This is a genomic window from Dietzia sp. NPDC055343 (genome assembly GCF_053645265.1).
On record NZ_JBSHMJ010000012.1, the window covers coordinates 1 to 56193 of the forward strand.

General features: G+C 70.8%; 52 protein-coding genes and 1 tRNA gene (1 of these 53 only partly in view). 29 read left to right on the forward strand and 24 right to left on the reverse strand.

Annotated features, from left to right (window positions below):
* From ACWIE7_RS07740 to ACWIE7_RS07750, 3 genes are all read right to left on the reverse strand, one after another.
* A partial coding sequence (locus ACWIE7_RS07740; protein ID WP_454069000.1) for an ATP-binding cassette domain-containing protein occupies nt 1-162 on the reverse strand: 162 nt, incomplete at its 3' end.
* Nucleotides 163-539: 377 nt separating this feature from the next.
* The gene (locus ACWIE7_RS07745; RefSeq protein ID WP_454068948.1) at nt 540-1367 is read right to left on the reverse strand and encodes a response regulator; all 828 of its coding nucleotides are present in this window, start codon (nt 1365-1367) and stop codon (nt 540-542) included.
* Entirely contained in the window at nt 1364-2716 is a 1353-nt protein-coding gene (locus ACWIE7_RS07750) for a sensor histidine kinase (RefSeq protein WP_454068949.1), read from the reverse strand. The genes ACWIE7_RS07745 and ACWIE7_RS07750 overlap by 4 nt, the downstream gene beginning before the upstream one ends.
* A 43-nt stretch (nt 2717-2759) precedes the next feature.
* On the opposite strand from ACWIE7_RS07750, the gene ACWIE7_RS07755 reads away from it, so the two are divergent.
* The 3 genes from ACWIE7_RS07755 to ACWIE7_RS07765 all read left to right on the forward strand — a co-directional run bounded on the left by ACWIE7_RS07755 (nt 2760) and on the right by ACWIE7_RS07765 (nt 4754).
* Nucleotides 2760-3722 (forward strand): SDR family NAD(P)-dependent oxidoreductase, encoded by a 963-nt coding sequence (locus ACWIE7_RS07755; protein WP_344992056.1) that lies wholly within the window; start codon nt 2760-2762, stop codon nt 3720-3722.
* Between the two features lie 163 nt (nt 3723-3885).
* Complete coding sequence (locus tag ACWIE7_RS07760; protein ID WP_454068950.1) at nt 3886-4362, forward strand: SRPBCC domain-containing protein; 477 nt, start codon at nt 3886-3888, stop codon at nt 4360-4362.
* On the forward strand, nt 4359-4754 hold the full coding sequence (locus tag ACWIE7_RS07765) for an ArsR/SmtB family transcription factor (RefSeq protein WP_454068951.1): 396 nt from the start codon (nt 4359-4361) through the stop codon (nt 4752-4754). The genes ACWIE7_RS07760 and ACWIE7_RS07765 overlap by 4 nt, the downstream gene beginning before the upstream one ends.
* 7 nt (nt 4755-4761) lie before the next feature.
* Here the strand turns inward: ACWIE7_RS07765 and ACWIE7_RS07770 are convergent, their stop codons facing one another.
* Nucleotides 4762-5667: an MBL fold metallo-hydrolase gene (locus tag ACWIE7_RS07770; RefSeq protein ID WP_454068952.1), complete on the reverse strand. Its 906-nt coding sequence runs from the start codon at nt 5665-5667 to the stop codon at nt 4762-4764.
* Entirely contained in the window at nt 5664-5846 is a 183-nt protein-coding gene (locus ACWIE7_RS07775; protein WP_344992068.1) for a hypothetical protein, read from the reverse strand. Before ACWIE7_RS07775 ends, ACWIE7_RS07770 begins: the two co-directional genes overlap by 4 nt.
* Before the next feature lie 141 nt (nt 5847-5987).
* On the opposite strand from ACWIE7_RS07775, the gene ACWIE7_RS07780 reads away from it, so the two are divergent.
* Nucleotides 5988-6617, forward strand: coding sequence for a GyrI-like domain-containing protein (locus tag ACWIE7_RS07780; protein ID WP_454068953.1), 630 nt, complete (start codon nt 5988-5990; stop codon nt 6615-6617).
* Between the two features lie 10 nt (nt 6618-6627).
* On the opposite strand, the gene ACWIE7_RS07785 is transcribed toward ACWIE7_RS07780, so the two are convergent.
* The gene (locus tag ACWIE7_RS07785) at nt 6628-8061 is read right to left on the reverse strand and encodes a sugar porter family MFS transporter (RefSeq protein ID WP_452098244.1); all 1434 of its coding nucleotides are present in this window, start codon (nt 8059-8061) and stop codon (nt 6628-6630) included.
* Nucleotides 8062-8262: 201 nt separating this feature from the next.
* Between ACWIE7_RS07785 and ACWIE7_RS07790 the strand changes: the two genes are divergently transcribed.
* A complete protein-coding gene (locus ACWIE7_RS07790; RefSeq protein ID WP_344992077.1) occupies nt 8263-8637 on the forward strand; it encodes a nuclear transport factor 2 family protein in 375 nt (124 codons plus the stop codon).
* 46 nt (nt 8638-8683) lie between these two features.
* On the forward strand, nt 8684-8965 hold the full coding sequence (locus tag ACWIE7_RS07795) for an Lrp/AsnC family transcriptional regulator (RefSeq protein ID WP_230929723.1): 282 nt from the start codon (nt 8684-8686) through the stop codon (nt 8963-8965).
* On the opposite strand, the gene ACWIE7_RS07800 is transcribed toward ACWIE7_RS07795, so the two are convergent.
* The 3 genes from ACWIE7_RS07800 to ACWIE7_RS07810 form a co-directional block, all read right to left on the reverse strand.
* Nucleotides 8953-10026: a 2-dehydropantoate 2-reductase gene (locus ACWIE7_RS07800; RefSeq protein WP_454068954.1), complete on the reverse strand. Its 1074-nt coding sequence runs from the start codon at nt 10024-10026 to the stop codon at nt 8953-8955. The genes ACWIE7_RS07795 and ACWIE7_RS07800 overlap by 13 nt on opposite strands.
* Nucleotides 10027-10130: 104 nt before the next feature.
* Complete coding sequence (locus ACWIE7_RS07805; RefSeq protein ID WP_452098242.1) at nt 10131-10805, reverse strand: SDR family oxidoreductase; 675 nt, start codon at nt 10803-10805, stop codon at nt 10131-10133.
* A gap of 10 nt (nt 10806-10815) precedes the next feature.
* Complete coding sequence (locus tag ACWIE7_RS07810) at nt 10816-11367, reverse strand: MarR family winged helix-turn-helix transcriptional regulator (RefSeq protein ID WP_454068955.1); 552 nt, start codon at nt 11365-11367, stop codon at nt 10816-10818.
* A 113-nt stretch (nt 11368-11480) separates the two neighbouring features.
* Between ACWIE7_RS07810 and ACWIE7_RS07815 the strand changes: the two genes are divergently transcribed.
* Nucleotides 11481-12296 (forward strand): alpha/beta fold hydrolase, encoded by an 816-nt coding sequence (locus ACWIE7_RS07815; RefSeq protein WP_454068956.1) that lies wholly within the window; start codon nt 11481-11483, stop codon nt 12294-12296.
* 191 nt (nt 12297-12487) lie between these two features.
* On the opposite strand, the gene ACWIE7_RS07820 is transcribed toward ACWIE7_RS07815, so the two are convergent.
* Complete coding sequence (locus ACWIE7_RS07820; RefSeq protein ID WP_454068957.1) at nt 12488-14611, reverse strand: PhoX family protein; 2124 nt, start codon at nt 14609-14611, stop codon at nt 12488-12490.
* A gap of 207 nt (nt 14612-14818) precedes the next feature.
* Here ACWIE7_RS07820 and ACWIE7_RS07825 point away from each other — a divergent pair, with 207 nt between their 5' ends.
* Entirely contained in the window at nt 14819-15877 is a 1059-nt protein-coding gene (locus tag ACWIE7_RS07825; protein ID WP_454068958.1) for an ABC transporter ATP-binding protein, read from the forward strand.
* Between the two features lie 55 nt (nt 15878-15932).
* Here ACWIE7_RS07825 and ACWIE7_RS07830 read toward each other — a convergent pair whose 3' ends face one another.
* The gene (locus tag ACWIE7_RS07830) at nt 15933-16745 is read right to left on the reverse strand and encodes a siderophore-interacting protein (protein WP_454068959.1); all 813 of its coding nucleotides are present in this window, start codon (nt 16743-16745) and stop codon (nt 15933-15935) included.
* 182 nt (nt 16746-16927) lie between these two features.
* On the opposite strand from ACWIE7_RS07830, the gene ACWIE7_RS07835 reads away from it, so the two are divergent.
* The 4 genes from ACWIE7_RS07835 (at nt 16928) to ACWIE7_RS07850 (ending at nt 20601) form a co-directional block, all read left to right on the forward strand.
* Nucleotides 16928-18208, forward strand: a complete 1281-nt coding sequence (locus ACWIE7_RS07835) for an ABC transporter substrate-binding protein (protein ID WP_454068960.1) — start codon at nt 16928-16930, stop codon at nt 18206-18208.
* Nucleotides 18209-18411: 203 nt separating this feature from the next.
* Nucleotides 18412-19449: a carbohydrate ABC transporter permease gene (locus ACWIE7_RS07840; RefSeq protein WP_452098236.1), complete on the forward strand. Its 1038-nt coding sequence runs from the start codon at nt 18412-18414 to the stop codon at nt 19447-19449.
* Nucleotides 19450-19556: 107 nt separating this feature from the next.
* Nucleotides 19557-20369: a carbohydrate ABC transporter permease gene (locus tag ACWIE7_RS07845; RefSeq protein ID WP_452098370.1), complete on the forward strand. Its 813-nt coding sequence runs from the start codon at nt 19557-19559 to the stop codon at nt 20367-20369.
* Nucleotides 20370-20376: 7 nt separating this feature from the next.
* Nucleotides 20377-20601: a hypothetical protein gene (locus tag ACWIE7_RS07850; protein ID WP_452098235.1), complete on the forward strand. Its 225-nt coding sequence runs from the start codon at nt 20377-20379 to the stop codon at nt 20599-20601.
* Between the two features lie 63 nt (nt 20602-20664).
* Here ACWIE7_RS07850 and ACWIE7_RS07855 read toward each other — a convergent pair whose 3' ends face one another.
* The 3 genes from ACWIE7_RS07855 to ACWIE7_RS07865 form a co-directional block, all read right to left on the reverse strand.
* On the reverse strand, nt 20665-21465 hold the full coding sequence (locus ACWIE7_RS07855) for an LLM class F420-dependent oxidoreductase (protein ID WP_452098234.1): 801 nt from the start codon (nt 21463-21465) through the stop codon (nt 20665-20667).
* A gap of 61 nt (nt 21466-21526) precedes the next feature.
* Nucleotides 21527-22006 (reverse strand): GXWXG domain-containing protein, encoded by a 480-nt coding sequence (locus ACWIE7_RS07860; protein WP_454068961.1) that lies wholly within the window; start codon nt 22004-22006, stop codon nt 21527-21529.
* Complete coding sequence (locus ACWIE7_RS07865) at nt 22003-23145, reverse strand: acyl-CoA dehydrogenase family protein (protein ID WP_454068962.1); 1143 nt, start codon at nt 23143-23145, stop codon at nt 22003-22005. Before ACWIE7_RS07865 ends, ACWIE7_RS07860 begins: the two co-directional genes overlap by 4 nt.
* Before the next feature lie 113 nt (nt 23146-23258).
* Between ACWIE7_RS07865 and ACWIE7_RS07870 the strand changes: the two genes are divergently transcribed.
* Genes ACWIE7_RS07870 through fadD5 form a run of 4 tightly spaced genes read left to right on the forward strand, consistent with a single transcriptional unit; the run spans nt 23259 to nt 28298 of the window.
* Entirely contained in the window at nt 23259-24755 is a 1497-nt protein-coding gene (locus ACWIE7_RS07870) for an aldehyde dehydrogenase family protein (RefSeq protein WP_454068963.1), read from the forward strand.
* Nucleotides 24756-24762: 7 nt separating this feature from the next.
* A complete protein-coding gene (locus ACWIE7_RS07875) occupies nt 24763-25872 on the forward strand; it encodes an oxygenase MpaB family protein (RefSeq protein ID WP_454068964.1) in 1110 nt (369 codons plus the stop codon).
* Nucleotides 25869-26660, forward strand: a complete 792-nt coding sequence (locus ACWIE7_RS07880; RefSeq protein WP_454068965.1) for an enoyl-CoA hydratase-related protein — start codon at nt 25869-25871, stop codon at nt 26658-26660. The genes ACWIE7_RS07875 and ACWIE7_RS07880 overlap by 4 nt, the downstream gene beginning before the upstream one ends.
* Before the next feature lie 48 nt (nt 26661-26708).
* Complete coding sequence (gene fadD5 / locus ACWIE7_RS07885; protein WP_454068966.1) at nt 26709-28298, forward strand: fatty-acid--CoA ligase FadD5; 1590 nt, start codon at nt 26709-26711, stop codon at nt 28296-28298.
* Nucleotides 28299-28305: 7 nt separating this feature from the next.
* On the opposite strand, the gene ACWIE7_RS07890 is transcribed toward fadD5, so the two are convergent.
* On the reverse strand, nt 28306-29016 hold the full coding sequence (locus ACWIE7_RS07890) for a GntR family transcriptional regulator (RefSeq protein WP_454068967.1): 711 nt from the start codon (nt 29014-29016) through the stop codon (nt 28306-28308).
* Between the two features lie 514 nt (nt 29017-29530).
* Between ACWIE7_RS07890 and ACWIE7_RS07895 the strand changes: the two genes are divergently transcribed.
* From ACWIE7_RS07895 to ACWIE7_RS07915, 5 genes are all read left to right on the forward strand, one after another.
* Entirely contained in the window at nt 29531-30331 is an 801-nt protein-coding gene (locus tag ACWIE7_RS07895) for a crotonase/enoyl-CoA hydratase family protein (protein WP_454068968.1), read from the forward strand.
* A 194-nt stretch (nt 30332-30525) separates the two neighbouring features.
* Entirely contained in the window at nt 30526-33099 is a 2574-nt protein-coding gene (locus ACWIE7_RS07900; protein ID WP_454068969.1) for a glutamate-cysteine ligase family protein, read from the forward strand.
* Between the two features lie 16 nt (nt 33100-33115).
* A complete protein-coding gene (locus ACWIE7_RS07905) occupies nt 33116-35059 on the forward strand; it encodes an alpha/beta hydrolase family protein (RefSeq protein ID WP_454069001.1) in 1944 nt (647 codons plus the stop codon).
* On the forward strand, nt 35016-36221 hold the full coding sequence (locus tag ACWIE7_RS07910) for a M20 family metallopeptidase (protein ID WP_454057962.1): 1206 nt from the start codon (nt 35016-35018) through the stop codon (nt 36219-36221). The genes ACWIE7_RS07905 and ACWIE7_RS07910 overlap by 44 nt, the downstream gene beginning before the upstream one ends.
* A gap of 32 nt (nt 36222-36253) precedes the next feature.
* Nucleotides 36254-36787 (forward strand): gluconokinase, encoded by a 534-nt coding sequence (locus ACWIE7_RS07915; RefSeq protein WP_454068970.1) that lies wholly within the window; start codon nt 36254-36256, stop codon nt 36785-36787.
* Nucleotides 36788-36800: 13 nt separating this feature from the next.
* Here ACWIE7_RS07915 and selD read toward each other — a convergent pair whose 3' ends face one another.
* Entirely contained in the window at nt 36801-37805 is a 1005-nt protein-coding gene (gene selD, locus ACWIE7_RS07920) for a selenide, water dikinase SelD (RefSeq protein WP_452098210.1), read from the reverse strand.
* 104 nt (nt 37806-37909) lie between these two features.
* Between selD and ACWIE7_RS07925 the strand changes: the two genes are divergently transcribed.
* The 3 genes from ACWIE7_RS07925 to selB all read left to right on the forward strand — a co-directional run bounded on the left by ACWIE7_RS07925 (nt 37910) and on the right by selB (nt 41175).
* Nucleotides 37910-38005: transfer RNA gene (locus ACWIE7_RS07925), tRNA-Sec, on the forward strand.
* Between the two features lie 117 nt (nt 38006-38122).
* Complete coding sequence (selA, locus tag ACWIE7_RS07930; protein WP_454068971.1) at nt 38123-39403, forward strand: L-seryl-tRNA(Sec) selenium transferase; 1281 nt, start codon at nt 38123-38125, stop codon at nt 39401-39403.
* Nucleotides 39403-41175: a selenocysteine-specific translation elongation factor gene (gene selB, locus ACWIE7_RS07935; protein ID WP_454068972.1), complete on the forward strand. Its 1773-nt coding sequence runs from the start codon at nt 39403-39405 to the stop codon at nt 41173-41175. The genes selA and selB overlap by 1 nt, the downstream gene beginning before the upstream one ends.
* On the opposite strand, the gene nrfD is transcribed toward selB, so the two are convergent.
* From nrfD to fdh, 3 genes are read right to left on the reverse strand one after another with little or no spacing between them, the layout of a single operon-like run.
* Nucleotides 41172-42188: an NrfD/PsrC family molybdoenzyme membrane anchor subunit gene (gene nrfD / locus ACWIE7_RS07940; protein WP_454068973.1), complete on the reverse strand. Its 1017-nt coding sequence runs from the start codon at nt 42186-42188 to the stop codon at nt 41172-41174. The genes selB and nrfD overlap by 4 nt on opposite strands.
* Nucleotides 42188-43177 (reverse strand): 4Fe-4S dicluster domain-containing protein, encoded by a 990-nt coding sequence (locus tag ACWIE7_RS07945; protein ID WP_454068974.1) that lies wholly within the window; start codon nt 43175-43177, stop codon nt 42188-42190. The genes nrfD and ACWIE7_RS07945 overlap by 1 nt, the downstream gene beginning before the upstream one ends.
* Nucleotides 43178-43180: 3 nt before the next feature.
* Nucleotides 43181-46435: a formate dehydrogenase gene (gene fdh, locus ACWIE7_RS07950; protein WP_454069002.1), complete on the reverse strand. Its 3255-nt coding sequence runs from the start codon at nt 46433-46435 to the stop codon at nt 43181-43183.
* A 182-nt stretch (nt 46436-46617) separates the two neighbouring features.
* On the opposite strand from fdh, the gene ACWIE7_RS07955 reads away from it, so the two are divergent.
* Together ACWIE7_RS07955 and ACWIE7_RS07960 are read left to right on the forward strand one after the other, a co-directional pair.
* Complete coding sequence (locus ACWIE7_RS07955; protein WP_454068975.1) at nt 46618-47898, forward strand: hypothetical protein; 1281 nt, start codon at nt 46618-46620, stop codon at nt 47896-47898.
* 10 nt (nt 47899-47908) lie between these two features.
* Nucleotides 47909-48889 carry an iron-containing redox enzyme family protein gene (locus ACWIE7_RS07960; RefSeq protein WP_454068976.1) on the forward strand — a complete coding sequence of 327 codons (981 nt, stop codon included), beginning with the start codon at nt 47909-47911 and terminating at the stop codon, nt 48887-48889.
* Nucleotides 48890-48989: 100 nt separating this feature from the next.
* Here the strand turns inward: ACWIE7_RS07960 and ACWIE7_RS07965 are convergent, their stop codons facing one another.
* The 5 genes from ACWIE7_RS07965 to ACWIE7_RS07985 all read right to left on the reverse strand — a co-directional run bounded on the left by ACWIE7_RS07965 (nt 48990) and on the right by ACWIE7_RS07985 (nt 52170).
* A complete protein-coding gene (locus tag ACWIE7_RS07965) occupies nt 48990-49205 on the reverse strand; it encodes a CDGSH iron-sulfur domain-containing protein (RefSeq protein WP_454057956.1) in 216 nt (71 codons plus the stop codon).
* On the reverse strand, nt 49189-49863 hold the full coding sequence (locus ACWIE7_RS07970; RefSeq protein ID WP_452098202.1) for a HemK2/MTQ2 family protein methyltransferase: 675 nt from the start codon (nt 49861-49863) through the stop codon (nt 49189-49191). Before ACWIE7_RS07970 ends, ACWIE7_RS07965 begins: the two co-directional genes overlap by 17 nt.
* Before the next feature lie 105 nt (nt 49864-49968).
* Nucleotides 49969-50511 (reverse strand): hypothetical protein, encoded by a 543-nt coding sequence (locus ACWIE7_RS07975; RefSeq protein WP_454057954.1) that lies wholly within the window; start codon nt 50509-50511, stop codon nt 49969-49971.
* 22 nt (nt 50512-50533) lie between these two features.
* Complete coding sequence (locus ACWIE7_RS07980) at nt 50534-51622, reverse strand: inositol-3-phosphate synthase (RefSeq protein WP_230929768.1); 1089 nt, start codon at nt 51620-51622, stop codon at nt 50534-50536.
* Nucleotides 51619-52170, reverse strand: coding sequence for a PadR family transcriptional regulator (locus ACWIE7_RS07985; RefSeq protein WP_454068977.1), 552 nt, complete (start codon nt 52168-52170; stop codon nt 51619-51621). Before ACWIE7_RS07985 ends, ACWIE7_RS07980 begins: the two co-directional genes overlap by 4 nt.
* A gap of 200 nt (nt 52171-52370) precedes the next feature.
* Between ACWIE7_RS07985 and ACWIE7_RS07990 the strand changes: the two genes are divergently transcribed.
* From ACWIE7_RS07990 to ACWIE7_RS08000, 3 genes are all read left to right on the forward strand, one after another.
* Entirely contained in the window at nt 52371-52820 is a 450-nt protein-coding gene (locus ACWIE7_RS07990) for a DUF5318 family protein (protein WP_454069003.1), read from the forward strand.
* Nucleotides 52821-52987: 167 nt separating this feature from the next.
* Nucleotides 52988-55285 (forward strand): transglycosylase domain-containing protein, encoded by a 2298-nt coding sequence (locus tag ACWIE7_RS07995; protein ID WP_454069004.1) that lies wholly within the window; start codon nt 52988-52990, stop codon nt 55283-55285.
* Between the two features lie 22 nt (nt 55286-55307).
* Nucleotides 55308-56193: the 5' portion of a glycosyltransferase family 87 protein gene (locus tag ACWIE7_RS08000; RefSeq protein ID WP_452098200.1), read on the forward strand. It continues 704 nt past the right edge of the window; the window shows 886 of its 1590 coding nt (coding positions 1-886); its start codon is at nt 55308-55310; its stop codon lies beyond the right edge, outside the window.

Consider the following 56193-nt stretch of genomic DNA (forward strand, 5'->3'; position numbering starts at 1 on the left):
GGTGGGCTGCAGGACGCCCATGATCATGCGCATGGTGGTGGTCTTGCCGGCGCCGTTGCCGCCCACGAAGCCGGTCATGGTTCCACGTGGAACCATGAACTCGACGTCGTTCACTGCGACGGTGTCGCCGAAGCGTCTGGTCAGTCCGTCGATGCGGAGCATGGTGTCCTTCCCTGACCAGCCGTCCCTTCTGAGGCCGCCGGTCGATTGTCCTGATGACACCCATGACGTTATGGCGCGGCGCGGCGAAGTGGATCAGTCGTGAGGGGGAAATCGGTGCAGGGCAGCGGTACTCGTCTCCCCCTTGAGGAGGAGAGATATTTGACGACGACGAGACCGGCCGCCCGCCCGCGACGAGATCGCGTCGCGGGGTGGGCGTCCTCGGCGTCGATCGCCCTGGGTTCAGACCAGTCGTAGAGAGCGCTCCGACGTGATGACGGTGGGGGCGGCCACCGAGCCCTTGTTGGTGGTCGGGGGTGTTTTGTCTGGACTGTGGAGCAGAAGGGTGTAGATCCCGGGCTTGTTCTGTATTCCGGCGGTTAGTCGCCGGGCCGGACGAGTCCGGCCTCGTATGCCAGGACCACGGCCTGCACACGGTCGCGAAGGTGCAGTTTGGACAGGCACGCCGAGACGTGGGACTTGACGGTCGCCTCGCCCACCACGAGTTCGGCGGCGATCTCCGCGTTGGACAGCCCCCGCGCGACGTGCCGCAGGACCTCGCGTTCGCGCGCGGTCAGCGCGTCGAGCGTGGGGGAGGACGCGGCCGGGCCGCGGTGCGTGGTCGGGGCGCCGGTGTCGACGACGAGGCCGTCGCCCGCGATGCCTTCACCGGCAACATCGCAGAGACCTGCGTCGCCGGAATCAGCCGGCAAGGCGGTCATCTTCTCGATCACCCGGCGGGTCACCTCGGGCGCGAGCAGGGCGTGCCCGTGGGCGACGGCCCGGATGCCGTCCACCAGGTCGTCGGGGTCGGAGTTCTTGAGCAGGAAGCCGCCGGCGCCGGCGCGGAGGGCGTCGAAGAGGTAGTCGTCGCGGTCGAAGGTCGTGAGGATGAGCACGCTGGACAGGCCTTCGTCCACGATCCGGGTGGTCGCCTCGATGCCGTCCATCCCGGGCATCTGCACGTCCATGAGCACCACGTCGGGTCGGAGTTCGCGGCACGCCTCGATCGCGGCCGCACCGTCGGCGGCGTCGCCGATCACCTCGATGTCGTCCTCGGCGCTGAGCATCATCGAGAACCCGGATCGCATCAGCGGCTGGTCGTCCACCACGAGCACTCGCAGTACCCCGGGGCAGGCCTGGTCGGACTCCGGGCCGCTGCCGTCGTTCTCGGGTGGAGGCGGTGGCGGTGGTGGTGTCGTCGTCATCGCTCCTCCTCATCGCCGGCGCCGTACGGCAGGCGGACCCGCACGCGGTAACCCCCGGTCACCCGGGGGCCGATCTGGCATTCACCGTGGTGGGAGCGGACGCGCTCGCGCATCCCGAGCAGGCCCAGGCCGCTGCCGGAGGTGCCGGGGCGCGGCCGGCCCTCGTCGAGGATCTCGACCTCCACGTAGGGAGTATGGTCGGGGCGCTCGCCGGTGCGCAGGACCACGCTCGCGCGGGTCGCGGTGGAGTGCCGGCGGACGTTGGCCAGCGCCTCCTGCACCGTGCGGTACAGCGACGAGCCGGTCAGCGGTGGGACCTCGGCGACCGGATGGGAGGGGTCGACGGCGACGTCATAGCTGGTCGCGAAGCCGGCGGTGTCGTGGGAGGCCACCAGTGTGGCCAGCTCGTCGAGGCCGTGGCCGGCGGAGCGCGACCCGGTGTCCGCCGCCGGGACGGGGGCGGCCTCCTCCGAGCGCAGCGCGCCGAGCAGCGCCCGCATCTCGCCGACCGCCGACCGCGAGGAGCCCTCGATCGTGCGCAGCGCCTCGGCGGCGGCCTCCGGGTTGCGGTCCATCACCCGGCGCGCGGCGGCGGCCTGGACCCCGATCGCCGCGATGTGGTGGGCCACCACGTCATGCAGCTCGCGCGCGATCCGTAGCCGCTCCTCGGTGACCGCGGCATCACGCAGGGCCTCGGCCTGGCGCTCGATGGTCAGCGCCTGCTCCCGGAGCGCGAACTGACGGTGCGCCGACCGCCACGCGCTGATGCCGAGCGCGGCGGCGCCGCCGAAATACACGACGTTGATCAGGGCGGTGTAGACGAGATAGGAGGGCACGGCGGGGAACAGGCCGCCGGCGTGGTCGGTCTCCGACACCGCATCGAGGATCTGCTGCATGCCCGAGCCCAGGGCCAGGTACCAGGCCATCCACACGCCCAGTGCCGCCGCGATTCCGGCCGCGACCCCCACCAGCGCACGGCGGTCCCTCGCCCAGGCCACGCACGAGTAGACCGCAACGAAGTACAGCACCTGTTGGGACAACTGGCCCATGACGATCGGCATCACGCTGCCCAGAATCAACAGATGTAGCGTCGCCGCGATCCCGGTCGTCAGCGGGAGGCGGCGGCGGATCGCCAGGAGCGCGGCCGCGGTGGCCATCGACAAGTACTGGCCCCAGATCGGAGCGGTCTCCCCTTCCAGGACGCCCATGCTGCGCAGGATCTCGATGCCCAGCGCCGAGCACGCGAACATCACCACGGCGAGAGTGATGTCGGCGCGGAGGTAACCGGGAGGTAGCGGACGGATCCACGGGTCCTCGGCGTCGAAGAGGCGGTTCAGGCGGGACCACACGGATACGAGCCTATCGGCACGCCGCGCTACGTATCGTGGGCGCGTGCCTGCCAAGAGCATCGACATCCCAGACCTGTCCGGCCAGACGTGGCTGATCACCGGCGCGACCAGCGGGGTCGGCCTCGAGACCGCGCGGTCCGCATCACGGCACGGCGCCCGGGTGATCCTTGCCGTCCGCGACACCGCGCGCGGGCGTGAGGTGGCCGCCGCGCTGCCCGGGCCATCCCGCGTGGTGGAGTTGGACCTCGCGTCACTGGCGAGCGTGCGGCGCGCGGCCTCCGAGCTGCTGGGGGATAGGGGCGACGACGAGGCCGGTCGCCACGGAGACGTTCACGACGACGTTCGCGGTGGCGAGGAGTTCGGTCCGGAGCGGATCGACGTGCTGGTCAACAACGCCGGGGCCATCACGCCGCGCCGCCGCGAGACCGCTGACGGCTTCGAGATGCTTCTCGGGGTCAACGTACTGGGCCCATTCCTGTTCACGGACCTCGTGCTCCCGCTCGTGCAGCGGCGGGTGGTGATCGTGGGCTCGAATGCACACAAGGCGACGTCGTTCGACTTCGGCGACCCGCACTTCCGCCACCGCCGCTGGACCCCGGCCAGCGCTTACGCCCAGTCCAAGCTCGGGGACATGCTGTGGGGGCTCGCGCTGGACCAGCGGATGCGGGACGGGCGGGCCGAGGCCGGCGCCGCCGGGGTGGATGTGCAGCTCACGCACCCGGGGTGGGCTGCCACGGGAATCTCCAACGCCACCGGCAACGCGGCGCTCGACAGCGTGATCACCCGCGTGTGCTCGGTGTTCGCCCAGCCTGCGGCCCAGGCGGCGCTCACCACGATGTACGCCGCGACCCGGCCGCTGCCGCCGTGCAGCTACACCGGCCCGGACGCGATGCGGCACCTGCGCGGGATGCCGACGCTCATCGGTCGAAGCGCCGAGGCGTCGGACCCGGCGCTGGCCGAGCGGTTCTGGGAATTCTCCGAGGAGGAGACCGCAAAGTCCCGATAGCAGCCGGTGAACGTGTACACGAATCGCGGTTTCGTGTACACGTTTCTTGGACGTGTCGAAGGCGTGTACAAGTCCGGAGGGCGCGCGGGTCGACAGATAATGCAACCAAATGGTTGCAGTATCGCCTTCGGCATGCAATCGTTGTCCTCGGGAGGTGCGTGACATGACCGATCCAGACGCACAGACAACCATCGAGGATGTGCCGGACGAGATCCGCCGCAGCATCCACATCGACGCCGACGCCCGGGTGGTGTGGGAGATCATCGCCGAGCCCGGGTGGTTCATCAACGAGGGCTCCTGGGCTGAACACGAGATCACCACCGACGGCGACGTCGCGCGGGTGGTCGACCCCGTCCACGGCGAGTTCAGCCTCCGCACCGTGACACTCGAACCGCCGCACCGTGCGGTGTTCGAGTGGCTGAGCGGGCAAGCGGGTGAGATCGCCGCCGGTGACCCTGTGAACACAGTCGAGTTCACCGTCGAGCCCGACGGCACCGGTGTTCTGCTGACCGTCCGCGAGACGGGGTTCGCCGCACTCCACGACGACGCGGTCGTCCGACGCCGCCGATTCGAGGAGAACTCCGAGGGCTGGGTGATCGAGCTCGGGCTCGCACGGGATCGGGCCGAGGCTCTGGTGTGAGTGGAGTCCCACCCGGACCGGGCGACCCGGTTGCCGGGCCGGTTGCTGCTCTCGCCGGCCTTCTCGCTCCCGACGCCGACGACGTCTTCACGGCGCTCGGCGATCGGACCCGCAGGCAGATCATCGTGCGGTTGGCCGATCAACCGGACGACGCCGGTGCGGTGGCGCGCGACCTGGGGATCAGCCGCCAGGCCGTCGCCAAGCATCTTCGGATACTGGCGGACGCCGACATGGTCTGGGCCAGGGCCGACGGGCGACGACAGGTCCACGCAGTACACCCCGGCCGCATCCGTGAGATCTCGGACCTCCTCGGAACCGTGGCGGACGGGTGGGACCGGCGACTCGAGCAGGTCCGCCGGCTCGCCGAACGCGAGGACCAGCGCCCCCGGTGAGTGCAGGTCAGGTGAGGTTGTCGTACTCGCCGTCGACCCAGGCGGCGTAGCGCTCTGCCGACCGCAGCACCGCGGCCCGGGCGTCATGCGGGACACAGCCGCCGAAGTTGCCGTAGATCCGGTCGAAGTCGTAGCGGCCCACGTGGTCGGCGATCCGTCGAACCACCGCCGCGGACAGCGGCATCCAGTTGGGGAACGAGCGCATGAACGTCACCCAGGCGGGATCGGCGACCGTGCCGATCGTGTCGCCGGTGAACAGCACGCCCTCGCCGTCGGGAGCGGTCCAGTGCACGACCGCGCTGCCCGGGAAGTGTCCACCGGGCTGGGAGGCGCGTACCCCGGGAAGTAGGTCGATCTCGGCATCCCGGTCCGGGGCCACCGAGCCATCGTCACCGACCGTCCCGTCGTTCCGTCCGCCCCACACCACGGTGTTGCGTGGCCGAAGTCCCAGCCACTGCTCATCGGCCGCGGAGACGTAGACCGGGCAGTTGTCGAACGCCTCCGACCACAGCGACTGCACCCCGTACATGTGCGGATGCGAGGCGATGATCGCCGCCAGCCCGCCCCAGCCGCGGACCGCCGCCACGGCCTCGTCGGTGATGACGTTGGGCACCTCCACCAGGACGTTGCCGCTATCCGTGCGGAAGAGAGCGGGCTTCTGGCCGATCCCGGGGCAGTTCTTCTGCACGAGCATGATGACGTCCGGTTCGCGTTCGACGAATTCGATCGCCGCGCCACCCGCCCGCGACTGCTCGGGCGTGGTCCACCGCTGACCGTCCGACGGCACGAACTGGCGCTCGTCAGCGCAGATCGGGCACACCTCCGGCAGCGGCGCGGAACGCTCGACACCGCACGTCGCGCACTGCGTGACCGACCCCTGGCCGGAGGACGGATCCCCAACCGGCCCCGTCACGAGATGTCGCCCTCGGTGTCGACCGGATGCCATTCACCGCCCACCTCCACCTCCAGGACACCGTCCGAGGGGCGGTCCTCGCGTTGGCGGTCGGCGGCGGACTCGAGCGCTTCCTGAGCATTGTCGAATTCACCGAGGTCGATCGTGCGGTCAGGGGTGCGGAGGCGGAACATCGACATGTCCTCGAGTGTCCTCCTCGCGAGCCGCCACCGCACCCGGCCCGGGCACATCGCGATCTCCCGATGATCGGTATTCCCTCCTTCCGGCACGGCGCGAGAGCACACTGGGGAGCGGCATCGCCCCACAGAGGAAGGCACACCATGTCGTCGTCGTCATCCACTCCGTCACACGACGGTTCACCCGCGGTTCCGGAGGGCCCCGCCGCCCGCGAGGACGCGCCCCATGGTTACCCGGGGTTGGGCGACCAGCCCGTCGACGGCATCCGGCTCCTGCGCGCCCCGGCCGTGCCGACGGCCGTCGTGCGCGCCGCCGACGTGCCCATGGCCACCATCGCCGGCCTGTTCGACGCGGTGTTCGGCACGGCGTTCCCCGCGGCGTTCGCGCGCGGACTCACCCCGGCGGGCCCGGCGTTCGCGCTGTACACACGACTGACCGACGGCGCCGACGCCGTGGCCGACGTGGAGATCGGGTTCCCGCTGGACGGACTGCTGCTCGCCCAGATCGGCGCCGAAATCGTGGAGGTCGACGGCCTCCGCGTGGTCGCCTCGGTCCTGCCCGCCGCCGACGTCGCGGTGACCAGCCACCTCGGCGGGTTCGACGGGCTCGGGCGGGCCTGGGGCGAGTTCCTGGGCGAGCTGGGGGCGATGGGATGGGCGCCGGGCATCCCGTTCTGGGAGGCCTACGTGACCGAGCCGTCGCCCGACATGGACCCGGCGGACCTGCGAACCGACCTGTACTGCGTGGTTCGCACGCCCGACGACGCCGCCTGACCGCGGCCGGTTACTCGATGTCTTCCAGCGACCGGCCGTTCGTCTCCGGGATGAATCGGGCCACGAAGAGCAGCGACAGCAGCGCCGCCACCGCGTAGAAGCCGTAGGTGAACGTGAGACTGAGCTCGGCCATCGGTGGGAAGGCCGTCGAAACGGCGAAGTTCGCGCCCCACTGCGCGGCCGCGGCCAGCCCCAACGCGGTGGTGCGGATGCGGTTGTTGAACATCTCGCCGAGCAGCACCCACACCGCCGGGCCCCACGACATCCCGAAGAACACCACGAAACCGTTGGCCGCGATCAGCGCGATCAGGCCCTGGACGTCGCCGAGCTGCGGGGCGAGCTCGCCGTCCGCGCCCGGGGCCATGGTGGCCTGACTGAACATCGCGGCCATCAACGCCAGCGACACCGTCATGCCCACCGAGCCGATCATGAGCAGTCGCCGCCGCCCGATCCGGTCGATGAGCGCGATAGCCACCACCGTCACGACGATGTTCGTGACCGACGTGATGACCGTCTGCGTGAGCGCATCCGCCTCCGTGAACCCGACCGACTGCCACAGCGACGTGGAGTAGTAGAAGATCACGTTGATGCCCACGGCCTGCTGGAAGACCGACAGTACGATGCCGATCCACACGATGGGCAGCAGGTTCCTCCCGCCCGGGGTGACGAGGTCGCGCCACGTGCGCTTGCGGTCCTCGCGCAGGGTGCCGCGGATCTCCCGGATCCGGTCGTCGACCCCGCCGTCCTGGAGGGAGCGCAGCACGGCCTTCGCGCGGTCCAGCTGCCCCCGGCCCACCAGATAGCGCGGCGACTCGGGGATGGTCAGCGCCAGCACCCCGTACGCCACCGCCGGGATGAGCTCGGCCCAGAACATCCACCGCCACGCCGCCGCGCCGAGCCACAGCTGCTCGATCGCGCCCCCGGCCACCCCGGCCAGCCACGCGTCCGAGAGCAGGGCCACGAAGATCCCGGAGACGATCGCCAACTGTTGCAGCGAACCGAGCCGGCCGCGGATCGCCGGTGGGGCGACCTCCGCGATGTACGCGGGCGCGATCACCGACGCCGCGCCGACGCCCAGTCCGCCGATGACCCGCCAGACGATGAGGTCCCACGGGCTCACGGCCAGGCCCGACCCCAGCGCGCTCACGGTGAACAGCACCGACGCCAGGACCATCACCCGGGTGCGTCCCCACCGGTCGGCGAGACGGCCCGCGAGGAACGCGCCGGCGATACACCCGAGCAACGCAGAGGAGACGGCGAACCCGGTCAGCCCGGCCCCCATGCCGAAGCTCTCCTGCACGGCGTCGACGGCGCCGTTGATGACCGCGGTGTCGAAGCCGAACAGGAAGCCGCCCAGCGCCGCGACCAGGGAGATGATCACCACCCGGCCGGTGTGGAACGACTCCTCCCCGGGCCGCGGCCCGGCGGTGTTCTGAGTGGACATGCGTACCCCGCTCCCCGGCCCGGTGAACCGGGGCCGCGCCGACTGGCTCTGCTACAGGTGGTGAGAGGAGGGTAGGCACGGGGTGGAAGTGTCGCAAGTCACACCATGGTCGGCTGTGGTCCGAGCTGTACGAGCCCGCGCGACGAGAACACGTTCTAGGCTGAGGGGCACTTCGTCGTCGTCATCGAAAGGGCACCCACCGTGAGCGTCACCCCCGAGCAGATCCGCGCCACCGCCGACTCCTACATCGCCGCGCTCACTGCCGGCGACCTCGAGGCGGTCATGGCGCTCTACGCAGAGAACGCCACCGTCGAGGACCCGGTCGGCGGCGGCACCGTCCACGAGGGCGCCGCCGCGATCCGCGAGTTCTACGCCTCCGTGGTGGCACTGAAGATCGACGGCCGGGTGCTCGAGGCCCGGGCCTGCGGCAACGACCTGCTGTTCAACTTCGAGATCACCACGCACTTCGACGAGGGCTCCAAGGCCACCATCAACGTGTGGGACCTGATGACCCACGACGAGCAGGGCAAGGTCGTGTCCATGCGGGCCTACTGGACCCCGGAGAACATGAGCTGACGGTTCCCCGCGTGCGCGATCGGCCCGCTCGACTAGCCTGGATCGCATGATTACCGCAATCGTCTTCGTCCACGCCGAGACGGCGCGGATCCCCGAGGTGGCCTCCGCCATCGCCGAGATCGACGGTGTGTCCGAGGTCTACTCGGTCACCGGGACCATCGACCTGATCGTGCTTGTGCGCGCGCGTCGAAACGAGGAGATCGCGGACGTCGTGTCGGACCGCCTCAACAAGGTCCCGGGCGTGCTGGACACGGAGACCCACATCGCGTTCCGGACCCAGTCCAAGCACGATCTCGAGGCGGCGTTCTCGCTCGGCTACGACGACTGAGCCCGGGCCAGCCGCCGCGCCCGCCGCTGGGCGCGCCGGAGGTCGGACAGCAACTGCGGGCCGGTCCACTGCCGCCTGTCGGGCCCGGCCCTTTCGGCCTCGTGCACCAATTCGACGATGCGGGCACAGGCCGGCGCCTCCACGCCGAGCCGCCGACCCATGCGCACCACCTCGCCCTGCAGGATCCCGATCTCGGTGGGCCGACCGCGCTCGAGGTCGTCGTGCATCGACGAGGTCCCGTCGGGGTCGACGCGGAGCACCGCGCGCGCCAGCCGACTGAACGCGGGCGTCGGCAGCCGCATGATCGTCGGCAGCATCCCGGCCGGGACCGGGAGCGGAACCCGCGGCACCACGCCGGCCGCCGTGAACACCCGGCTGGCCTCCGCCTGGCACAGCGCCACGCATCGTCGGAAATCTCGGTTGAGCAGCTCGGTGCGCAGCGGCAGCCCAGACAGGGCCTGCACGGCGTTGTTCATGTTGAGTAGCACCTTGCCGTGCAGGACGGCCTGGATGTCGTCGGTGGGGCGCGCGGCCAGCCCGGCGGTGGCGAACACCTCCAGCAACGGCGCCGCGGCCGCATGGTCGGCGATCCGGATCTCCCCGCGAGAGGTACGCCGGTACGTCGCGGGACCGGTCCGCGCCACGTTGAACGGCACGGTGCCCGCGATCACGGGCGCCACGTCCACGTCGTCACGGATCCGGTCGGCCGAGTGCAGCCCGTTCTGCAGCCCCACGATCAGCGAACCTGGTCGCAGGAACGGCAGGAACGCCGCGGTGGCCTCCCCGGTCTGCGCGGCCTTGGTGGTCACCAGGATCACGTCGGAGCGCCGAACCGCCTCGGGGGACTCGGTCAGGGTGAGCGAGTCGGGCGGCAGATGCAGGCGATCCCCTTGGCCGTCGCCGGACTCCACTGTCAGCCCCACAGCGCGGATCGGATCGAGCACGTGCGCGCGCCCGACGAGCGTCACGTCGGCGTGGCGGGCGAGCCGGCCGCCGAGGTAGCAGCCGACGACCCCCGCACCGATCACGGTGACGCGCAGAGGGCTGTCCGGGCTGGTCATGATGATGTTGACGGTACGACACGCGCGGGACTTCGGCAGCCGGAACGGGGGACCTTTCCCTCGGCGCCGCCTCGGTTCCGGATGGGTGTCGCGTCAGCGTCGGGTCAGTGCGGGCGGGGCCGCAGGACGACCTCGGTGGGGTGCGCGTCGGGTGTCGCGTCCAACGCCTGCCGGATCGCCGCGGCCACCGACTCGGGTGTGAGGAACGCGCCCGGGTCGTAGGTGCCGCCCTCGTCGGCGACGATCGCGCGCTGCATGTCGGTGTCGACGCGCCCGGGGTGGACGGACGTGACGCGCAGGTCCGGCTCCTCCTGACGGAGCACGTCGGAGAAGGCGCGCAGGGCGAACTTGGAAGCCGCGTAGGAGCCCCAGCCGGCCTTGGCGGTGTACCCCGCGCCGGAGTTGACGACGACGACGTGGCCCCGAGCCGTACGCAGCGACGGGAGGAGAGCCCGCGTCAGCTCGAGGACCGCGACCACATTGACCTCGAAGGCGCGGCGCCACTGGTCGGCCTCCGTGTCGGCGATCCGGCCCAGCTCGGCGATGCCCGCGCAATGGACGAGCCCGTCGAGGGTGTCGATCCCGGCCGCGGCCAGTGCGGGCCCGTCGGCGGACGAGAGGTCGGCGGTCACGACCCTGGCCGACCGGCAGTCGCCGGCGACCGCGTTCAGCGCGTCGGTGTCGCGTCCCACCAGGACGAGGTCGTGCGATTCGGACAGGGCGCGGGCGGTGGCGGCCCCGATCCCGCGGGAGGCGCCGGTGACGAGGACAGTGCTCATGCCGCCGAGGCTAGTCGGCGTCGAAGGCGTCGAGCAGGGAAGTGAGGGCGGGGACGGCGTCGGCGAGCACGGCGCGATGCTCCGGGGACAGGCGGGACAGCTGTTCGGCGAAGTCGCGGTCCCGGTCCATGAGGACCTGCTTGATGCGGTCCCGGCCCAGGTCGGTCAGCGCGACGCTGACCCCGCGACGATCCGCCTCGTCCGGGATCCGCGTGACGTAGCCCATCGACTCGATCACGCTCACCGAGTTGCTGGTGGTGGGGACGCGGACGTTCTCCAGGCGGGCCAGGTAGGACATGCGCAGCGGTCCGTGGTTGGCCAACGTGTGCAGGATCGAGGTCTGTGCCCGGCTCAACTCGTACTGGGTGTTCTGCCGGCGGACCAGTAGGTCCAGGCGCAGCATGATGGGCCGGAACAGAGTCGCCAGCTCGAGCGCCGGCCCGTCGTGTGCGGCCGGCGGCGCCGGGTCCGCAGCCGACGGCTCCCCGGCCGTCACGGCGGTCCCCGGGGAGGCCTGAGGCTCACCGCCCGTGGTGGCTACGGGCTCTCTCGTCGTCTCCATCTACACCAGCCCCCTCGACACCGACTTCCCCCGAAGCCCCGTCGACCGGAATGTAAACATGATTTTTTGCCGTCATGGGGCATCACCCCGGCCTCCCGGGTGATACTTGACGAATGGATCTGTATCACCGCGTCACGGGCACCGGGCCGACCGTCGTTCTCATCCACGGGGTCTGCCACCGTGGGCACGCCTGGGACCCCGTCGTCCCGCTGCTGGAGGACCGGTACCGGCTGGTGATCGTGGACCTGCCGAGCCACGGCCTCTCCCCGGACCTGCCGACCGAGGGCGACCCGCTGGAGTACATGGTCGATCAGCTCACCACCATGCTGGAGGACATCGTCCCGCCCGGCGAGCGCGCGCACTTCGCCGGAAACTCCCTCGGCGGCTTCCTCGCGCTGGAGATGGCGGCCCGCGGGCACGCGCACAGCGCCACGGCCCTCTCACCTGCGGGATTCTTCAGATCTGACGCCGACTGGCGCTACACGATCACCGTGTTCCACAGCCTCCAGCGCGTCGCCGGCAAGCTCGGCCGTCACATCCCCGCGGTGTCGCAGCGGGCGGCGGGGCGCGCGGTGATGATGGGTGCCTTCTGCGCGCGGCCGTGGCGCTACCCGGCCGAGGCAGCGGCGATCGACGGCGAGGCGATCATCACCAACACGGTGCTCGACCGGGCCGACCGGCGCGCGTTCGTGTTCACCGCGCCCGTCGACGAGGACGTGCCGTTGACCATCCGCTGGGGCCGGTTCGACCTGGTGCTCCCCGCGGCGCAGCGACGGCTCGCGGCGCGGCTGTTCCCGCGCGCGCGGATCGAGACCTCCGCCGACGGGCACGTGCCGATGTCCGACGATCCGGAGGGCGTCGCCGCATCGATCGCGGCCACAGTTGAGCGCGGCCTGGCCCGCGACCGCGAGCTCGCCCCCGCCCGGTAACCCGCGCATGCGCGTCCTCTTTGCTCATGGCCGGCGGGGTTACGCGTCGGCTTTGCTTCATTCCGGACGCGTAACCCCAGCGTATGGGCACAGTCTGGGCGCGCAAGCCCAGAGACTGGGTAGCTGACCGACGCCCCGCCTCCTCGGGAGGAAGCGGGGCGTCATGTCGTGCGCGTGAGGCGCGGGGTCGGTCAGGAGCCCAGCAGGTCCGCCGGCAGCAGGCCGCCCAGTGACCCGGCTCGGCCGCCGAAGCCGTTCTTCCACGCCACCACGGTCGAGGGCCGCGGCTGCGAGGCGCCGCCGTCGGGCCAGTGCGAGGCCGGGTTCTCGATCGAGGAACCGTCCTTCTCGCCCGGGTGCTGGACGTTGACGATCGCGCGGTTCTCGAGAACCAGCGGGCCGCACGTCTCGGCGCCGATCGGCACGGTGAGGAACAGCTTGGTCTCGCCGCGGTTCGGACCTGACGTGGCGACGGAGTAGAGGCCGTCGTTGAAGCCGAGTGCGTTGCCGTCGGTGGAGACCCACAGGCCGCCGTCCGGGCCGAACGCCACGTTGTCCGGGCAGGAAATCGGGCTGACCTTGGACTTGTCGAAGCCGCCGAAGTAGGTGTCGGCCTCCTTCGGGTCGCCGCAGACGAGCAGCAGGTTCCAGCCGAAGGTGGTGCCCGCGTGGTCGTCGGTGATCTCCACGACCTGGCCGTGCTTGTTGTTGTGCCGCGGGTTGGCCTCGTCGGCGGCGGCCTTGCCGGCGGTGCCGCGCTGCGAGTTGTTGGTCAGCGCCATGTAGACCTTGCCGGTGGTCGGGCTGGGCTCGACGTCCTCGGGACGGTCCATCTTGGTGGCGCCCACCGCGTCACCGGCCATGCGGGTGTGCACCGCGACCTGCTCGGGGGTCATGCCGTCCACATGCGAGACGGCCGTGCCGTCGGCGGTGACCGTCATCAGCGGGATCCAGGTGCCGGTGCCGTCGAACCGGCCGTCGGCGGGCAGGGCGCCGGTGCCGTCGATCTCGGCGGCCGGGGAGTTGCCGGAGAAGGTGGCCACGTAGAGGGTGCCCTCGTCGAGGATCTTCATGTTCTCGGCGCGCGCGGTGGCGGTCTGGCCCGGGTTGATCTTGCGGCTCGAGACGAACTTGTAGAGATAGTCGAAGCGCTCGTCGTCGCCGGAGTAGGCCACCACGGTGCCGCCGGGGGTCACGTGGATGCTGGCGCCCTCATGCTTGAACCGGCCCATGGCGGAGTGCTTGACCGGGGTGGAGGTCGGGTTCCACGGGTCGACCTCGACCACGTAGCCGAAGCGGTTGACCTCGTTCGGCTCCTTGGCCAGATCGAAGCGGTCGTCGAAGTTCTCCCACTTCCGGCCGGACGTCTCGGCGGCGATGCCGTAGCGACGCAGCTGCTCGAGCCTCATGGCATCGGTGATAGCCCCGGCGGTGCCGAAGTACTGGTTGAAGTTCTCCTCGCCGGACAGCACGGTGCCCCACGGGGTGTGGCCGCCGGCGCAGTTGTTCAGGGTGCCCAGCACGCGCGTGCCGGTCGGGTCGGCGTTGGTCCTGGTCAGCGGGCCGACGGCGGGGCCGCGCAGCTCGAACGGGGTCAGCGCGGTGATGCGGCGGTTGTAGGAGCCCAGCACCGGGTCGAGCCCGCCGTCGTTCGGGCGGCTGGCCAGTTCCACCACGGACATGCCGTGCGCGGCCCAGGCGATCTCGACCTGCTCGCGGGTCGGATTCTCCGGGTCGTAGCCGCGGAACATCGAGGGCTCGGTCGTGTACTCGTGGTTCACGGTGAACAGGAAGCGCTCGTCGCGGTCGTCCATGGGGAACATCACGGCGAGGTCGCAGTTGAAGCCGTACTGCCGGGCCTGCGCGGCGGCGGTCTGGTTCTCGAAGTCGAACTCGGGCGCGCCGGCGATCACGGGGTCGCCCCAGCGGATCACCACGTCACTCGAGTACCCCGCCGGGACGGTCACGGCGTCGTCGGTGTTGGGGGAGACCGGGGTGAATGTGGTGTCGATGCCGTTGCCGCCGAGCGATCCCGTGTCGCCGAGCGAGCCGGCGGCCGAACCCTGGGCCGCCGCCACGCCGGGCATCACCTGCGTGGCGCCCACGGCGAGCGCCACCACGCCGGCGGCCTTCAGGGCGCCGCGGCGGCTGATCTCGGTGGCGATGTCCCCGAAGTACGGGTTGCCCGTGGTGTTGGGAACCGGCGCGGCGCACTGGTCACCACACTTGTAGACACAGGTGATGTGCTGGCGGTTCGAGATCCCGGGCGCAGCACCTCCCGAGGTGGTGAGCGGCAGCAGGCGGCGGATCGACATCATTTCTCCCTGAAGACGTTTGCGGCTGAGCGAACCCTGTGACCGTAGGAAGGGCGGACGACCAGCCGGGAGAGAGGCGGCCACGTCCGGATGAACTACGGGCGCAGTGCGGGTGAACTCTCCGCTCGGTCGCTACAGTCACCTGTGTTCACCCTCAATCTCGGATCGTCCGGCACGTTCCTGCCGGTGAAGGGAAAGTGACGCAACGTGTCCGGAGTCAGTTTCGAGAACGTGTCCATCGTCTATCCCGGGGCGACCCGCCCCAGTGTCGACGAGCTGGACCTGCACATCGGGGAGGGCGAGTTCCTGGTCCTCGTCGGCCCGTCGGGGTGCGGCAAGTCCACCATCCTGCGTTCGCTCGCCGGCCTGGAGCCGGTCACGCAGGGCACGATCACCATCGGCGGCAAGGACGTCACCGGACTCGAGCCCAAGGACCGGGACATCGCGATGGTGTTCCAGAACTACGCCCTCTACCCGCACTACACGGTCCGCGAGAACATGGGCTTCGCCCTGAAGCTGGCCAAGAAGTCCAAGGCCGAGATCACCGAGCGGGTCGACAGGGCCGCGGAGATGCTCGACCTGGTGCCCTACCTGAACCGCAAGCCCAAGGAACTCTCGGGCGGCCAGCGTCAGCGTGTGGCGATGGGCCGGGCGATCGTACGGAGCCCGCAGGTGTTCCTCATGGACGAGCCGCTGTCCAACCTCGACGCCAAGCTGCGTGTGGCCACGCGTGCCCAGATCGCCAAGCTGCAACGCGAACTGCACACCACGATGATCTACGTGACCCACGACCAGGTCGAGGCCATGACGATGGGCGACAGGGTGGCGGTCCTGCGTGACGGGCGTCTCCAGCAGGTCGCGGCCCCGCGTGAGCTGTACGAGAACCCGATCAACGCGTTCGTGGCCGGCTTCATCGGTTCGCCGGCGATGAACCTGTTCGACGCGCCGGTGGTCGACGGGACCGTCGATCTCGACGGCATGCGGGTCCCCGCCCCGGCCGGCGCGCTCGGCACGGTCACCATCGGCGTGCGGCCAGAGCATCTGCGTCTGGCCGCGCAGGGCGGGGAGGGAATGCACGCCGTCGTCGACCTGGTCGAGGAGCTCGGTGCGGACAGTTTCCTGCACTGCTCGACGCCCGACGGGCACCCGCTCGTCTATCGCGCCGAGTCGGCCGACCACCCGCGCAAGGGCGAGGACATCCGCCTGGCCGCGCACGAGGGGCAGGTTCGGTTCTTCGACGCCGAGACGGGTGACCGCCTGCGCTGAGCATCAGCTGCGCGGGGGTCTCACCGCGCGGATGGGCAGAGTGCGTTCTCCGGTGTCACCGCCAGTAGCCGGTGAACGTCACGATGTCCCTGGCGACGCCGCATTCCCTGACCAGGAACCGGCGCAGGCCGGTCACCATGGACGACGGGCCGGCGAGATAGGCATAGGTGAGGTCGACCGGGGCGCCGCGCCGCCGGACCTCATCGGTCGCGCGGGCGCCGGGCTCGTCGTCGTCGCCCCGTTGTTTCCACACGACCTCGACCCCCGCGGGTCGGGGGAGGTCGCGGATGTCGCGGGGGTCTCTGACCTCGACGACGACGAGCCCGCTCAGGGCCGGCGGGGCCTGGTCCAGGATGCCGGCGATCGCGGGCAGTGCGGATTCGTCGCCGACCAGTAGTTCGGCCGTGGACCCGGCCGGCGGGGCGTAGAGGCGTCCCTCGTCGAGGATCGCGACAGGGGAGCCGATCGCCGCCTCGCGCGCCCAGGTCAGACCCGGGCCCGAGTGGGAGTCGTCCACGTACACGTCGAAGTCGAGCTCGGCGGTGGCCCGTCCCGCTGCCGGATCGGCGGGTCGGTACCCGGCGGTCGTGTAGTTGCGGATGAGCGGCCGACGCGAGGGCGGGGTGAGCGTGTAGGCGGCCATGCTGCGGATGCTCATGTCCGGCAGCGTCTTCGGTTCGGCGGACCCGCCGGCACCTTCGGTCGGCAGGAACAGGCGGAACCACTGGTCCGCGCCCATGGGGCGGTAGTCGGCCAGGGCCTCGCCGGTCACGGTCAGCCGCACGAAGGACGGGCTGATCAGTTCTCGGGCGGTGAGGGTGACGGGGACGGTGACGGCGGCGCCGGGCTTGATCCTTCTGGTCGACATATGGTGCGCCTAACCTAACTCGCTCCACCTGCTACTGCGCCGAAGGTCACGTTTAGGTAGCGACCTGATGCGGGTGTGACAAGCGGGGCGAGGCGCGGGCGGCGCTGAGATAGGGTTCCTGAAGACATTGTGAGTGCGGCCACTGGTCGTCCTCGCGCGGGTCGATGACAGGAGTTGGATTCATGGCCGGATTCGGCAGGATTTTCAAGGGTGCTGCGATCGCCTCGATCGTCGCGCTCTCCGTGACCGCTTGTTCGAGTGACGACGGCGGCGACACGTCGGCGAGCGAGGACACCACCGCCGGTGTCGAGTCGCGCGGCCCCATCAAGTTCGCGATGGGTAAGAACGACGTCGAGACACTGAAGCCGTTCATCGAGCAGTGGAACGCCGAGCACCCCGACGAGGAGGTCACCCTCCACGAGCTGCCCGGCGACCAGGACGGACAGCGCGACACGCTGGTCCAGTCCCTCCAGGCCAAGAGCGGCGAGTACGACGTGTTCGCCCTGGACATCACCGACACCGCCCACTTCGCGGCGAACGACTGGATCCAGCCGATCGAGGGCGACACCGCCGTCGACACCTCAGGCCTCCTCCCGGCCGCCGTCGAGTCGGCCACCTACAACGGCACGCTCTACGCGGTCCCGCAGAACACCAACGCGCAGCTGCTGTACTACCGCACCGACATGCAGCCCGAGGCCCCGGCCAACTGGCAGGCGCTGGTCGACTCGTGCATCGCTGCGTTCGAGGCCAACGTCGACTGCCTGCAGATGCCGCTCAATCTCGGTGAGCAGACCACGGTGGCCGCCAGCCAGTTCATCAACAGCTGGGGTGGCGCCATCGTGGGCGAGGACGGCGCGACCCCCGAGGTCGAGTCCGAGCAGTCGCGCGCCGGACTCCAGGCCCTCGTCGACGGCTACCAGTCCGACGTGATCGCCAAGAAGACCGACTCCTTCTCCGAGGAGGAGACCGCTCTCGGCTTCCTCGCCGGCGAGACCATGTACTCGTACAACTGGCCGTACATGTACGACAAGGCCCTGACCGAGGGGCAGCCCGAGGTCGCCGAGAACTTCGACGTCGCGCCGATCCTCGGCCCGGACGGCGCAGGTGCCTCCACCCTGGGTGGCTACAACAACGCCATCAGCGTCTTCTCGGAGAACAAGGCCACCGCTGTGGACTTCGTCCAGTACATCATCAGCGAAGAGGTCCAGATGGGCTTCGCCCAGGCCTCGTTCCCGCCGGTGCTGGCCTCGATCTATGACAATGCGGACCTGCAGGCCGAGTTCCCGTACATGACCGCGCTGAAGGTCGCGCTGGAGAACGCCAAGCCCCGCCCCGTGACCCCGTTCTACCCGGCGGTGTCCAAGGCTGTGCAGGACAACACCCACGCAGCACTCAAGAACGAGAAGTCCGTCGACCAGGCAACGACCGATATGGCCGCGGCCATCCAGCAGGCCGGGAACTGAGAGTTCGCGGCTGAGGTGAGGGGGAGACCTTCGAACTCCCGGACTCATCGCCGTACCGCCGTCGACCGGCCGGTGCGCGGGTATACGATCCCGTGTGCCGGCCGGTTCGTCGTCGGGGGCGTCGGCTCCCGCACCTAGTTCCAGGCGCCACAGCCGCACCTTGTGCCGTACCACTCCTCGCACCACCGAAACCAGGAGGGCCGATGACAGCCCAGCGACCGGAGGCCTCGACGGCCCCGGCCTCCCCGCCAGGCGTTGAGCCGAAGGCGGCCGAGCCGCCGGCGCTCGTCAAGAAGAAGTTCGACTGGCGCCCACTGTGGATGGTCGGGCCGCCGCTGGTCATCCTCGCCGTCATCATCGGCTACCCGATCGTGCGGGCCGTCTATCTGTCGTTCGTCGGCGATGCCGGTCTCAATCCCGCGACCGGCAAGTTCGAGGCGGGGACGTTCGGCACCCTCCAGCACTACATCTACTGGCTCACCCAGACGTGCACCAGCAACAGTGGCGACTCCGTCCCGTGCGCCCCCGGCAACATCGCCACCGACTTCTGGCCCGCCATGCGCAACACGGCGATGTTCACCGTGGTGACCGTGTCGATCGAGACGGCGCTCGGCTTCTGGATGGCCGTGGTCATGGGTCGCAACATCTGGGGCCGCGCCCTGTTGCGGGCCGCGGTGCTGGTGCCCTGGGCCATCCCCACCGCAGTCACGGCCAAGCTGTGGGCGTTCATCTTCTCGCCCAACGGGATCGTCAACTCGATTCTCGGCCGCGACATCGCCTGGACCACCGACCCCTTCTACTCGAAGGTCGCCGTGATCGTCGCCGACGTGTGGAAGACCACGCCGTTCATGGCGCTGCTCATCCTCGCCGGCCTGCAGATGATCCCCCGCGACGTCTACGAGGCGGCCCGCGTGGACGGCGCCTCCAAGTGGCAGCAGTTCACCAGGATCACCCTGCCGCTGGTCCGGCCGGCGCTCATGGTGGCGGTCCTGTTCCGCACCCTCGATGCGCTGCGCATGTACGACCTGCCGGTGATCCTCATCAGCGCCAACTCGAGCTCGCCCACGGCCACCATCTCGCAGCTCGTGGTCAACCAGATGAGAACCGGCGCATTCAACAGCGCGTCCGCGTTGTCCACCTTGGTGTTCCTGCTCATCTTCGCGGTGGCGTTCGTCATGGTGAAGTGGCTCGGGGCGAACGTGGTCGAAGACCGCACCGGCAAGAAGGAGGAGATCCGGTGAGCGCACCCACCGCCCCGGCCGGTTCCGGTCCGGGATCCCGACCCGGCGGCCGGCCCGACTCCGCCCGCCCGTCCCTCAAGGCGCCCAGGCCCCCGCTCTGGCCGCAGATCCGCACCTACCTGGGTGCACTGTTCATCCTGGTCTGGGGTCTCGCGCCGTTCTACTGGATGGTCGTCACCGCATTCCGGGACAACGTGCACACGTTCTCGCAGAACCCGCTGCCGACGCACCTGACGCTCGACAACTTCAAGCAGGCCCTCGACACGAGCGGTGGCAACGATTTCCTGGCGGCGATCGGCAACTCGGTCCTCATCAGTGTCGTCACCACGGCCGCGGCGATCACCTTCGGCGTGTTCGCCGCCTACGCGCTGGCCCGCGTGGATTTCCGCGGCAAGTTCATGGTGACCGGCGTGATTCTCGCGGCGTCGATGTTCCCGGGCGTCGCCCTGGTGACCCCGCTGTTCCAGCTGTTCACAGATATCGGCTGGATCGGCAGCTACCAGGCGATGATCATCCCCAACATCTCGTTCGCGCTCCCGCTCACGATCTACACGCTCACGTCGTTCTTCAACGACCTGCCGTGGGAGCTCGAGGAGGCCGCGCGCGTCGACGGTGCCACCCGCGGGCAGGCGTTCGTCAAGATCATCCTGCCGCTGGCCGCGCCGGCCCTGTTCACCACAGCGATCCTCGCGTTCATCATGACGTGGAACGAGTTCATGCTGTCGAGCCAGCTGTCGAACCAGTCGACCGAGCCGGTGACCGTGGCGATCGCCCGCTTCGCGGGCAACGACCCGTTCACCCAGCCGTACGCGGCGATCATGGCGGCCGGCGCCCTGGTGACCGTCCCGCTGGTGATCATGGTGCTGATCTTCCAGCGGCGCATCGTCTCCGGTCTCACCGCCGGCGGCCTGAAGAGCTGACCCGGCGGTGGCCCGTTCCGGATCGGACGCGCTGGGCACCCGTCAGCGGCTGGAGGTGCTCGGCGGGTTCGTCGGCTTCTTCACCGTGCTGGCGGTGGTCAACGCCGTCGGGCTGATCGTCACCGGAAGGCCGTCAGCACTGGCCTCGTTCGTGCTCGTGCTGATGCTCGTCCTGTCGTGGCTCAACTTCCGCGCGTGGCGTCGGGCGGACCGCGCGGTCAAGGGCCCCTGAGCCGCGGCCGGCGGGCGCCCTCCTCCCGGGCGAGCCCCGCAGGAGTGTTCTTCAGCGTCCGCCTCAGCGCCCGTCGCGCCAGGCCACCAGTGACTCGACCAGCTCGAGCGGGTAGTCGGGCCCGTCGACGCCCACGGTGAACAACGTGATGCCCTCGGCATGCAGCGCCTCCGCCGTCCGTCGCGCCGCATCCGGTGACTCGGCACCGCCGATCTCGGTGGAGCGTTCGATCTCGGCCGGGTCGCGGCCCACGTCAGCGCAGTGCGCGGCGAGTACCGCGGACTTGTGGCGGTAGGTCTCCACGTCCACGAACGAGTGCCAGATGTCGGCGTGCCGCGCGACGTGCCGGAGCGTCTTGCGCTCCCCGCCGCCGCCGAGCAGCACCGGGATGTCGCGCGTGGGCGCGGGGGTCAGCCGGGCCAGTCGGTTCTCGATGCGCTCCAGCGAGTCGCCGAGCGCGTCCAGCCGCGAGCCCTTCGTGCCGAACTCGTACCCGTACTCGGTGTAGTCGCGCTCGAACCATCCGCTGCCGAGCCCCAGGATGAGCCGCCCGCCCGAGATGTGGTCGACGGTGCGGGCCATGTCGGCGAGCAGGTCGGGATTGCGGTAGCTGTTGCAGGTCACCAGGGCGCCGATCTCGACCCGCTCGGTCTGCTCCGCCCAGGCGGCGAGCATGGTCCAGCACTCGAAGTGGGCGCCGTCGGGGTCGCCGTACAGCGGGTAGAAGTGGTCCCAGTTGAACACCACGTCCACACCCGCGTCCTCGGACCTGCGGACGGCGTCGCGCAGCAGGCGATAGTCGGGGGCGTGCTGCGGTTGGAGCTGGACGGCGATGCGGACCGGGCGTTCGGCGGTGGCGCTCATGGGCCCATTGTGCGGGCGGTGGGCGGAGCGCGCATCCGTGCTCCGCACCACGCGCCCGGGTTCAGCCCTCGCGGTCGAGGACAAACCAGAAGTGCTCCCCGTCGGAGACGGTGCCGCGCCCGTTCATCACGGCCAGGAGGGTGGTGGGTCGCCCGGAGGCGTCGATGTCGACGACGACGAAGTGGTCGATCACCGGCAGCCGGTCGTACATCATGGAGGCGGTCGGCCGTCCGCGGAACGAGACCTCCCACAGCGAGGCCCCGCCGCCGCCTGTCGCCGACGTATCGGGAACGACGTCCCCGGAGTCGTCGGTCACGAGGATGGGGTCGACCTTGCGTGCGTCGGTGAAGTCCTTGCCCCACCAGCGCATCTGGCCGAGCATGCTGAACATCTGGTGCCCGGTGTCCAGGCCGGTGCCGCGCCAGCGGCTGCCGGCGATCTCCTCGACGCGGGCCGGCTCGAGGGCGTCCCACAGGGCGGAGACCCGCTCGGAGGGGACGGTCTCGAGGTTGCGGATCTCGGTGAGCTCGGCCGCGCTCACAGGCCGTACGTCTTTCCGATGATGTCGCGCTGGACCTCGTTGGTGCCGCCGTAGATCGGCGAGACCACGGCCTGGCGGACGAGACGCTCCATGCCGTACTCGGTGGCGTAGCCGTAGCCGCCCATCGACTGCATGCACTCGAGGGTGACGCGCTTGCTCAGCTCGGTGGCCTTGAGCTTGACCATGGACGCCTCGCGCGGGAAGAGGGCGTCGGGGTCCGACTCGTCGACCTTCCTGGCCACCGCGTAGACGAGCAGGCGGGTGGCCACGATCTCGGTGGCCAGGTCGGCCATGCGGTGGCGGATCACCTGGAAGGAGCCGACGGGGCGGCCGAACTGCTCGCGCTCCTTGATGAAGTTCAGGCAGTCGTCGAACGCACGCTGGGCCACGCCGAGCTGCATGGCGGCCAGGATGAGGCGCTCGGTGTTGAGGCCGGTCATGAGCTGCTGCCAGCCGCCGCCGACCTCGCCGACCACCGCGTCGGCCGGCAGGCGGACGTCGGTGAAGTAGAGGTCGTTGACCTCCTTGCCGCCCATGGTGTCGATGCCGGTGATCTGCAGACCCTCGATGTCGGCCGGCACGTCGAACATCGTGATTCCCTCGTGCTTCCTGCCCGACGAGTCGGTGCGGGCGACCAGCAGGATGCGGTCGGCGAAGTGGGCGTTGGAGCACCAGGTCTTCTGGCCGTTGATCACCCACTCGTCGCCGTCGCGCTCGGCCTTGCAGCGCAGCGCGGCCACGTCGGAGCCGGCGCCGGGCTCGGACATCGAGATCGACAGGGTGCCGCCGCCCACGGTGAGCTCGAGGGCGCGCTTGCGCTGTTCTTCGTTACCGAACTTCTCGTAGGCGGCGGCGGTGATCAGGGTGGGGCCGATGCCGCCGATGGGGGCCAGGCCCTTGAGCGAGTGCTCGAGGAGGAGGCAGAGTTCGACCGCGCCGGCGGCGGAGCCGCCGTACTCCTCGGGGATGGTCAGGCCGAGCCAGCCGAGTTCGGCCATCTTGGCGTAGATCTCGGGAGAGTGGGTGCCACCCTCCATGGTCAGCTCGGCACGCTTCTCGACGCTGCCGACCTCGCGGGCACAGAAGTCGTCGATCGACTTGGCGAAGTCACGCTGCTCTTCGGTGAGGATGTCGAACACGTCGAGCCTCTTTCCTTGCTGTAGGGGTGTCGGGAACGGTCGCAGTCGACTACTGTGGCCGGTATCACCGTACGCTACATCAAATATATGTGATCTGAAACGGGAGGCTTCCGATGACCACCACCGAGCCGAGCAAGACCGGCCCCACCTTCGCCAGCCTGGACCCGCGCGACGGCACGGTCCTCGCGGAATACCCGATCGCCGGCCCGGAGGAGGTCGCCCTCGCCGTGGAGCGAGCCCGCGCCGCCGCCGCGTGGTGGGCGACGCAGGGGCCGCGTGGTCGGCGAGAATGGTTGCTGGAGTACAAGCGTGCGATCTCCTCTCGCGCGGCCGAGCTGGCCGCGCTGATCTCCGCCGAGACCGGGAAGCCGGACGAGGACGCGACCCTCGAGGTGTTGCTCGCGGTCGGCCACCTGGAGTGGGCCGCCAAGAACGCCAACAAGGTCCTTCGTCGTCGCTCCGTCTCGACCGGTCTGCTCATGAGCAACCAGTCCGCGTACGTCGAGTACCAGCCGTTCGGGGTGGTGGGGGCGATCGGCCCGTGGAATTACCCGGTCTTCACCCCGATGGGCACGCTGTCCTACGCCATGGCCGCCGGTAACGCGGTCGTGTTCAAGCCCAGCGAGTTCACGCCGGGTGTCGGCGTGTGGCTCGCCGAGGTCTGGGATTCTCTCGGCGCCTCCCAGCCGCTCATCCAGACCATCACCGGTGACGGCTCGACCGGCGCCGCACTGTGCAGGGCGGGCGTCGACAAGCTGGCCTTCACCGGTTCCGCCGCGACGGGCCGCAAGGTCATGGCCGCGTGCGCCGAGACCCTCACCCCGGTCGTCATCGAGGGCGGCGGCAAGGACGCGGTACTCATCGACAAGGACGCGAATCTCGACGCCGCTGTGGATCAGACCGTCTTCGGCGCCATGGGCAACGCGGGCCAGACCTGCGCCGGCGTCGAGCGGATCTACGTGCACGAGGACGTCCACGAGGCGTTCGTACACAAGTTCGCCGCGAAGGTCCGCGCCCTGTCGCCCGGCACCTCGTTCAGCTCGAGCTACGGTCCCATGACCATGCCCTCGCAGGTCGACATCATCCGCCGCCACGTCAAGGACGCGATCGCCCGCGGCGGCAGGGCCGTGGTCGGTGGCGAGGAGTCGGTGGGCGACCGGATCGTCGAGCCGGTCGTGCTGGTCAACGTGCCGGAGGGCTCGACCGCCATCACCGAGGAGACCTTCGGCCCGACCGTGACCATCAACAAGGTGCGCGACCTGGAGGAGGGCGTCGAGAAGGCCAACGCCGTCAACTACGGCCTGGGCAGCGCGATCTTCACCAAGGACCGCAAGCGTGGACTCGCACTCGCGGAGAAGGTCGATGCCGGCATGGTCTCGATCAACTCGTTCCTCGCGTTCGCCGGCATCGCGGCCCTGCCGTTCGGTGGCTCGGGCGAGTCGGGCTTCGGCCGGATCCACGGCGCCGACGGGTTGCGGGAGTTCTCCCGCCCGCGCTCGATCACGGTCGAGAAGTTCGCCGCCCCGCTCAATCTCATGACGATGACCCGCAAGCCGCGGGACATCAAGATCGTCAAGTGGATGCTCGCCAACGTCCAGGGAAAGATGTGATCCAGGCATGACCGCGACCACGCCAGGTGTGACCAGGGATGTGTCGCCGACGACGACGCCGCCGTCGTCGTCGGCCGACACCCGGCCGCAGACGGTCCCCGGGGTCTTCGGCCCGATCCCGGTGGAAATGGTCCCCGACGCGGACAGGGCGCATCCGCTCACGGCCAGCGTGCCGTTCAAGCCGGGCCGCTGGTACTGGCGCGATCTCATCGCGTCGCTCGACCCGGTGACGGACGCGGCCGAGATCCACCGCATCACCGCCGCATACGAGTTCCCGTGGGACTACCAGCGGGCGCTCGAGCTGGCGCTGTACCGCACGTACTGCGTGCCGTCGGTCTCGGCGGTGCTGGCCGCGGCGGGCAACTTCCGGGAGGCACCGCAGCAGCGGTACGACGACACGGCGCTGCTCATGGCCGAACTCGTGGAGCACGGTGTCGATTCGACGCGCGGCAAGGAGTCGCTGCGGGTGATCAACCGGCAGCACGCGATGTACGACATCACGAACGACGACATGCTGTACGTCCTGTCGACGTTCATCTACGAGCCGCTCGAGTGGATCGACGCCAACGGCTGGCGCCGGCTGCACCCGAACGAGCGGCTGGCCGCGTTCCACTTCTATCGCGGGGTCGGGCAGCGGATGAACATCGCCGACATCCCGGAGGACATGGGCGAGTTCCGGCGCTGGCGGGACGCCTACGAGGCCCGGGTGTTCCGCTACGCGGACACCAACAACGAGATCGGCAACTACACGCTCGACCTCATGTGCGCGTGGTACCCGCAATCGGTGCGGCCCCTGGTCCGCAAGGCCGTGCAGTCGCTCATCGACGACGACATGGCGCGGGCGTTCGGCTTCCCGGCGCCGGCGCCGCGGCTACGTGGAGCCGCCTACGCGGCGATCCGCCTGCGGTCGCGCCTCATCCGCTGGTTCCCGGTCCGCCGTAAGGCGTACGGCACGGAGGGCACGGAGAACCGGACCTATCCCGGTTACCCGACCGGATACCGGCCTGCGGACCTCGGGGCGCACCCCATCACGCCCCGGGATCGGATGGCGGGCGGCGGGTGCCCGGTCCCCCACGGGATGGCGGCCGACGGATCCGAGGGAGGAAACGCGCGATGACCGTCAACGGACACGACGCTGTGAAGGTCGAGCGAGACGCTCTGGGCGTGGTCACCATCAGCATCAACCGGCCCGACCGGATGAACGCGCTCGACCATCCCACCGTGTGTGCGCTGACCGAACTCGTCGCCCGGCACGGTACCGACCCGGGCACCCGTGTCCTACTGCTGGCCGGCGAAGGCGCCGCCTTCACCACCGGCGCCGATCTGCAGGCCATCAAGGACGCCGGTGCCGACGCCCCCACGCCCGAGGTGACCATGGACAGTGCCTCCGCACTCGTGCGGGCGGTGCTGACCGCGCCGGTGCCGGTGATCGCGGCGGTCAACGGCCCCGCGGCCGGCGTCGGGGTCTCACTCGCGTTGGCCTCGGACCTGATGCTCATGGCAGACGACGCCTACCTGCTGTTGGCGTTCACCAACATCGGTCTCATGCCCGACGGCGGTGCGAGTGTGCTCCTGCCGGCGGCGGTCGGCCGGGCGGTCGCCTCCCGGATGCTCCTGCGCGGCGACGCCGTGTCGGCGGCGGAGGCAAAGGACGTCGGGCTGGCCGTCGAGGTGCTGCCCGCCGCGGACCTGCGCGCCGCGGCCGCCAAGATCGCCCGCCGCCTGGCCCGCGGTCCGCGCCGCGCCCTGGAGCTCACCAAGCGGTCCGTCACCGGCGCGACCCTGGCCGAACTCGACGCCGCACTGGCCCGCGAGCACGAGGGCCAGTGCGAGCTGCTGGTGTCCGCCGACTTCGCCGAGGGTGTCTCCTCGATCCTCGAGAAACGACGCCCCGACTTCTCCTGACCGCACGACCGTTCCGCCCTCCCGCCGCGCCGACGAAAGGCCGAGACCATGACCACCGCCACGGACCCCATCGCGGACCTCCATGCCGCTCGGCGCAACACCTGGAACGCGTGGGTGGGCACCCACGCTGAGATGAACCCCGACGGGGAGGCCCTGCGGTTCATGGGCCAGACCACCACGTGGAAGCAGCTGGACGAGCGCAGCGGTCGCTTCGCCGACGCGCTCGCGCGACGCGGGGTCGGCAAGGGCGACCGGGTCATGCTCATCACGCTCAACAACCCCGAGTTCATCGAGGCGGTTCTGGGCATCAACGAGCTCGGGGCCATCGCCGTGCCGGTGAACTTCCGGCTCACCCCGGGTGAGCTCGCCTACCTGGTCAGCGATTGCACGCCGAAGGTCGTCGTCACCGACGCCATGCTCGCCCCGCTGGTCGGCGCCATCCGCGCCCAGGGCGAGGAGCCGGGTGAGCACATCGTGATCGGAGGTGAGGCGGGCATTGACGGGCAGACCACCTACGCGGACGCGATCGCCGAGGAGGGCGCGCCCCACGAGCTGGTCGACGTCCCCGAGGACGCGACCTCGCTGATCATGTACACCTCCGGCACCACGGGCCGACCCAAGGGCGCGATGCTCTCCTACGAGAACATGACGGCCCAGGCGCTCACCTGTATCCGCGTGTTCCGCCTCTTCGACGAGGAGGGGCGGGCGCTGTGCGCCGCCCCGATGTTCCACATCGCGGCGCTCGGCTCGATCGCCCCGAGCCTTCAGCTCGGCGTGACCACCGTGATCCACCCGCTGCAGGCGTTCGACCCGGCCGCCCTCCTCGACACGCTCGAGGCGGAGCAGATCACCAGCATCTTCCTGGTGCCGGTGCAGTGGCAGGCCGTCTGCGCCGAGCAGCAGGCCCGCCCGAGGAGCCTGGTCCTGCGCAACATCTCCTGGGGTGCCGCGCCATCGACCGACACGATCCTGCGCGCGATGGCGGAGACGTTCCCGGACGCCCTCAACTGCGCCGTCTTCGGCCAGACCGAGATGAGCCCCATCACCTGCGCCCTCGACGGCGACGACGCGATCCGCAAGCTGGGCTCCGTCGGCAAGGTCATCCCCACGATCCAGGCCCGGGTGGTCGACGGCTTCGGTGAGCCTGTCGCCCCCGGCGAGGTCGGGGAAATCGTCTACCGCGGCCCCACCACCATGTCCGGTTACTGGAACAAGCCGGCCGAGACAGCCGAGGCCTTCGACGGCGGCTGGTTCCACTCCGGCGACCTGGTCCGCATGGATCCCGAGGGCTTTGTCTACGTGGTGGACCGCAAGAAGGACATGCTGATCTCCGGTGGCGAGAACATCTACTGCGCCGAGGTGGAGAACGTCATCGCCGGCCACGAGCGCATCCGTGAGGTCGCCGTGATCGGCCGCAAGGATGACGAGTGGGGCGAGGTCCCGGTCGCGGTGGTCGCGCTCAACGACTCGGAGGGCCCGGACCTGCGCCTGGAGGAGCTCACCGAGTGGCTGCGCGACAAGCTCGCCGGGTTCAAGCTGCCCAAGCACCTGGTGGTGATCGATGAGCTGCCGCGCAACGCCAGCGGCAAGGTCGTCAAGGGCACGCTCCGGTCCGATCACGGCACCGTCGGCGTCTGACCCGGCCTCAGGCCTGGGCGGCTGCCTCCGGCTCGCGGACTTCGTCCCAGACACCGGCCCTGTCGAGGTGCTCGACGAGGAGCTGGGCGCCGGCGGAGAACTCGTCGTCCACCACGGCGTGGGCCGCGTCGACGTCTCCGGCGCGCAGCGCCTCGAGCATCCGGCGGTTGTCCTGAAGCGCGTTGGCCCGCCACTCCGGGTCCTGGGCGTAGAGGCGGTACGGCATGTAGCGGGCGGCATTGCCGAGGAAGCGGGAGAGCTTGTCCGAGCAGGAGACCCGGTTGATCGAGCGGTGGATCGCGTACTGCGCGCGAACGACCCCGTCGGTGTCCCCCGCGGCGGATGCGGCCTCGAAGTCGTCGATGAGATGGGAGTGGTGCTCGAGGGTCTCGGCCTCGTAGCGGGGAATCGCCCGATCGATGATGCGCTTCGATAGCTCGGCCTGCAGCCAGAAAATGTCCTCGATATCCTGCCGGCTCATGGGCGAGACCAGGTAGCCGCGGCGCGGGACCAGATCCACCAGACCCTCGCCGCGTAGGGTGAGCAGCGCCTCGCGGACGGGGGTCACGCTCACGCCGAGGCTGGCGGCTGTTTCGTCGAGCCGGATGAAGTCGCCCGGCCGCACCTCGCCACTCATGATTCGGGTCCGGACGTGGTCGGCGACCTCCTCCGAGAGTTGGGGACGTTGTGCGAGTCGAGTGGGGGTCAAGTCCGCCACCTCTTTTCAGGAGAGAAGCACCGTCGAGGGCGCGCGAAGCCGATAGTTGAAATCAAATATATCCGAAACGGCCGCGAGAATCCCCGTCGGGGGTGATCGGCACGGGGCCCGGCTCGGGCGGGTCCGGCTCGGCTCGGTTCGGCTGGGCTCGACCCGGCTCGGCTCGGCTCGGCTGGGCCCGACCCGGCTCGGCTCGGCTCGGCTCGGCTGGAGCTGTGGCTTCGGCTCGGCTGCCAGGCGTGGCCGGCAGGAGACCAGCGCATCTCACGGCAGATGCGCTGGGTCTGTGACTTATGCGCCCAGAATGCACCATTCTCGCAGCGCAAGTGGGTCGAAAGTGAGCAAAGGGGCATCGCAAGTCAGCGAGGCAGCGTATCCGGGGCCGGTTGTGCTGGCAGACCGCCCGGCGTCCGGCCGCCGCTGACGCGTCCGGCCGTGTCCGGCCGCAGCCGGGAATGCCGCGGAATCGCACGAGCCCCTGCGCATCGGAGCCGCCTCGGGTGAGACTGGGCGCATGACCGATACCGAGACCCGCCCCGCCGTCCGCAGTGAGCGCCGCGGCAACGTCCTGCTCGTCACGATCGACCGCACCGAGGCCCGCAACGCCGTGAACGGCGAGGTGAGCACCCTGCTGGGCAATGCGCTGCACGAGGCCGACACCGATCCCGAGCTCCGCGTCGTGGTGCTGACCGGCGCCGGTGAGCAGTCGTTCTGTGCGGGCGCGGACCTCAAGGCGATTTCCCGTGGTGAGGACATCTTCCCCGCCGAGAACCGGCAGTGGGGGTTCGCCGGGATGATGCAGCACTACGTGTCCGTCCCGATCATCGCGGCCGTCAACGGCACGGCCCTGGGCGGGGGCTGCGAGATCGCGCTGGCCAGTGACCTGGTCGTGGCCGCCGATCACGCGAAGTTCGGGCTGCCCGAGGTCAAGCGTGGCCTCGTCGCGGCAGCCGGTGGCGCGTTCCGGCTGCCGGAGCAGCTGCCGCATCGCGTGGCGATGGAGATGATGCTCACCGGTGAGCCGATCACGGCCGCGCGGGCGCATGAGCTGCACCTGGTCAACCGCGTCGTCCCCGCCGACCAGCTGCTCGATGCCGCACTCGAGCTGGCCGAGGTGATCGCCGCCAACGCCCCGCTGGCCGTGCAGGCTAGCAAGCGGGTCGCGCTGGGGATCCAGGACGGTGCGCGGCCGAGCGAGGTCGAGAAATGGCGCATCAGCGACACCGAGATGATCAACGTCATGACCTCCGAGGACGCCGCCGAGGGTCCGCGCGCGTTCGCCGAGAAGCGGGCCCCGGTCTGGAAGGCCCGCTGACCCGCAGGCCACGCCGATGAGCTGACCCCGGCCGCCAGGCTCGCCGAATCGCGCCTACCCGCTCGCTGAACCGTCCTTGCCAGGCTCGCCGAACCGCGCCGACCGGCCCGTCGAACCGCGCCCGCCGGCACGCGAACCCCCGCCCGCCGGCCGTGCGGGTGCGGACCCGCGGATGCTGTCCTACCGTCGGCGCCATGACAGACGGATCGCGACGGATCATGGTCGAGGAAGAGCTGCATCTGGTCGACCTGCGGACGAAGTTGCCGGCACGGCGTGCGGCGGAGGTGATCGCCGAGGCCGGTGATGACCGGGTACGCGCTGCCCGCCACGGGGCGTTGGTGGCCAGTGACTGCGGCGGGCACGCCACGCTCGAGGATCTCGGGGCGGCGATCCGCGAGCGGCGGACGCAGCTGGCGGAGGTGGCGAACGGCCTGCGTACAGGCATCGTCGCCGCGGGTGCGCTCGGCTCACCGGGCGTGGAGCTGGCCCCGGACCCCGATGAGCCGGGGACCGCTCCCGGACACGAGTTCCGCACCCGCGCCTCGGCGCGCTTCGTGGTGACGGTCGAGGTCGCGGACGCCGACGAGGCGCAGTTCGTGGCCCGCCGGGTGGTCCCGCACGCGCCGGCGCTGTTGGCGCTGGCCGCGGGCTCCCCGTTCCGGGCGGACGGCAGCGACTCGGGGTACGCCTCGGTGCGGTCGTTCGAGGCCCGGTGGTCGCCCGCGCACGTGTCGGCATTCCGCACGGACACCGCGGACGGGGTGCTGGAGTCGGAGGACGCGCTGGTCGCCACGGGCGTGGTGGCCGACCGCGGCCTGATCGACGCGGATATCCGTCCGTCCGCCGACGGATCCGGGGTGGAGCTGCGGCTGTGCGACTCGTGCAGCACCGTGGACACGATCGTGCTGGTGGCGGCCCTGTTCCGGGCGTTGGTGGACCGGGTGCTCGCCGATCCCGAGAACGCCTGGGTCGACCCCACCCCGGCCGTGCTGGCGGCCGCGTTCTGGCGCGCGGCCCGGTCCGGGCTCGAGGGCGACCTCGTGGACCCGGGAACGGGTCAGCCGCTGCCCGCGGGGGACGTGTGCGTGGCGCTGGTGGAGTCGCTGTCCGGCCAGCTCGACGCGACCGGCGAGCGCGACCTCGTCGACGACCTGGTCGACGGCGTGCTGGGGGCGGGCTCGTCGGCCGCCCGGCAGCGCGCGGCGCATCGCCGCAGGGGTCGCCGCGCCGACGTGGTTGCGGTGCTGCTGGCAGAGACGGTGGGCAGGATCAGGCCGCGCGCCACGGCCGACGACGGCGGGATGCGCTCGATGCTCGACGCGTACTCCCCGCTGGGCGAGGCGGTGACGGAGGAGGTCCACGACGAGGCGATCACCGAGGACGGCGCCCCGCGGCCGCAGTACGTGGACGTGCTCAAGGCCGTCTCGGACCTGGGCGCGGCGACGGTCCGCGAGCGCAAGAAGCAGGTCGACGAGGAGCTCCGGGAGCGCGGCGTGACGCTCAAGGTGTACGGCGAGCCGGAGCCGCAGGTGTTCCCGCTGGACCCGGTGCCGCGGATCGTGCCGGCCGATCAGTGGGGGCGGATCTCGGCGGGGATCGAGCAGCGCGGCCGGGCGCTGGAGATGTTCCTGCGGGACATCTACGGCGACGGTGAGATCGTCAGCGCCGGGATCGTGCCGCAGGACGCGCTGGACCGCGCCCCGGGTTACCGGAAGACGGGCCGGGCCGTGCCGGCGGGGACGATGCGTGCGGCGGTGAGCGGTGTGGACCTGGTGTCGACGGGCTCGGGCGAGTGGGTGGTCCTGGAGGACAACCTGCGGATGCCGGGCGGGTTGGCCATGGCCGTGACGCTGCGTGAGCGCATCCTCGAGGCGTACCCCGAGTTCGGGGCGCGCGGGGAGATCCACGACCCGGCCGAGGGGCTGGAGATGCTGCGGGAGACTCTCCAGGCCGCGGCGCCCGAGGGCGTGGGGAACCCGTCGATCGCCGTGGTGGTGGCACCCGACGAGCTCACGGCGCACGACCTGATCCACGCGGCCGAGGCCGTGGGCGGTGCGGTGGTGACCCCGCGGGATCTGGTCGGTGACGACGGGCGACTGTGGAGGGTCGACGACGACAACGACGACGAGCGCATCGGCGTCGACGTCCTCTACGTCCGGATGGACGAAGAGGCGCTTCTCTCCTCCTCGGGCGCGGACGGGACGGTCCTGCGGCGCGGGCTGCTCGGCGCGATCTCGGACGGCACCGTCGCGATGGTCAACACCCCCGGCAACGGGGCGGCGGACGACAAGGCGATCTACGCGCTGGTGCCGTCGATCATCGACTTCTACCTGGGCGAGAAGCCGCTGATCGGCCAGGTCGACACGTTCCTGTGCGCGGACCCGCCGCAGTTGGAGCAGGTGCTGGACCGGCTGGACGAGCTGGTGGTCAAGCCGATCGACGGCTACGGCGGCTCCGACATCACGGTGGGCCCGGAGTGCTCGCCGCGGGAGCTGGACGAGCGACGGGCCGAGTTGCGGCGCCACGGCGAGCGGTTCGTGGCGCAGGAGGTGCAGGCGCTGTCGACTCTGCCGACGTTCGACGGACGCGACCTGCAGCGGCGGCACGTGGACATGCGTGCGTTCGTCATGCTGCGCAACGGGCCGACCGGTGAGATCCACGCGTCGGCTCCTCCGGTGGCCATGACACGAGTGGCCCCGGCGGGCACGATGGTGGTCAACGCCTCGAGTGGAGGCGGTGGAAAGGACACCTGGATTCACCGTGCCTGACCCCGACACCATCGACATGACCGACACATTCCATACGATCGACACCGTCGACACGACCGAGAACCCGGACGTCACCGAGATCACCGAGGAGACGGGCTCCCGCGAGCAGGCGGGCCCGCCGGACGACGCGGCCGGGGGGCCGGGCGAGCTCCGCCACACCAGCTCCCCGTGCCTGTCCCCGGACGGATCGCTGCTGGCCTGTGTGGTCACCGAACGCACCGGCTATCCGCGGGCGGTGCAGCGACCGCTGGGCCCGGACGGACTCAAAGGTGCGGGGCCCGAACGGGACGTGGTGCTGCCCGTGGAGGGCCCGGTTCGCAGGGTCGCCTACTCGCCGGACGGCCGGTGGCTGGCGTGCGAGGTGGCCCCTGACGGTGGTGAGCGTGAGCGCATCTGGCTCGTCACCACTGATCCGGACGACCAGAGTGCGTACGCCTTGAACGCCCCGGGCGACGCCACCGAGCAGATCGTCTGCTGGGACGGGGGTCAGCTGGCGGTGACGGCCTTCGACGCCGAGGGCCAGGCCGAGGGCCGGCTCGTGGACCCGGAGACCGGGGAGATCACCGTCATCGATCGCCGGATGGGCGGGGCGCTCAAGCACTCACGGGACGGTGCGGCGCTGTTCCGGGTGGGTGCCCGCGGGCATCGCGAGTTGCTGCGGATCATGCCGGACGGCCGGTGGTGGCCCCTGCTGCCCACGGACACCGGATCCACCACCGACGCCGGGGAGGTCCTCGACGCCGGCGGCGACGACCGGCCTATGCGCATGGTCGTACGCAGCGACCACTCGTCCGATCGCGTGGGGTTGCTGGAGGTGCGGGCCGATGAGTCCGGGACCACCTCGTGGCCGATCGCCTATCGCGCGGATGCCGACCTCGACCGCGTGGAGGTGAGCTACGACCGGCGCACGGCCGCACTGCTGTGGAACGTCCACGGGGGACTGTCCGAGATCGAGATCCTCGACCTGTCGCGGCGCCGGCCCAGGGTGATCGCCCGGCCGCAGCTGCCGGAGGTCGTGGCCTCGGCGCCCACGCTCACGGCGGACGGCCGACTGCTCGCCGTGACCGTGGAGAGTCTCGACCAGCCACCGCACGTGGTGATCTACGACGTGCGTCGTCGTCGCTGGATCGGCGAGTCGCCCGCGCAGCCCGACCCCGGCCCGGAGCTGCTGCGGTTCACCGCACGCGACGGGCTCGAGCTGAGCGGGTGGCTGTACCGGGCCGACCCGGAGGGCGGGCCCGCGCCGACGGTGGTGCACCTGCACGGCGGCCCGGAGGGCCAGTCCCGTCCGGGATATGACGACATCGCCCGGCGGATGCTCGACGAGGGCGTCAACTATTTCACGCCGAACGTCCGGGGCTCCACCGGCGGCGGCCGGACGTTCGGCCACGCCGACGACCGGTACGGCCGCTTCGCGGGGATCGACGACGTCGAGGACGCGTTGCTGCACCTCGTCGACGAGGAGATCGCCGATCCGGACCGGGTGGTGGTCTCGGGCCGGTCCTACGGTGGCTACCTCGTCAACGCGACCCTGGTCAGGCACGCCGGCCGTTGGTGCGGGGGGATCGCCGCCTGCGGGATGAGCGACCTACAGACCTTCTACCGCGACACCGAGCCGTGGATCGCGGCGGCCGCCCATCCCAAGTACGGGAACCCGCTCCAGGAACGGGAATTGCTGCGCGAGGCCTCCCCGCTGCGCAGGTACTACCGGATCACCGTGCCGATGTTGTTCATCCACGGTGCGCACGACACGAACGTGCCGGTCAGCGAGACCGATCAGGCGGTCGAGGAGCTGCGCTCGCGCGGCGTACCGGTGGACGTGTTGTTGTTCGAGGACGAAGGTCATGAGTTCGTGAAATTGGCCAACCGTCAGTTGCTCGGTGACCGGGTGGTCCAGTTCTGCCAGGAGGTGTTCGATGTTCGGGCGCAAGTCGACGGAGAAGAACGACCCGCACGCTGAGGGCGGTTTCGAGGACCGGCTCGCCCAGTGGCGGCGTCACATCCACACCCATCCCGAGCTGTCCTACGAGGAGGAGCGCACGACCGACTTCATCGCGGGCGAGCTCGAGAAGATGGGACTGAAGCCCCGCCGGTTTGACCTCGGCACCGGGTTGTGGTGCGACGTCCCGGCCGCGAAGGACGCCACCGCGAAGGACGTGGTGGCGCTGCGCGCGGATATCGACGCGCTCCCCATGGACGAGGAGAGCGGCCTGGATTTCGCCTCACGTACGGAGGGGGTCGCGCACACCTGCGGCCACGACGCCCACACCGCGATGCTGCTCGGCGCGGCCGAACTGTTGGTCTCCGACCCGCCGCCCCGGCCCGTGCGGCTGATCTTCCAGCCGGCAGAGGAGACCATGCCCGGCGGCGCGAAGGAATGTGTGGAGGAAGGTGTGGTCAAGGGCGTGGACCGCATCCTCGCCCTGCACTGCGATCCGCACCGGCAGGTGGGCGAGGTGGGCGTGACGGCCGGGCCGATCACCTCCTCCAACGCCAAGGTTCGGATCCGACTCGAGTCCGACGGTGGTCACACGGCGCGGCCGCACGAGACCCAGGACACCGTCTTCTCGACCGCCGAGCTCGCCACCGGGCTCACCGCGGTCCTCGACCGTCGTCTCGACCCGCGCTCGGGCACCGTGCTCACCTGGGGCGCCCTGCACGCCGGCGGTGATGCCCCGAACGTGATCCCCGACCATGCAGAGCTGTTGGGCACGCTGCGCAGCGCGGACCGGGACGTGTGGGCGACGGTCGAGGACCTCGTGCGGGAGGCCGTCGAGGACCTCGCCGCGCCCTACGGCATCCGCGCCGAGCTCGAGTACACGCAGGGTGTTCCGCCGGTGGTCAACGACGCCGACTGCGCGGACCTGGCCACCGAGGCGGTGCGCCGGGTGCTCGGGGAGGACGGTGTGGGCACCGCCGACCAGTCCAGCGGTGGCGAGGACTTCGCCTGGTACACCGAGGAGATCCCCGGCGTGTATCTGCGGTACGGCGTGTGGGACGGGAAGTCGGCGGAGACCGACCTGCACCACCCGGGCTTCATGCTCGACGAGTCGGCGCTCGCGCCGGGCGCCCGGCTGTTCGACGCCTTCGCCCGCCTGGACCGCGGCGCGGGCGAGGACTGAGCCTTCGTCCGCGGCACGGGAGGGCGCCCGCCGTGACCATCGTCGTGTTCGGGGTGAGCGGCTGCGGCAAGACGACGTTCGCGCGGCGGCTCGCGGAGGAGGTCGGTGGACTCTTCCTCGACGGGGATGATTTCCACAGCGCCGCATCGATCGCCAAGATGCGGGGCGGGGCCGGGCTCGACGCGACCGACCGGGGGCCGTGGCTGCGCGAGCTCAACGCCGTGATCCGGGAACGCGCCGACACCACGGTGATCGCCTGCTCCGCCCTCGCGAGAAGCTACCGGGACGTCCTCCGTACCGACGCCGCGGTGGCGTTCATCCACCTGGTGGTGACCGAGGAGCTCGTCCGGGAACGGCTCGCGGGGCGGCGCGACCACTTCTTCCCGCCCTCGCTGGTCCGGTCGCAGTTCGAGGCACTCGAGCCATTGGAGCCGGACGAGGCGGGGATCTCCCTCGACGGTGCCGCGCCCCTCGCAGAACTCCTGTCGCAGGCCCGGTTCTACCTCGACACCCACACCGGGCACTGGATGGCGGACGCGGCGAGCGATCTCGGGTCCGATCCCTAGCCCGAGCCCTGGCTCACCGCACCGTGACGGTCGCGTCCGCGGCCGGCACGAGTTCGCCGATCACCGGGGCGCCGGGGACCTCCCCGGCCACCAGCAGGCCACCGGAGGTCTGGGCGTCCGCGAGCAGGAGCAACTCGTCCTCGCCGACGTCCGAGGCGAGATGCGGGCGCACCCAGTCGAGGTTGCGCCGCGTCCCGCCGCTGACGAACCCGTCGGCCAGCGCCTGCCGCGCTCCGTCCAGATACGGCACCGCCGCCGAGTCGATCACGGCCGAGACGCCGCTGGCGCGGGCCATCTTGAACAGATGGCCGAGCAGCCCGAAGCCGGTCACGTCGGTGGCGCAGACGATCCCGGCGGCCAGGGCGTCGCGGGCGGCGACGTCGTTGAGGCGGGTCATGGTCGCGATCGCCTCCTCGCTCACCGCGCCGGTGTTCTTGTGCCGGCTGTTGAGGACTCCGATCCCCAGCGGTTTGGTCAGCGACAGCGGCACACCGGCGCGGCCGGCGTCGTTGCGCAGTAGCCGGTCGGGGTCGGCGATCCCCGTGACGGCCATGCCGTACTTGGGCTCGGGGTCGTCCACGCTGTGACCGCCGGCCACATGGCAGCCCGCGCTCCCGGCGACGTCCTGGGCCCCGCGTAGCACCTCGCCGGCCATCTCGTACGGCAGCACGTCCATCGGCCAACACAGCAGGTTGATCGCCACGATCGGCGTGCCGCCCATCGCGTACACATCGGACAGGGCGTTGGCCGCGGCGATCCGCCCCCAGTCGTAGGGGTCGTCGACGACGGGCGTGAAGAAGTCGGCGGTGCTGATCACGGCCTGACCGCCGGCGATCCGCACGGCGGCCGCGTCGTCGCCGTCGTCCAGACCCACGATGAGCTCGGCCGCCGGGTCGCGGACGGGCGCGCCGACGAGTCCGGCGACAACCGACTCGAGCGCGCCGGGCGGGATCTTGCACGCGCAGCCGCCGCCGTGGGCGTAGGAGGTGAGACGGGCGGGGGCGGGGGCGGAGGTCATGGGCCAGACCCTAGTGACAGCGACGGGGGTGCGCCGCCGGATTCATCGCCAGCGCGTGGCGCGGTTGACTCACGTGACGGCCATGGTGCTTACTCGTTCGTGAGGGAGGCGTCCGGGTACCTGGTGGTCCCCGCGGTCTTCAAAACCGACGTGGCCGAGTATCTCGGTCAGGCGGGTTCGATTCCCGTCCGCCTCCGCCAACAGTCCTCGCCCGTCCCCGACCCGGCCACCTCGAGTGGGCGGCCCCGGCCGGCGGGGCCGGGGAAGAGGAGCGGGCCATCACCGAGCAGTCGACGACCGGCGATCCCCGCCGGCGCGTGCCCTCCACCGATGCCGTGCTCCGCGACCCGCGCCTGGCCGACTCGCTCGCCGGGCTGGGCCGCGAGCTGGTCAAGGCACGGATCCGGGACGCGCAGGGCCGGGCACGTGCCGGCGATCTGCCCGCGGACGAGATCGTCGACGCCGTGCTGGCCGGCCTGCCGTCGGCGCCGGTCTCGCTCAGCCGCGTCCTCAACGCGACCGGGGTGCTGCTGCACACCAACCTCGGCCGGGCGCCCCTGTCGGCGGCCGCCGTGCGTGCGCTCGGCGAGGCCGCCGGCACCAACGACGTCGAGCTGGACCTGGCCACCGGACGGCGGGGTCGCCGGGGCCGGGGTGCGCTGGACGCGCTGCGTGACGCGGTGCCGACAGCGGGTGACGTCCACGTCGTCAACAATGGTGCGGCGGCGCTCGCCCTCGCCGTCACCGCGCTGGGCGGCCCGGGGCGCACGGTGGTGATCTCGCGCGGGGAGATGATCGAGATCGGCGACGGCTTCCGCCTGCCCGAGCTTCTCGAGTCCACCGGCACCCGGCTGCGGGAGGTGGGCACCACCAACCGCGTCCGCGTCGAGGACTACCTCGCCGCGATCGACGAGACCACGGCCTTCGTGCTCAAGGTCCACCCCTCGAACTTCCTCGTCAGCGGCTTCACCTCGGTCGTGCCGGCCGCGCAGCTCGCCGGCCACGGCGTGCCACTGGTGGTGGACATCGGGTCCGGCCTGCTCGCCCCGCACCCGGTGCTCCCCGACGAGCCCGATATGGCGACGATGCTCGCCGCGGGTGCCGACCTGGTGACCTCCAGCGGCGACAAGCTCCTCGGCGGACCGCAGGCCGGGATCCTGGGCGGGGCCGCCGACCTCGTGCACCGGCTGCGCCGTCACCCGCTCGCCCGGGCCTTGCGCGTGGACAAGCTCACGCTCGCCGCGCTCGAGGCCACGCTCCGCGGACCGCGCCCGCCGGTCATCGAGGGACTCGAGGCCGACGCGGGCGGTCTTCTCGAGCGGGCGCGGCGCCTCGCCGACGACCTCACCTCCGCCGGGGTGCCGGCCGAGGCCGTCCGCTCGGTCGCGGCGGTCGGGGGCGGGGGCGCGCCGGGTGTCGACCTGCCGAGCGCGGCGGTGGCTCTGCCGGAGCGCTTCGCCGACGCCCTGCGCGCGGGACGACCCGCCGTACTGGGACGCGTCACCGAGGGGCGGTGCCTGCTCGATCTCCGGGCGCTGCCCACCTCGGACGATCCCGAACTGCTCCGACTGGTGATCGCGGCCCGGGAGCGCGCCTGATGTTCGTGGTGGCGACCGCCGGCCACGTGGACCACGGCAAGTCGACCCTGCTGCGGGCGCTCACCGGTGAGGAACCCGACCGCTGGGCGGAGGAGCGGCGGCGCGGGCTGACCATCGACCTCGGGTACGTCTCCGCCACGCTCGACGACGGGCGGACCGTCGCGTTCGTCGACGTCCCCGGCCACCGCCGGTTCATGCCGAACATGCTCGCCGGGATCGGCCCGGTGCCGGCGGTGCTCTTCGTGGTGGCCGCCGACGACGGCTGGATGCCGCAATCCGCCGAGCACCTCGACGCGCTCGTGGCGCTGGGCGTGCGGCACGGCGTCGTCGTCGTCACCCGCAGCGACCTCCTGGAACCCGACCTCGCGCTGGCCGAGGCGCGCACCGCGATGGCCGGCACCCCGCTTGCCGACATACCGGCGGTGTGCGTCTCCGCGGTCACCGGCGCCGGCCTCGACGAGTTGCGTGCGGAACTGGTCCGCCTGGGCGCCGCACTGCCCGAGCCCGACCGGGAGGCGGACGTCCGTCTGTGGGTGGACCGGTCGTTCACCATCGGAGGCTCCGGCACCGTCGTCACCGGCACCCTTCCCGCCGGGACGGTGCGCACCGGCGACGCGCTGGAGGTCGGACCCGGGGGGCCGCGCGTCGCGGTGCGCGGCCTGCAGTCGCTGGGGGAGGCGCGCGACGAGGTCGCGGCGGTGGCGCGGGTGGCCGTCAATCTACGCGGCGTGGCCGCAGACGACGTGCCCCGCGGGACCGCTCTGCTCACGCCCGGCCGGTGGCGTCCGTCGTCCACCCCGGACGTGCGCGTGGACCCCGGCGCCGACACCGCCGACCTGCCCGGGCAGGTGACGGTGCACTGCGGCTCCGCGGCCGTGACGGCACACGTCCGCCCGCTGGACGCGCGACACGCACGACTCGCCCTCGCCGAGCCGCTGCCGCTGCGCGTGGGCGACCGGCTGATCCTGCGCGAGCCCGGTGCCGAGCGAATCCCGGCGGGTGCGGTCGTCCTCGATCCCGCGCCTCCGGAGCTGAGCCGACGCGGAGCGGCTCGGCGCCGGGCGGAGGTGCTCGCCGCCACCCCCGAGGAGCCCGATCTGGGGTCCGAGCTGCGTCGACGCGGCGTCGCGCACGTCGACGACCTACGGGCGTTCGGCGTCGCCGACGTGCCGGCGGCCGACGAGATCGGCGGCTGGCTCCTCGACCGCGACGCCCTCCCCGGCCTGGTGGAGCGCCTCGTCTCCGCGGTCGAGGACCACGACCGACGCGATCCGCTCGACCCCGGGCTGCCCACCGAGGCGGCCCGCCGCGCCCTCGACCTGCCCGACGCGCGGCTGCTGACGGTGGTGCTCGCACATCCTGCCGCGTCGGGTCTGCGGACGGACGGCGGCCGTGTCGTCACCGGTGGCGGCGGTCCGGGGCTGCCCGAGCACGTCCGGACCGCGGTCGCCGGGCTGACCGAGCGGTTCGCGGCGCGACCGTTCGACGCCCCGAGCGCCGACGAGCTCGCCGGACTCGGCCTGGGTACGCGGGAACTGGCGGCGTGCGTGCGCGCGGGCCTGGTCAGCCGGATCGGGCCTGGCGTGTGGCTCGGGCCCGACGCCACGGAGGCCGCGGTCGCCGAGCTACGGCGCCTGCCCCAGCCGTTCACGCCGAGTACCGCCCGCACGCACCTGGGCACCTCGCGACGCGTCGTGATGCCCCTACTCGAGAAGCTCGCCGAGGAGGGGCTCAGCCGCCGGGTCGGCGATGACGGGCACGTGGTGGACTAGACCTCACTGAACGCTTCGCCACCGCCCCGGGCGTCGCGACGCTGTCGCTGTGGCACGACGGTGTACTTCGGGTCCTTGGTCGACTCCATGCCGGCGTGGAACACGGCCCACCGGGTGGACGCAGAGCCGGCCGCCAGTGCGAGACCCGAGATGGCCGAGGCCACGCGGCTGCGTCTGCCGAGGACCGCGCCGACCGCTCCGACGATGGTGAGCGCGCGGGCGGCGGCGTGGTATCTGCCGGCTCGGCCCCGGTGGAGTGGCTCCGCGGTGATCCCCATCGAGCGCTGCATGAACTGCTCGGCGCCGAGTTCCAGCAGGGCGCCGCCGACCGCGAGGCGGCGCGCGGGCCCGGTCTCGTGCAGTGGGTTGAGGAGCATGCCGACGCCCCCGGACGCGGCGGCGGCGCTGCCGACAAAGACGAAGGGCAGTTCGTGACGGGCCTCGTGCCAGCTCGGCACGGCGGTGTCGGTGAGGAGGACCGCCGTGTAGGAGGCGACGGCCGGCGCGATGGCGGCGGCGACGATCCCGGCGGGCGTGGACGCGCGGTCGATGAGGCCGATCGGCAGCACCCCGGCGAGTCGTCCAGGGAGCAGGGGGACGACCTCGCGGCCGAGGGCGAGGCCGACGAACGGCCCGTAGGCGGACAGGATCCAGGTCCCCACGCTCATCGGCGAGGTCGGCTTGAACACCCGCAACATGTGGTGGAAGCGCTCCGGGCGACCCAGGTCGTTGACGAGAAAGTACAGGCTGGCCGTGATGCCGCCCAGCGCCACCACCCGCGCGGAACGCCGCTGCGCGGGGAGTCCGGCGAGATCCGCACCCGCGGCGAGCAGCGAGGACCCCGCCGCGAGGCCGCCGAGGAACAGGTAGGCGGGGATGTCGGCCTCCCACGGCGGGGCCTTGACGATGGGCTTGCCGTAGTAGGACTGGAACTCCGCCTCCGGGACCATGAGCTGCTCGCGCCCCCCGCGGCGACGCCGGCGGGTACGCGAACGCTGTTCAGAGTCGGTCATCAGGGTCGTCCCCCGGCGGCGAAGGCGACCACCGCGCCGCCGAGCAGTGTCGCGGCGGCGAGCGCGGCCTGTCGCCACATCGCCGGGGCGTGACGCGTGGTCACCACGGGATCCGGCGGCAGACCGTACACCTCGGGGTCGTCGAGGAGCAGGAAGAACGCCCCGGTGCCGCCGACGCCGTTGCGGGCGTCGTGGCCGTACAGCTGGGCGCGGGGTTCCCCGGCCTCGACGAGCTGGTCCAGACGCCCGACGGCCCGCTCGCGTAGTTCATCGAGGTCACCGAACTGGATCGAGTCGGTGGGGCAGGCCTTGGCGCACGCGGGGGTCATCCCCTCGGTGAGCCGGTCGTAGCAGAGGGTGCACTTCTGGGCGATCCCCACGGCGGGGTCGCCCGCGGGGCCGGGGCGTCGCTCGATGACCCCGTACGGGCAGGCGGAGACGCAGTAGCCGCAGCCGTTGCAGATGTCGTTCTGCACCACGACGGTGCCGAACTCGGTGTGCGCGAGCGCGCCGGTCGGACACACGTCGAGGCACGCCGCGTGAGTGCAGTGCTTGCACACGTCCGACTCCATGAGCCACCGGAAGTCGGTGGCGTCCCCAGCGTCTGCAGTGTCTCCGGGCAGGGTCGACGTGGGCAGGCCCAGATCGACCGGGGGCGCGGCCCCGAGCCCGGCGCCGGCCCCGGTATCGGGAGCCGGGCTCGCCGCGGCCAGGCGGGCCGGCACCTCCTGCTCGATGAACGCCACGTGCCGCCACGTGGACGAGCCGAGTGAGCCGGTGTTGTCGTACGAGTTCCCGGTGAGCTCGAGGCCGTCCTCGGGGATGAGGTTCCACTCCTTGCACGCCACCTCGCAGGCCTTGCAGCCGATGCACACCGAGGTGTCGGTGAAGAAGCCCTTGCGCGGCGGCGGGTCCTCGTAGCCGCCGTCGACGGCGGGGTCGACGTCACCGAAGAAGGACCGTCCGAGGTCGGACAGGAAGGCGGACATGGATCAGCTCTCCGTTCCCGGTTCGGTGCGGATTCCCGCTCGGCGACGATAACCCTCGACGAACTCGAGGAGCGCGGGGCCGCGCGGACGTCGTCCCGCGACGATGTCACAACTCGTGGCCTTGGTCGCCGGGATCGACACGTTGGGGTCGAGGTTCTGCGGCAGCAGGTCGTTGGCCGGGTCGCCGATGCTCACGCCGTTGCCGCCCCAGTGGTAGGGCAGGCCGATCTGGTGGAGCGTGGCGCCGTCGATGAGGAGTGGTCGCATCCGGCGCGTCACCAGCACCCGCGCCTCGATAGCCGAGCGTGAAGTGACGATGGTGGCCCAGCCGCCGTTCTCCAGGCCCCGCTCGGCGGCCAGCTCGGGGCTGACCTCACAGAAGAACTCCGGCTGCAGTTCGGACAGGTACGGCAGCGTCCGGCTCATCGCCCCGGCGGTGTGGTGTTCGGTGAGGCGGTAGGTGCCGAAGACGTAGGGGAACACCTCGCTGCCCGGCTCTCCGTGGCCCGGTTGGGTCATGTTGTACGGGCCGGGCCGCGCATGCCCGGCGGGGTTGGAGTTCTGCTCGGGGTAGATCGGGTTGCGGGTGGGTGACTCTGGAGGTTCGTAGTGCGCGGGCATCGGCCCGTCCGCCAAACCCCGGGGCGCGTAGAGCCAGCCGCGACCGTCGTCCTGCATGATGAACGGCTCCGCGCCGCCGATGGCGGCCTCCGCGACCGCGCCCTCCGGCGGTTCGTAGTCGGGCGCCTTGCCCGCCTCGAAGTCGGGCACGTCGTCGCCGACCCATCGGCCGGCGCCGTCGTCGGCGTCCGGGTCCCATCGCAGTAGCGCCTTGCGCTCGCTCCACGGCCGCCCCTCGGGGTCGGCGGAGGCGCGGTTGTAGAGGATCCGCCGGTTGGCCGGCCATGCCCAGCCCCACTCCAGGGCCAACTCGTTCTGTTCGTGCCGCGGCTTGCGGCGCGCGGCCTGGTTGACGCCGTCGGCGTACACGCCGCAGTAGATCCAGCAGCCGCAGCGGGTGGAGCCGTCGTCGGCGAGCTGGGTGTACGTCGACAGCGGCTCGCCGTCGGCGCGGCGGCCGTTGATCTCGGCCAGCACCGACTCGGCGTCGGGCTCGTCGGTGCCGTGTTCCATGGGGTAGTCCCACGTGAGGTCCTGCAGGGCCCGGTCCCGCGGGTCGGTGGAGTCGGCCAGCCGCTCCTTGAGTATGCGGCCCAGGTGGAAGTAGAACCACAACTCGCTGCGGGCGTCCCCGGGCGGCTCGACCGCCTGATGGCGCCACTGCAGCATGCGTTGGGTATTGGTGAACGAGCCCTTCTTCTCCACGTGGTTGGCGGCGGGGAAGAAGAACACCTCGGTACCGATGTCCTCGGTGCGCATCTCTCCGGTCTCGATCTCGGGGCCGGACTCCCAGAAGTCGGCGCTCTCGATCATCACCAGGTCCCGCACCACGAGCCAGTCGAGATTCGCCAGGCCGGCGCGCTGCATCCGGCCGTTGGCCGTGCCCACGGCCGGGTTCTCGCCGACGAGGAAGTAGCCGCCACCGCCCTCGTCGATCTGTCGCTGCACCGTCGAGGTCGAGTCGTGTTTGCCGGTGAGGCGCGGCAGGTGGCCGAAGCAGTAGTCATTCTCCGCGGTCGCCGCGTCGCCCCACCACGCCTTGAGCAGGCTCACGGTGTACGACCGCATATTGCCCCAAAAGCCCTTGGCCTCCGCATCGGTGCCCACGTAGGAGTCGAGGTCGTGGTGGTGCGAGGCGTTGGGGGTCGGCAGGTAGCCGGGCAGCAGGTCGTACAGGGTCGGGATGTCGGTGGAGCCCTGGATGCTGGCGTGCCCGCGCAGCGCCATGATCCCGCCCCCGGGCCGCCCGATGTTGCCCAGGAGTAGCTGGAGGATCGACGCGGTGCGGATGTACTGCACACCGACCGTGTGCTGGGTCCAGCCGACCGCGTAGCAGAACGCCGAGGTGCGGTCGCGGCCGGAGTTCTCCGCCAACGCCCGGGCCACGCGGAGAAAGTCGTCGGCGGACACACCGCAGGTGCGCTCCACCATCTCCGGCGTGTAGCGGCTGAAGTGCCGCTTGAGGATCTGGAAGACGCAGCGGGGATCCTGCAACGTGTCGTCCCGCGGCGGGGCGGCGGTGGTCGAGGACGCCCGGGCGCCACCGGATCCCGCGACCTCGGTGGGGTTCTGCTCGGTGCCGTCGTCGGCGCCGCCGCTCTCGTGCGGTCGCTGGTCGTGCGCGCCCTCGTACTGCCACGAGTCGACCTCGTACTGGTTGCCCTCGTCATCGAAGCCGGAGAACACCCCGGCCAGGTCCTCGGTGTCGAGGAACTCCTCGTCGATGAGCATCGGCGCGTTCGTGTACGCGACTACGTACTCGTGGAACCACGCGTCGTGGGTGAGGACGTAGTTGATGAGCCCGCCGAGGAACGCGATGTCGGCGCCTGCGCGGATCGGGACGTGCAGGTCGGCCTTGGCGCTGGTCCGCGTGAACCGGGGGTCGACGTGGATCACCGTGGCGCCCCGACGCTGGGCCTCCATCACCCACTGGAAGCCGACGGGATGGGCCTCGGCCATGTTGGAACCCTGGATGACTATGCAGTCGGAATTCGCGAGATCCTGCTGGTAGTTCGTGGCACCACCACGCCCGAATGAGGTTCCCAGACCGGGAACGGTGGAGGAGTGTCAAATGCGGGCCTGGTTCTCCACCTCGATGGCGCCGAGCGCCGTGTAGAGCTTCTTCATGAGGTAGTTTTCCTCGTTGTCCAGCGTCGCCCCGCCGAGGCTGGCGACCCCGCGGGTACGCCGGACGGTGTCGCCGTTCGCGTCGGTTTCCTCCCAGAACCGCTCACGGGAGTCGAGCACGCGGTCCGCGACCATCTCCAGCGCGGTGTCGAGGTCGAGTTCCTCCCACTCGGTGGCGTACGGCTTGCGGTGCAGCACGGTGGTGATCCGGCCGGGATTGGTTACGAGCTGCTTGCTCGCCGATCCCTTGGGGCAGAGGCGGCCGCGGGAGACGGGGCTGTCGTCGTCGCCCTCGATCTGGATGACCCGCCCGTCCTTGACGTAGACGTTCTGCGCGCAGCCGACCGCACAGAACGGACACACGCTCTTGACCACTGCGTCGGCGGTGGCGGTACGTGGGGTGATCTCGAGGTGGCGTCGGGACCGGGTGGCCGCGCCCCGCCCGAGGAGGTCGCCGCCGGTGAGCTGGCGCCAGACGGGCCAGTTCTGCGGGGCGCCCCGCCGCGCCAGCGTCGGCCGGGACGGACGCCCCGGCTGGGGCGGGGAGTGGGGCTCGTGCGGCGACATCGACACCTCCAGACTCGTTGACCACCGCCCATGTAACGCCAGTCACGCCAGTTACCGCAACCGTTTGACCGATCATCCAGTCGCAACCGGTTCCGTTGTGGGCAATCGGCAGCATGATGGAGGGGGTGGACGATCTTAGACCGACTGACGGAGACGAGACGGGCAGCGAGGACGAGGTGGCCGGGGTGCCGCCTCCGGGCGAACAGGCGGCCGCCGCGGCGAAGGCCAGGCGGAACAGTGCGGAGGAGAGCCTCGCAACCGTCGGACTCATGGCCGATCCAGGAATGCCCAGCATGGTGGCGGCGGCGATCGCGGACGAGCTCGCTGACGACCTGACCCGGGAGCTCGGGGGCCGGTGGCGGGTGGAGTCCGGCCAGGAGACGCTCCCGCTCGCGCCTGACGGTGAGATTCGTCTCACCGACCACGCGCCCCGGTTGCTGCAGGAACATGACTGGGACTTCGTGCTGTATCTGGCAGATCTCCCCACCCGCCCTCAGGGGATTCCGCTGCTCTACGACGTCAGCGGCTCCACCGCCGCGGCGCTGGTGAGCATGCCGGTGCTCGGCGCGTTCCGGGTGCGGTCGAGGTTACGGAAGCTCGCCCTGCGGCTGGTGAGTTCCGGTATCCATCGGGACGGGCTGGGTGCGCCCGGCACCGATGACCTCCCGCCCCCCGAGCAGCGCGGCTTCGGTTCCGAGATGCGCCTGCTGGGGGGCATGGTGCTCAACAACAGGCCCGCGCGCATGATGACGGCGCTGTCCGGTGTGGTCGCGGCCGGCGCGGGCTCCGGTGCCTTCGGCATCTTCTACGGCAGCATCGCCTCGCTGGCCGTGGAGCTGCATCCACTCCGCCTGCTCCTCATCAGCCTGTTGAGTGTTCTCACACTCGTGACCTGGCTCATCCTGCGCAACGGCCTGTGGAACTCGGGCGACGACGAGGTCACCCCGGCTAACCGGCGGATGGACAACGCCGCCACGGTCCTCACCGTCGGGACCGGCGTGGGCATCATGTACGTCGGTTTGCTGGCGGCGATGTTCCTGCTCGCGCTCGCGGTGATGGACGCTGACTACCTGCAGAACCAGCTCGGCAGGCCCGTGCGGCTGATGGACTACGTCCACCTCGCCTGGCTCTCCAGCTGCCTCGGTGCGTTCGCCGGCGCACTCGGCTCGAACTTCGACAACGAGGACTCCGTCCGCGAGGCCACCTACAGCCTGAGGTGGCATGAGAGACGCAAGATGTTCGACAACTACGCCAAGCGCGAATCCGACCGACGCGAACAGCAGGAGCAGGAGCGGATCGAGCGCGAACACGACGACGGCGGGAGCGACGACGAAGCCCGGGGCCGCGACGGCGGGAGCGATGACGGCGGTCGCGACGCGGTGGAGGACGACCGGCGGAGGGGGTAGACAAGGAGCCATGACCATCATGACCGTCTCCGCCCCGACGTTGCCGGAAGCTTGCGGCGAGCTGTCGGACGCGGTCGTCGCGGCGCTGTCCTCCGGCGACACCTCGGCGCTGCCGGTGGTGTCCTCCGATCCGATGGGTCGGGATCTTCAACTCGCCTTGCAGACGCTCTACGAGCTGCACTACCGAGGTTTCGCCGGCGTGGACGCCGGGCTCGAGTGGGACCCGGAACTGCTGCGGCTGCGTGCCGCGCTGGAGGCGCGCTTCCTCGCGTATCTCCGCGACAACGTCGAGCCGGGTGACGATCCGGTCGCCGAGATGGACGCGTTGTCCGTGGAGACCACCTCGGGGACGGGGCCGTCCTGGTTCCTGAAGGACGAGGGGACCTGGGACCAGATGCGGGAGTACTTCGCGCACCGCTCGCTCTACCACCTCAAGGAGGGCGATCCCCACGCCTGGGCGATCCCGCGGATCCAGGGGCAGGCCAAGGCGGCATTCGTCGCCGTGGAGTTCGACGAATACGGCGGTGGGCGCGGCGACCGCGTGCACCAGCAGCTGTGGGCGGACCTCATGACGGCCGCGGACCTCGACCCGACCTATCTCGCATATCTCGACCGGGTGCCCGCCGAGACGCTTGCGACCGTCAACCTCATGTCGCTGCTCGGCCTGCACCGCTCGAGGCGGGGCGCGACGCTCGGGCACTTCGCGGCCATCGAGATCACGTCGTCACCCGGGTCGGCCCGGTTCGTCGCGGGGTTGCGGCGTCTGGAGGCGCCAGAGGAGTGCGTGCACTTCTACGCAGAGCACGTCGAGGCCGACGCCGTGCACGAGCAGGTCATGCGACACGACGTGATCGGGGACCTGCTCCGCCGGGAGCCCGAGCTGGCCGCCGACGTGGTATTCGGGATGCGGTCACTCGCGTATCTCGACGACCTCGCGGGTGACCGGTTGGTTGCGGCGTGGCGGCGCGGGGAATCGTCGCTGGTGGCCTGAGCCAGGCTGGACTCGGGTCGCCTCCCGACCGCGGCCCGTGGAAACGCGACCGCCGCCCGGCCGCGGCCCGACCGAACTCGAACCGCCGCCTGACCGGCGCTCAGTGGTCGTCCGTGGGCCGGACCTTCTTGCGATGACTGGTGTCGCACAGCGGGTAGTTCCGGCTGCGTCGGCACGCGCAGACCGCCACCATGAAGCGGTCCGAGCTCACACATTCGCCGTCGGGGGTGACGATCTCCACGGGGCCCTCCACGAGGACGGGCCCGCCCGGCACCACGCGGACGACCCGGGGCTCGCGGTCAGACGCGGTGGGCACGGATCACCACCAGCTCCTCCGTCCGCCGGCCGGGCTCGAGCAGGCCGGACGCCTCGAGCTCGCCGGCCCGCGCGGTCATCACCGGACCGAAGTCGATCATCTGGCGGGCCGCGGTGTGGGCGATGAAGCCCGAGTCGGTGAGCATCTGCACGGTCTGCTGGGGCGCGGAGAACTCCGACTGGACGAGCAGCAGGGCGCCCCCGGGCGCGATCAGCCCCGGCGCGAGGGCGCAGAGTTCGTCGAGCACCACCCGACCGTCGGCCCCGGCGTCCCACGCGCGGTCGGGTCCGGTCCCGGCCGGCGGCAGCGTCGACGGCACGTAGGGCGGGTTGGTCACCACGAGGTCGAAGGGCCCGTGCTGCGCGGCGTCCTGCAGCGTGCCGAGCCGGACCTCGACGGGGAGCCCGCTGGCCGCCGCGTTGCCGGAGGCACACTCCACCGCGGCGGGACACAGGTCAAACGCGAGGACCTCCCGGGCCCCCAGCCTGGCGGCCTCGAGTGCGAGCACCCCGCTGCCGGTGCAGATGTCGAGGACACGCCGCCCCTCGGCCAGCCCGCTGGCCTCGAGCACGCCGCTCAGCAGCCAGGAGTCCTCCTGCGGCGCATAGACACCGTCGGTCACCTGCAGGGGAATGGTGCTACGTAGTGGTGCTGCCATCTCGCCTCCGGTCGGATCGCGGGTGAGGCCACGAGTCAATCCCGACCCCCGCGGTGCCGCAACCGGACGGCACGGGCCGGCGCACGCGCCGACGGGTCTCGGCGCCTACTTCCAGTACAACCCGCCGGGCACGTCGCCGCCGCCGGTGAGGGCGCAGGTGAGGATGGTGCCCTCGGGCCCAGGCACGGCGATACCCTCCTGCGAACACGGGCCGCCGGGCCGCGCCTGCCCGATGCCTGCCTCGACTCCGCCCGCGGGCTGCCACAGCGGCCCGGCGAGGGGGTCCTCGGTGCAGAACAGCGGCGAGCCGTCCTCGGCCTGGGCGACCTCGCCCACCATGTGGCAGGGCCCGCCGGTGCTCACGACGTTGGCGGGCAGCTCGGGCGCGGGGGCCGGGGCGGGCGCGGGGGTCGTGGTGGTGGCCGGCGCCGAGACGGGATCGGCCGTCGCCGCGGGGGTCGAGGTGGTGGGGGAGGACGACGACGACACCGTCGTCGTCGACCCCGTCGGCGAGGTGTCCGGGTCGTCCACCGGGTCGGCGGAGCAGGCGGCGAGCGCGAGCCCGGCCGCCACCGCGAGTGCGATGACGGCCGGGACACGGCGACGTCCCGTGGTGGTGTGCGGGCGGTTCGTCGCGGTGTGGTTCATGTGTTCCGATTTCTCTCGCGGGTCAGGCCCCGATGATGAAGGCCTCGAGCTCGGCGCGGGCCTTGTCGTCCGGCATCTGCTCCGGCGGCGACTTCATCAGGTAGGCCGAGGCGGGCAGGATCGGTCCGCCGATGCCGCGGTCCTTGGCGATCTTGGCCGCGCGGACGGCGTCGATGATGATGCCGGCCGAGTTGGGGGAGTCCCACACCTCGAGCTTGTACTCGAGGTTCAGCGGCGCGTCACCGAAGGCGCGTCCCTCGAGACGAACGTACGCCCACTTGCGGTCGTCCAGCCACTCGACGTGGTCCGACGGGCCGATGTGCACGTTGCGGTCGTGGATCTTGCCCTTGAGGGAGCCCTCGAGGTTGGAGGTCACGGCCTGGGTCTTGGAGACCTTCTTGGACTCGAGACGCTCCCGCTCGAGCATGTTCTTGAAGTCCATGTTGCCGCCGACGTTGAGCTGGTAGGTGCGGTCCAGCGCGACGCCGCGGTCCTCGAACAGCTTCGCCATCACGCGGTGGGTGATGGTGGCGCCGACCTGCGACTTGATGTCGTCACCGACGATCGGGACGCCCGCGGCGCGGAACTTCTCGGCCCACTCGGGGTCCGAGGCGATGAACACGGGCAGGGCGTTGACGAAGGCGACATCGGCGTCGATGCAGCACTGCGCGTAAAACTTGTCGGCCTCCTCGGAGCCGACGGGCAGGTAGGACACCACCACGTCGACGCGGGCGTCCTTGAGCGCCTGCACCACGTCGACAGCCTCGGCGGGGGACTCCTCGATGGTCTCGCGGTAGTACTTGCCCAGGCCGTCGAGGGTCGGGCCGCGCTGGACGGACACACCGGTGGGCGGCACGTCGCAGAGCTTCATGGTGTTGTTCTCGGAGGCGAGGATGGCCTCCGCGAGGTCCATGCCGACCTTCTTGCCGTCCACGTCGAACGCGGCGACGAACTCGACGTCGTTGACGTGGTAGTCGCCGAACTTGACGTGCATGAGGCCGGGGACGGTCGAGTCGACCGCCGCGTCCTTGTAGTACTCCACGCCCTGCACGAGCGAGGACGCGCAGTTGCCGACGCCGACGATCGCGACGCGCACCTTCTGGTCGGTCATTGGGGTTCTCCTTGTGATGGGTTCTCTGTCTGGATGAGTTCGTTGATCCACCGCAGCTCGCGTTCGCTGGTCTCGAGTCCGAGCAGGGTGAGCTGCCGGGCGTAGCGCAGTTCGGTGGGGCCGGTGCGTGCGGCGGCGTCGCGCTGGCCCTCGCGGCGTTCCTCCAACACCCGGCGCCGGCCCTCGAGCAGGCGCACCCGGGCGGGCCCGGGCGTGCCGTCGAAGAAGGCCAGGTGCACCCCGAAGCCGTCGTCGGTGAACGACGCCGTGCCGGGCTCGTCGAGCAGCGCTGCCAGGGAGTCCTTGCCCCGCGTGGTGATGCGGTAGGTCTTGCGCCCGCGCCGCGCGGTGGCGGGTGGGCGCGTGACCGTGGCGGCCGAGGCGTCCTCGACGATGTCGCCCTGCTGCTGGAGGCGGCGCAGGGTCGGATACAACGAACCGAAGGAGACGGTGCGGACCGTGCCGAGCATCTCGGACAGTCGCTTACGCAGCTCGTAGCCGTGCATCGGCCGCTCGTCGAGCAGGCCCAGAATGGCGAGTTCGAGCACCCATCTCCTCCTTTCGTGTTCTCGCCTGCGGGTGTCCGCCTGCGACGACGGTCGATGCTACACCCCGTGATGTATCGAACCGATATAACCCGCTGTGGCATCGCCTCGACGAGTCCGCCCGGTCCGCGCCCGGTCCGGGCCCGGGGTCGTAGGCTGGCCTCGTGGACCAGGCCGACTTCCGCGACCCGCGACCCGGCCCCGTGCCGGGGACGGAGGAACCCGCCGGCCGTGCGGCGCTCCGGCGTCGACGGGTGGTGGACTTCGCGCTGCGCCGACGGGGCGTGCTGGCCGAACTGCAGGCGGGCGGGCTGTCGCTGCGCGAGGTGTGCGACGCGGACGTGTACCTCCAGCGCGCGGCCGGGTTCCACGGCGAGACCACCGAGACCGTCTGCCCGGTGTGCCGCAAGGAGAACCTCACGGAGGTGTCGTGGGTGTTCGGCGACGACCTCGGCTCCTCCTCGGGCTCGGCCCGCAGCGACGAGGAGATCGAGCAACTTGCCCTGACCCACGACCAATTCACCGTCCACGTGGTGGAGGTGTGCCGTAGCTGCTCGTGGAATCACCTGGTGCTCTCGTACGAGGTGGGCCTGCCGGAGGGCACGGGCAGACGGACCCGCCGGGCCGCCCGGGAGCTGCGCCGCCGCCCCTGAGTCCCGATTCGACGAGTCGCCGCGCGACGGCTTTCGTCGACCCCTCGGGAATGTCCTGTGACGTGCGACGGTTCTTCGATGAGCCGTTTGTCGTACACAATGGAGGCCAGAGCACCGCCACCGGGGGTCGCCCGGACGGGTCGGACCTGCTCGCAGGAGGATAGATGATGTCGCGAAGTGATCAGAAGGACCGCAGCGCTGACGGGGATCACGACGATTCCGCGCGGCGCGGCTGGGCCCGTCGTCACCCTGTCTGGACGACTCTGATCCTCCTCGTCGTCGTCGTCCTGGTCATCCCGGCGGTGATCGTGGGGGTGGCCTACTCCCGCACCGACGTGCCGCGCCCCGGCAGCGTCGCCACCAACCAGATCTCCGAGATCTACGAGAGCGACGGCACCACGCTCATCGGCCGCATCGTGCCGCCGGAGGGCAATCGCACGCTCGTCAACATCGACATGATCCCCGTGCACGTGCGCAACGCGGTGATCGCCGCCGAGGACCGCAGCTTCTACACCAACGAGGGCTACGACCCCACCGGCATCGGCCGTGCGGTGATCGGGCAGGTCACCGGTGAGTCCACCGCGGGCGGTGGCTCCACCATCACTCAGCAGTACGTCAAGAACACGATGGTCGGCGACGAGGTCACCTACGAGCGCAAGGCCAAAGAGATCATCATCGCGGCCAAGATGACGCAGGAGTGGTCGAAGGACCAGATCCTCGAGGCCTACCTCAACACCATCTACTTCGGCCGCGGCGCCTACGGCATCGCCGCCGCGTCGAACGCCTACTTCAACAAGCCCGTCGAGAACCTCACCGTTGAGGAGGGTGCGCTGCTTGCCGGCGTCATCCAGTCGCCGTCCGCGTTGGACCCGCTCAACAACGCCGCCGCCTCGGAGGGGCGCTGGAACTACGTGATGGACGGCATGCGCGACATGGGCGCCATCGACGCGCAGCAGCGCGCCAACGCCGTGTTCCCGCAGGTCGTGGAGGACCCGCAGGCCATCGAGCAGAACGTCGGCGACCCGAGCAACGGCCCGATCCGTCGGCAGGTCCTGGCCGAGCTGGCGATGGCCGGTATCGACGAGCAGATGCTCAACACCCGCGGTCTGAAGATCGTCACCACGATCGATCGTCAAACGCAGGAGTCCGTCCTCGACGGGGTCCGCAACAACATGCAGGGCGAGAACGCGGACACCCGCACCGCCGTGGTCTCGGTCAACCCCCGCACCGGCGGCGTGATCGGCTACTACGGCGGCGATGAGGCCGAGGGCTGGGACTACGCCAACGCCCCGCTCCAGACCGGCTCGGTCTTCAAGATCTTCGGCGTGGCCGCCGCCCTCGAGCAGGGCATCGGTCTGGGGACCACGGTGTCCTCGGCACCCGTCACCACCGGCAACGTCACCGTCACCAACGTGGGCGGCCAGTCCTGTGGTTCGTGCTCGGTGGCGCAGGCCCTCAAGATGTCGCTCAACACCTCGTTCATCCGCCTCCAGCGGATGCTCGACAACGGCGCCAACGACACCCGCGAGATCGCGCACCGCGCCGGTGTCGCCAAGCAGATCCCCGGCCTCGAGTGGGAGACGCTGACCGAGCAGGGCAGCGACCCGTACGACGGCATCATCCTGGGCCAGTACCCGATCCGCGTGCGCGACATGGCCAACGCGCTGGCCACCTTCGCCGACGAGGGCGTCTACCGACCGGCCCACTTCATCGAGCGGGTCGAGACCGCCGAGGGCGAGGTCCTGCTCGACAACTCCTCGCCGGGGGGCGAGGAGGTCATCGACGCCGACGTGGCCAACAACCTGACCTCCGCGATGGCGCCGATCGCTGCCTACTCCAACGGTCACACGCTGGCCGGCGGTCGGCCCTCCGCCGCCAAGTCCGGAACCACACAGCTCGGGGACACTGGCTACAACAAGGACGCCTGGTTCGTCGGCTACACCCCCTCCATCGCCACGGCGGTCTGGGTGGGTACGGACGACAACAAGCCGCTGTTCAACGCCTACGGCGGCACCATGTACGGCTCCGGGCTGCCCGCCGACATCTGGAAGTCCGTGATGGACGGCGCGCTGTCGGGCAGCGACTGGGAGCAGTTCCCCACACCCGGCATGATCGGCGGCCAGGCGGGCGCACCCTCCTGGGAGTCCTCGGGCTCCAGCTCGGCCGGTGGCGGCGGCGGGGCCACGGCCACCCAGACCCAGCCCGCGCCCGTCGTCCCGGACGAGCCCACCCCGCAGCCGCCCGCGCCCGCGGCGCCCCCGCTGACGATCCAGGTCCCGGGACTTCCCGAGATCGTGATCCCCGGCGCCGGTGGCGGTCAGCCGGCGCCGGCGCAGCCCGGAACCGCCCCAGATCCGGGTGACGGCGGGGCGGGCACCGGCGGTGACACCGGTGGCGGAGGCAACGCTGGTGGTGGCGGTACCGGCGGAGGCGGCGGTACCGGCGGTGGCGGCGGCGAGGCCTGACGCCCGCGCCGTGGACTAGAGTGTGGCCGTGCTGAGCAACGGTCGCCTCTCTCCGCTGCCGCTCGACGAGGACCTCCGTTCGCTGTCCCCGCAGGAGCGCGTCCGCCCCGGTGACGGCCCGGCGGCCACCGTTCTCGACGCGTGGGGCGGGCCGGTCGGCAGGCATGCCGCGGTCGGCCGCCAGCGCTTCTGGACGCCGCTGCGCGTGGTCATGCTCTTCGCCGTGATCTTCCTGGCGTTCGGCTTCTTCTCGAAGGCCGCCTGTCTGGAGACCTCCCACCCCACCGACGGGTCGCAGCCCGGACTCATGTGGGACGGACGCCAGTACTACAAGGCCTGCTACGCCGACCCGCTGCCGCTGTACTCCGCCGAGGGCCTGAGCGCGGGGGCGTTCCCTTACAAGTACACGTGGACGACCGATGCCGGCGAGGTCCGCTTCATGGAGTACCCCGTGATCTCGGGGCTGTTCCAGTACGTCACCGCGCAAGGCGCGCAGGCGTGGCAGGCGGTCTTCCCCGGTGGGCCCATCGAGGTGGTGAAGTACTTCGTCCTGGGCGCGGTGCTGCTGGCCATCATGTGGATGGTCGCCGTGTGGGCGACCTATCGGTCGGCCGGGCGCCGACCCTGGGACACGCTGCTCATGGCGGCCAGCCCGCTCGTGATCTTCCAGGCGTTCACCAACTACGACGTCATGGCCGTCGCACTGGCCTCCGTCGCCTTGCTGCTGTGGGCACGCCGCCGCCCCGTCTGGGCCGGCGTCGTGCTGGGACTGGGCGTGGCGGCCAAGCTGTATCCGCTCTTCCTGTTCGGTGCCCTGCTCGTGGTGGCGATCCGGCGACGACGTTTCGTCGAACTCGCGAAGGCGCTCGCCGCCGCGGTGGTCGCCTGGCTGGCGGTCAACCTGCCGA

What these genes read in the sequence shown, in the direction of transcription:
- ACWIE7_RS07745 (WP_454068948.1), bottom strand. Translation starts at nt 1,367, where the DNA reads ATGACGACGACACCACCACCGCCACCGCCTCCACCCGAGAACGACGGC.
- selB (WP_454068972.1), top strand. Translation starts at nt 39,403, where the DNA reads ATGTTCGTGGTGGCGACCGCCGGCCACGTGGACCACGGCAAGTCGACC.
- ACWIE7_RS07945 (WP_454068974.1), bottom strand. Translation starts at nt 43,177, where the DNA reads ATGTCCGCCTTCCTGTCCGACCTCGGACGGTCCTTCTTCGGTGACGTC.
- ACWIE7_RS07775 (WP_344992068.1), bottom strand. Translation starts at nt 5,846, where the DNA reads ATGTCGATGTTCCGCCTCCGCACCCCTGACCGCACGATCGACCTCGGT.
- ACWIE7_RS07815 (WP_454068956.1), top strand. Translation starts at nt 11,481, where the DNA reads ATGGATCTGTATCACCGCGTCACGGGCACCGGGCCGACCGTCGTTCTC.
- ACWIE7_RS07960 (WP_454068976.1), top strand. Translation starts at nt 47,909, where the DNA reads ATGACCATCATGACCGTCTCCGCCCCGACGTTGCCGGAAGCTTGCGGC.
- ACWIE7_RS07785 (WP_452098244.1), bottom strand. Translation starts at nt 8,061, where the DNA reads ATGTCCACTCAGAACACCGCCGGGCCGCGGCCCGGGGAGGAGTCGTTC.
- ACWIE7_RS07830 (WP_454068959.1), bottom strand. Translation starts at nt 16,745, where the DNA reads ATGTCGACCAGAAGGATCAAGCCCGGCGCCGCCGTCACCGTCCCCGTC.
- ACWIE7_RS07780 (WP_454068953.1), top strand. Translation starts at nt 5,988, where the DNA reads ATGTCGTCGTCGTCATCCACTCCGTCACACGACGGTTCACCCGCGGTT.
- ACWIE7_RS07980 (WP_230929768.1), bottom strand. Translation starts at nt 51,622, where the DNA reads ATGACCGACCAGAAGGTGCGCGTCGCGATCGTCGGCGTCGGCAACTGC.
- ACWIE7_RS07800 (WP_454068954.1), bottom strand. Translation starts at nt 10,026, where the DNA reads ATGACCAGCCCGGACAGCCCTCTGCGCGTCACCGTGATCGGTGCGGGG.
- ACWIE7_RS07870 (WP_454068963.1), top strand. Translation starts at nt 23,259, where the DNA reads ATGACCACCACCGAGCCGAGCAAGACCGGCCCCACCTTCGCCAGCCTG.
- selD (WP_452098210.1), bottom strand. Translation starts at nt 37,805, where the DNA reads ATGACCTCCGCCCCCGCCCCCGCCCGTCTCACCTCCTACGCCCACGGC.
- ACWIE7_RS07760 (WP_454068950.1), top strand. Translation starts at nt 3,886, where the DNA reads ATGACCGATCCAGACGCACAGACAACCATCGAGGATGTGCCGGACGAG.
- ACWIE7_RS07975 (WP_454057954.1), bottom strand. Translation starts at nt 50,511, where the DNA reads ATGAACCACACCGCGACGAACCGCCCGCACACCACCACGGGACGTCGC.
- ACWIE7_RS07805 (WP_452098242.1), bottom strand. Translation starts at nt 10,805, where the DNA reads ATGAGCACTGTCCTCGTCACCGGCGCCTCCCGCGGGATCGGGGCCGCC.
- ACWIE7_RS07840 (WP_452098236.1), top strand. Translation starts at nt 18,412, where the DNA reads ATGACAGCCCAGCGACCGGAGGCCTCGACGGCCCCGGCCTCCCCGCCA.
- ACWIE7_RS07820 (WP_454068957.1), bottom strand. Translation starts at nt 14,611, where the DNA reads ATGTCGATCCGCCGCCTGCTGCCGCTCACCACCTCGGGAGGTGCTGCG.
- ACWIE7_RS07895 (WP_454068968.1), top strand. Translation starts at nt 29,531, where the DNA reads ATGACCGATACCGAGACCCGCCCCGCCGTCCGCAGTGAGCGCCGCGGC.
- ACWIE7_RS07855 (WP_452098234.1), bottom strand. Translation starts at nt 21,465, where the DNA reads ATGAGCGCCACCGCCGAACGCCCGGTCCGCATCGCCGTCCAGCTCCAA.
- ACWIE7_RS07835 (WP_454068960.1), top strand. Translation starts at nt 16,928, where the DNA reads ATGGCCGGATTCGGCAGGATTTTCAAGGGTGCTGCGATCGCCTCGATC.
- nrfD (WP_454068973.1), bottom strand. Translation starts at nt 42,188, where the DNA reads ATGACCGACTCTGAACAGCGTTCGCGTACCCGCCGGCGTCGCCGCGGG.
- ACWIE7_RS07910 (WP_454057962.1), top strand. Translation starts at nt 35,016, where the DNA reads ATGTTCGGGCGCAAGTCGACGGAGAAGAACGACCCGCACGCTGAGGGC.
- ACWIE7_RS07970 (WP_452098202.1), bottom strand. Translation starts at nt 49,863, where the DNA reads ATGGCAGCACCACTACGTAGCACCATTCCCCTGCAGGTGACCGACGGT.
- fadD5 (WP_454068966.1), top strand. Translation starts at nt 26,709, where the DNA reads ATGACCACCGCCACGGACCCCATCGCGGACCTCCATGCCGCTCGGCGC.
- ACWIE7_RS07880 (WP_454068965.1), top strand. Translation starts at nt 25,869, where the DNA reads ATGACCGTCAACGGACACGACGCTGTGAAGGTCGAGCGAGACGCTCTG.
- ACWIE7_RS07905 (WP_454069001.1), top strand. Translation starts at nt 33,116, where the DNA reads ATGACCGACACATTCCATACGATCGACACCGTCGACACGACCGAGAAC.
- ACWIE7_RS07995 (WP_454069004.1), top strand. Translation starts at nt 52,988, where the DNA reads ATGTCGCGAAGTGATCAGAAGGACCGCAGCGCTGACGGGGATCACGAC.
- ACWIE7_RS07810 (WP_454068955.1), bottom strand. Translation starts at nt 11,367, where the DNA reads ATGGAGACGACGAGAGAGCCCGTAGCCACCACGGGCGGTGAGCCTCAG.
- ACWIE7_RS07795 (WP_230929723.1), top strand. Translation starts at nt 8,684, where the DNA reads ATGATTACCGCAATCGTCTTCGTCCACGCCGAGACGGCGCGGATCCCC.
- ACWIE7_RS07875 (WP_454068964.1), top strand. Translation starts at nt 24,763, where the DNA reads ATGACCGCGACCACGCCAGGTGTGACCAGGGATGTGTCGCCGACGACG.
- ACWIE7_RS07900 (WP_454068969.1), top strand. Translation starts at nt 30,526, where the DNA reads ATGACAGACGGATCGCGACGGATCATGGTCGAGGAAGAGCTGCATCTG.